Below are 44,820 nucleotides of genomic sequence, written 5' to 3' on the forward strand. Positions count from 1 at the left end.
CGGTCTCGGCCGTGCGGATGACGTCGACGAGGGCCAGCGCGACTTCGACCCGGATGCGTTCGGCCAGCGGCGCCGAGAGGTCGGTGGCGTGCAGGTGCCAGTCGAAGTCGTCGTGGCGCACCAGGCGAGGGAGCGCGTGTGCCTCCGCCAGCATGGCGTTGACCGCCTCGGCGGCGTCGTCGCGGCCGAGCGCCCAGATCGTGCGGATGCGCCCCCGCGTCTCCCGCACATCCGCCAGCTCGGCCTCATCCCGGTCGAAGCGCCCTGAGTACCGGTGTTGCGTGAGAAGGGCGGTCAACTGGGCAGGCGAAGCCAGCTCATCGACCCCGCTGCGGGAGGCTCCGGCGACGGTGTTGGCAAGGGCGACGGCGAACTCCAGGGCGTCCTCCGCGTCAGGGGCAAAATGCAAATTGACTCCTTACTCTTCACGAGACTAGCGTCAGCTTCAGAACATCGCCAGCTTGTCCCAGCAGGGGTCCTCATGAAGCGCTCATCCACATCCGTCGGTCTCGTCATCGCTGTCGTCGCCGCAGCGGCCTTCGGCGCGTCGGGCGCGTTCGTGAAGCCGCTGCTTGAGGCGGGGTGGAGTCCGGCCGGCGCCGTCACGGTGCGCGCGTTCATCGGCGGATTCGTGCTCGCGCCGTTCGCGATCGTCGCCATCCGTGGCCGTTGGTCGGCGCTCTGGCGGGCGCGTTGGCGGGTGCTGGCCATGGCGTTCATTGGCGTCGCCGGCACCCAGCTCGCCTACTTCGCCGCGGTCCAGCGCATTCCGGTGGGCACGGCCATCCTCATGGAATACATGGCGCCGCTGCTGCTGGTCGGTGTCGCCTGGGTGCGCACGCGACGGATGCCGAAGGCCGTCGTTCTCATCGGTTCGGTGATCGCTTTGGCCGGGCTGGTTCTCGTCGTCTCGCCGGGTGGGGGCGCGGGCAGTTTCGATTCCCTCGGGCTCGTCTTCGCCATCGCGTCGATGGTCGGCTGCGCCATCTACTACCTGGTCGCCGCGAGGCCGAGCGACGGACTGCCGCCGGTCGCGCTGGCGGCGTTCGGCCTGCTCATCGGTGGTGTGGTGCTTGGGCTCGTGGGACTGACCGGCCTGGTCCCGTTCACGGCGACGTTCCGTGAGGTGCAGCTGTTCGGTGGACCCGTGCCGTGGTGGATACCGTTGCTGGTCGTGGGCGTCGTCGCGACCGCCATCGCCTACGCCACGAGCATCACGGCGAGCGAGATGCTCGGCTCCCGCCTGGCGTCGTTCGCCGGGCTGCTCGAGGTCGTCGCCGCGACGTTCTATGCGTGGCTGCTCCTCGGCGAGGAGCTCACCATCCCGCAGCTGATCGGGGGCGTGCTGATCCTCGCCGGGATCGCCTTCGTGCGGTCGGAGCGCGCCGAGGCCGCGATCGCGCTCGAGCCGGGATCCGTCACCCGGCAGGCGTCCCTGCCCGACGCCGCGTGAAACGGAGCGGGGCGGGGGAAGCGAGGCGGGCGTGGGGGCGGCTAGTGCAGGCCGGCGGCGCGTCGTGCGGACCGGGCGGCCGCGGCGACCGCGTCCGCACCCTGAGCCAGCACGGCTGCCGAGGTCATCCAGCTGCCGCTGGCCGCGAAGACGGCCGGATGCGCCAGGTGCTCGGCGAGGTTGGCCTCCGTCACGCCGCCGCTCGGCATGAACGTCAGGTCGCGGAAGACCGCGGCGTAGGCATCGAGCAGCGCGAGCCCGCCCGCCTGCTTCGCGGGGAAGAGCTTCAGCCGTCGAAGACCCAAGTCCCTCGCCGCGATGACCTCCGTGGGCGTCATCACTCCCGGCACCAGGTCGATGCCGGCCTCGCGGGCCACCTGGGCGACGCCGGCGGAGAGACCCGGCGAGACGAAGAACTGCGCGCCGGCGTCGAGGGCGGCCTTCGCCTGGTCGGCGTCCAGCACCGTGCCGGCGCCGACCGTGAGCCCGTGCCGCCCCGCGAGCCGCGCGAGCGCCGCCAGCCCGAACTCGTTGCGCAGCGCGATCTCGACGATGCGGATGCCCCCGGCGAGCAGCCCGTCGGCCAGCGCTTCGCACTGGGCTTCGTTCTCGGGGGAGGCCAGCGGAACGATGCGGTGTCCGTCGATGGCGCTCATCGTCCGAGCCAGCCCCCGTCGACCGGGATGATCGCGCCGGTGACGTAGTTCGCCGCCTCGCTCGCCAGGAAGACGGCCGCCCCGCCGAGGTCGGATCCCTCTCCCCACCGACCCATCGGGATGCGATCGAGGATCGCCGCTGACCGCTCGGCGTCGTCGCGGAGCTTCTCGGTGTTGTCCGTGGCGATGTAGCCGGGCGCGATCCCGTTGACGGTGACGCCGCGCGCCGCCCATTCGTTGCTGAGAGCCCGCACGAGGCCCGCGATGCCCGACTTGGCGGCGGCGTAGCCGGGAACGTTGATGCCGCCCTGGAAGCTCAGCAGGCTCGCGGTGAAGATGACCCGGCCGCTGCCGCGCTCCAGCATCCCCTCGCCCACGAGCTGGCTCAGCACGAACTGGCTGGACAGGTTGACCTGCAGCACCTCGTCCCACCACTCCAGCGGATGCTCCGCCGCGGGGCTCCGCCGGATCGTGCCGGCGTTGTTGACGAGGATGTCAGCACCACGCACCTCCCGGCCGAACTCCTGGACCGCCTCGCGGTCGGTGAAGTCGACGGCGTGGCCCGTGAAGCTGCGGCCGAGTGACCGAACGCGTTCGCCGATCGCGCCGCCGCCTTCCTCCTGCCGCGATGAGGCGCCGATGATGTCGGCGCCGGCGGCGGCCAGCGCTTCCGCCATTCCGAAGCCGATGCCTCGGCGTGCACCGGTGACGACGGCGGTCTTGCCGGTCAGGTCGAACGGGGTCATCGGTCGGCCTTCCGTACGTCGACGAGCAGCTTCATGGCGCCGCCCTGCTCCAGCTGGTGGAACGCGTCGAGGGTCTGGTCGAGGGGGATGGTGTCGGTGATGATGTCCTCCGCCGGGATCGCCCCACGCTCAAGCAGCTGGATCGCCCGCTCGAAGTCCGGGCGCTCGTAGACGCGCGTTCCGATGATCTCGAGTTCGCGCCAGAAGACGCGGTGGAGGTTCATCGGCACCGGCTGTGCGTGGATGGCGACAATGACGACGCGGCCGCGTACGCGGGCGTAGTCGACGCTCCCGAGGGCGGTGGCGGCGACACCGGCGACTTCGAAGACGACGTCGGCTCCCGCGCCACCGGTGGCCTGCTCCACGATCGCGGCGGCGTCCTCCGACAGCGGATCGACGACGGATGCCCCGTGCGCGGCAGCGAAGGCACGTCGCTCGGCGTTGGGCTCGATGAGCAGCACCGTGGCGCCCTGCGCCTGGGCGACGAGGGAGATCAGCTGGCCGATGGGTCCGCCACCGATGACGACCGCGACTTCACCGGCGGCGAGGCGCGAGCGGGCGACGTCGTGGCAGGCGACGGCCAGGGGCTCGATGAGGGCGGCGTGGCGGAGCGACAGCGATTCCGGCAGCGGAACGACGGTTGATGCCGGGACGATCCACTGTTCCTGGAGAGATCCGGGAGTGTCGATGCCGACGAAGGTCAGGCGCTGGCACACGTGCTGGTTGCCGGCGAGGCAGGCGGGGCATTCGCCGCACCAGTCGAGCGGCATCACGGTGACGGGTTGCCCGGCAGCGAGACCGTCCACGCCGTCACCCACGGCGTCGATCACGCCGCTCATCTCGTGGCCGATCGACTGCGGCACGCTCACGCGCGAGTCCATGTTGCCGTGTAGTACGTGCAGGTCGGTGCCGCAGATGCCCGTGTAGGCGACGGCAATGCGCACCTCACCGGCTCCGGGCTCGGCGGGGTCGCGCTCCACCACCCCGATGTGGCCGTTTCCCTCGTACTGCGCTGCTCTCATGCGGCTTCGCCTCCTCGCGATTTACGGAACCAAGTTCTATTTCGTGTTCCGAGTGGCGGAACACGGGTTCATTTGCCATATAGTACTCATGTTGCTCGGCACTCCGCACGGGCCGCCCCACTCAACGAGGAGGAAGAATGCGCCGTAGAAATCTCGGCACGCTCGCCGGCATCGCACTTGTCGGCCTTGCCCTGTCAGGATGTTCCGCCAGCGCCGCCGGCGGGAACGGAAACGGGGGCGAGGCGAAGCATGTGCTCCGTGTCGCCTTCAACCAGGACATCAACCACCCACAGGCCCAGGCGCTGACCGAGCTCTCCGACAAGCTCTCTGCCGCGACCGACGGGCAGTATTCGCTGCAGCTGTACACCGACGAGACGCTCGGCGACCAGGCATCGACCATCGAGCAGGTGCAGTCCGGCACCATCGACCTCTCGGTCGTCGCCGGTTCCCTGCTCGAGAACTTCGAGCCGGACTTCGCCGTCGTGAACCTGCCGTACGTCTACGACTCGCCCGAGCAGCAGATGAAGGTGCTGAACGACCCGCAGATCATGGGCGACCTCTACGACGCCGTGCTGGACGACAACATCAAGGTGCTGACGGCCTACCACGGTGGCGTGCGCAACGTCTACTCGAGCAAGGGCCCGGTGAAGGAACCAGCCGACCTCAAGAGCCAGAAGATCCGCGTCATCGGCTCCGACACCAACGTCGAGATGATGAAGCTCATGGGCGGCATCGGCACGCCGATGGCCCAGGGCGAGGTCTACACCGCGATCCAGTCCGGCGTCCTTGACGGTGCCGAGAACAACGAGCTGATCTACTCGACGCTCTCGCACGACGAGATCGCGCCGTACTACTCCTACACCAAGCACCTCATGATGCCCGACTACCTCATCGCCAGCCCGAAGGTGTGGGACGGCATGGACAAGGAGACGCAGGAGACGTTCACAAAGCTTCTGAGCGAGAGCGTCGACACCGAGCTCGACCTGTTCGCGAAGGCCGTCGACAAGGCCAAGGCGGAATCGGAGAAGGCCGGCGCGAAGTTCAACGACGCCGACGTCGACGCCTTCCGTGAGGCGACGAAGCCGCTGATCGACTCGAAGGTCACGACCGACCGCACCAAGGCGATCTACGACGCGATCCAGAAGTCGCGCGGCTGATAAGGCAGATCCATGACCGCAATACTCAATGGACTCTCTCGCGTCCTGCACGCGATATGTGTCGCACTCTTCGCGGCCCTCGTGCTGCTCGTTGTCTGGCAGGTGTTCACGCGCCTGGTCCTCAACGATCCGAGCCCGTGGACTGAGGAAGCGGCGCGGTTCACCTTCGTCTGGGTGAGCCTCATCGGCATCGCGATCGCAACGGGCGAGAAGGCCGACGTGGTCATGGACTTCCTCGTGGAGAAGCTTCCGCGAAGCCTGCAGCGGGTCGCCGACATCATCGCCTACCTGTGCACACTCACGTTTGCACTGGTCGTCATGGTGTTCGGCGGCCTGCACCAGGTCACCCTCGCCTGGACGCAGACCAACCCGGTGCTGCCATTCACCCAGGGCCAGCTCTACCTGGCGCTGCCGATCTCCGGCTTCCTGCTGAGCCTGTTCCTGATCGTGCACATCGTGGGCGCGCTCTCGCGCGCCTACGTCGGCCACATCCCGCAAGAAGATGAGGAGGCGGCATCCCTATGATCGACCCACTTGCCATCACGCTCGTCCTGGTCGGCGGACTCATCGTCCTACTCGCCGTGGGCGCCCCGGTCTCGATCAGCATCGCCCTGCCGTCGGCCGTGGCCATGTTCATGATCCTCGGCGTCGACAACGGCGCCATCACCTCCGCCCAGCAGATGTTCCGCGGGGCGAATTCCTTCGCGCTGCTGGCCATCCCGTTCTTCGTCCTAGCGGGCGTGATCATGAACAACGGAGGCATCGCCGAGCGGCTCATCAACTTCGCTCGCGTCCTGGTCGGGCGCACCCCGGCACCGCTCACCCAGACCAACGTCATCGCGAACGCCATCTTCGGCTCGGTGTCAGGTTCCGCCGTCGCAACGGCCGCCGCCGTCGGCTCCACCATGGCTCCGATGCAGCGCAGAGAGGGCTACGACCGGGCGTTCTCCGCCGCCGCCAACGTGGCCAGTGCCCCGACCGGCATGCTGATCCCGCCGTCGAACACGCTCATCATCTACTCGCTCGCGGCCGGCGGAACCTCCGTCGGCGCCCTCTTCATGGCGGGGTACCTTCCCGGCATCCTCTGGGCGATCGCATGTGCGGCGGTCGTTTGGGTCTACGCACGCAAGCACCCCGAGCTCAAGGGCGACCCGCGCCCATCCTTCGGCGTGATCTTCTCGACATTCGTGAAGGCGCTGCCCTCACTCGGGCTCATCGTCGTCGCCATCGGCGGGATCGTCGCCGGGTTCTTCACGCCCACCGAGGGCGCCGCCATCGCCGTGGTCTACTCACTGCTGCTGTCGTTCGCCTACCGCTCCATCCACGTGAGGGAGCTGCCCCGCATCCTCTACGACGCGTGCCGCACGAGTTCGATCGTCATCTTCCTGATCGCCGTCTCCGGCATCATGGGGTACGTCATGGCGTACGCCAGGCTCCCGCAGCTGATCGCCGACGCTCTCTTCGGCTGGACGGACTCGAAGGTTGTCGTGCTGCTGATCATGATGGCGATCCTCCTCGTCATCGGTATCCCGCTCGACCCGACGCCGGCCATCCTGATCTTCGTCCCGATCTTCCTGCCCATCGCGATCTCGTACGGCGTCGACCCGGTGCACTTCGGCATCATGATGGTCTTCAACCTGTCGATCGCGGTGATCTCGCCGCCATCGGCCCCGGTGCTCTTCGTCGGGGCGCAAGTATCCGAGGCGCGCCTCGAACCCGTGATCCGGCACCTCATGCCGTTCTTCATCGTGCTCATCGGCGTGCTGTTCATCGTGGTCTTCGTTCCGGAGATCTCGCTGTGGCTGCCGCAACTGCTCGGCCTGCTCTAACTCCTGGAAAGGAACACCTATGTCCACGGTCTATCGCCCCGGCACCCCCGATGACGTCCAGCGGTCCAGCCAGCAGCAGCTCCGCGACAACTATCTCGTCACCGACCTCTTCCAGGCGGGGGCGGTGCGCACGGTCAACACGCACTTCGACCGTGTCGTCGCGGTCGGCGCCGTGCCGACGGATGCTCCGCTCACCCTGGACGCGATCCCCGAGATCCGCAGCGAGAATTTCCTTGATCACCGGGAGATCGGCTTCGCCAACATCGGGGGTGCCGGCTCGATCACCGCAGACGGCGTGCGGTACGAGCTGGAGAAGACGGCGATCCTCTACCTGGGTCGCGGCACGAAGGACGTCGTGTTCGAAAGCGTCGACGCGGCAGACCCGGCCTGCTTCTACGGGTTCTCGGCGCCGGCGCACCACGCGCATCCGTCTGCCCTGGTCACTCCCGAGGACGGAACGATTCGTGAGCTCGGCGACCAGCTCAGCTCGAACCGACGGACCCTGCGCCAGTGCATCCACGAGAACGGCGTGCCGAGCTGCCAGATCGTCATGGGCGTGACCCGGCTGCACCCCGGCAGCATGTGGAACACGATGCCGGCGCACACGCACGACCGGCGCACCGAGTTCTACGTGTACTTCGACCTCGACGCCGAGCAGCGTGTCGTGCACCTGATGGGCGAGCCGACGGAGACGCGGCACCTGATGGCGAGTGATCGCGACCTGGTGTTGTCGCCCAGCTGGTCGGTGCACTCCGGCGTCGGCTCGGCGAACTATTCGTTCGTGTGGGCCATGGCAGGCGAAAACCAGTCTTTTGATGATATGGATGCAGTACCCATCGCATCCATGCGGTGACAGTAGAGAATTGATATGACATGACCGCCCTCCCCTCCATCGACCGTTCCCCCGCCCCGTCCTCCGGGGCGAGTGAGAAGGCATTGCGTGTGCTCGACGCTGCGCTTCGCGAATCCCGCTTCACGGACATCGTCCAGGCCTCAGGACTCGCGAAGGCGACGGTGCACCGCCTTCTGCAGGTGCTGGTCGAGCAGGAGTACATCGCGGGTGATGCCGAGAGCGGATACCGGGCCGGGCCGAACCTGCTGTCGCTCGCCGGCCGGGCGCTGGCCAGTGTCGACATCTCGCAGATCGCGCAGCCGGTCGTGGACCGGCTCGTCGCCGAGGTCGACTGCACCATCCACGTCGGTGTCGCCAGCGAGACCGAAATGGTCTACGTGATCCGCAAGGATGCGTCGAAGCCGTACAGCATGCGTTCGCGCGTCGGTCTCGCCATTCCGATGCATTCGACGGGCATGGGTAAGGTCGTGCTCGCGTACTGGCCGCCGGAGAAGGTCGCCGAGCTGATCGATCGGGTCGGCCTGCCGGTGCGCACCGACACGACCATCACCGACCCTGACGCCCTCGCGCGGGAACTCGCTTCGGTGCGCGCCCGGGGCTATGCACTCGACATGGGGGAGAACGAGGTGGGCACGGTGTGTGTCTCCGCGCCGATCCGTGACCACACCGGTGCCGTCACGCACGGGCTCTCAATCTCGTCGATTGCGCTGGAACACCCGGGCACGAGCATCGAGATGTTCGCGCCGCAGGCGCTCGCCGCTGCCGACGAGATCTCACGCCTCCTCGGCGCCCCCGAGCTCTAGCCGCCACCCCCTCACCACATCCCGTGAGGGGTCATCTTTACCTAGTCCTGCCGCACCAGCACTAGGAAAAGTCGTCCCCTCACGGGAGGGGGTTGGAGGGATCGGAGGGATCGGAGGGGTTGGAGTCGGAGACCCCGGCGACGGCGCGGGTGAGCGCGTCGCGCACGGCGAGCACCCCGGGGCGGCCGGCGCTCGAGCGCCGTGCGGCCGTGAACACCGTGCGGTGCGGGTCGCCCGGCAGCTCCTGCAGGCGCACGCTCGGCTCCTCGCCCGCCCAGACCAGGTCGGGCAGGATGCCGACGGCATTTCCCGACTGCACCAAGCGGATATGCGCCACCAGGTCTGCGGTCTCGAACCGCACATCCGGTTCGAAGCCCGCCGAGCGGCAGAGCTGCGTCGCCCATTGCCGCGACGCGGTGCCCTCGGGCTCCATCACCCAGGGCAGGCCCGCCGCGTCCGCGAGCGTCGACGCCGCGAGTGGTTCACCCGAACCAAGACCCGGTGGGCGGGTCGGCAGGGCGAGGCGCAGCGCATCCGTTGCCAGGTTCACCCGGTCGAGGTCGGGCCAGTGCGCGCGCGTGTGCCCCGGGTACTGCTCGGCCATCACGAGGTCGAAGTCGCGAGCCGACACCTCGAACAGCCCGACCTCGGGTTCGCGTTCCGTGACCTCCACGCGGAGCGAGGGGTATTCGGCTGCCAGCAGCGTGAGCGCCTGCGGAATCACCGCGTGGGCCGCCGACTGGAACACCGCGACCCGCACGGTGCCAGACACCGTCGTGAGCGACGCCGCGACCTCGGCCTCCGCCACCTCGAGCCGCTCCAGCAGGTGCATGGTGTGGTCCACCAGGATCTCCGCCTGCGGCGTGAGCTGCACCCGGCGGCCCACCTTCTGCAGCAGCTCGACACCGGCCTCCTTCTCGAGCAGGGCCAGCTGCTGCGACACCGACGACGGGCTGTAGGCGAGGGCCTCGGCGACCCCGGCCAGCGTCCCACGCAGCTTCAGTTCGCGAAGCAGCCGGAGCCTCCGCACATCCAGCATTTCCGCCCCTCCCGAATGGCGCACAACGGCAGCCGCATTCTTCGGAAATTCTAATCGATATCGTTCATAAAGATTCGCTTTTGCCGAACAAACAGCGGCCTCAGACTGAGAGGTGATCGCACGCAGACGTGCGGGTCCAAAGGCGACGAAAGACTACCCTCGTGACCATGACCAACCCCTCCACTCCTGATCTCACCCGCGAGCCGGTGAAGGACCTCGGCCCCGAAGCCGTGGCCCTGGTGCAGAAGTGGCTGGCCCACAGCACCACCATCCCCACGGATGTCGCCGCCGGCCGCCTCGCCGGCGTGTTGAAAGACCCGAACGGGCTCGACTTCACGGTGGGATTCGTCGACGGCGTCATGCGCCCCGACGACCTCATGGTCGCCGGGTACAACCTGCAGCGCGTCGCGAAGAAGGCCCCGGCCTTCCTGCCCTGGTACATGCGCGGCGCCATCCGGCTGGGCGGCGTGATGGGACCGGTGCTGCCGTGGGTCGTGATCCCCGTGGCTCGTCGCGTGCTGCGCGAGATGGTCGGGCACCTCGTCGTCGACGCCACTCCCGAGAAGCTCGGGCCGGCCATCGCCGCGCTGAAGGAATCCGGCCACCGTCTCAACATCAACCTGCTCGGCGAGGCCGTGCTCGGCGAGACCGAGGCCCGCCACCGCCTCGAGGGCACCCGCCGCCTGCTCGAGCGCGACGACGTCGACTACGTGTCGATCAAGGTCTCGTCCATCGCCAGCCAGCTCTCGATGTGGGCCTTCGATGACGCCGTCGACCGCGTCGTCGAACGGCTCACCCCGCTGTACCAGCTGGCCGCCGCGTCTCCCACCCCCAAGTTCATCAACCTCGACATGGAGGAGTACCGCGACCTTGACCTCACCATCGCGGTGTTCGAGCGCATCCTCGAGCAGCCGGGACTTGAAAACCTCGAGGCCGGCATCGTGCTGCAGGCCTACCTGCCCGACGCCCTCGGCGCGCTGCAGGGCCTGACGGCGTGGGCGCAGGAGCGCCGCGCGAAGGGCGGCGCCGCCATCAAGGTGCGCCTGGTCAAGGGCGCCAACCTCGCGATGGAGCACGTCGACGCCGCCATCCACGGCTGGCCGCTCGCCACCTACTCCAGCAAGCAGGCCACCGACACCAACTACAAGCGGGTGCTGAACTGGGCGCTGACGCCCGAGCGAACGGATGCCGTCAAGCTCGGCGTCGCGGGCCACAACCTCTTCGACGTGGCCTACGCGCACCTTCTCTCCGAGCAGCGCGGCGTCGCCGACCGGGTGGAGTTCGAGATGCTCCTCGGTATGGCCACCGGGCAGGCCGAGGCCGTGCGCGAGGACGTCGGCCAGTTGCTGCTCTACACGCCGGTCGTGAAGCCCGAGGAATTCGACGTGGCGATCAGCTACCTGATCCGGCGCCTGGAGGAGAACGCCAGCCAGGAGAACTTCATGTCGGCCGTGTTCGAGCTGACCGAGGACCCGGCGCTCTTCAACCGTGAGAAGCAGCGCTTCTTCGCGTCGCTTTCGGCCCTCGACGCCGAGACGCCCGCGCCCAACCGCACCCAGGACCGCACCGCGCCGGCCGATGCACCGCAGAACCAGCCGAAGGATGCCGCGACGTTCGACGCCGCGGGCGCCGGCGACCCGAACCTCACCGCCGCCGTGCTCGGCCTGACGCGGGGCTCCGGCAAGACCCGCTCCAACGCGCCCAGCGGGTTCCGCAACGAGCCGGACACCGACCCCGCCCTGCCCGCGAACCGGGCCTGGGGCAGCGACATCCTCTCCCGCGTCGAGGGCTCCGAGCTCGGCACGGCCGAGATCGCCGCGGCCGCCGTGCCCGACATCGAGACCCTCGACAGGATCATCGACGGTGTCGCCCGCGCCGGCGAGGCGTGGGGCCGCAAGACCGGTGTCGAGCGCGCGGAGATCCTGCACCGCGCCGGCCGCTCGCTCGCCGCCCACCGCGGCCGCCTGGTCGAGGTCATGGCCGCCGAGACCGGCAAGACCATCGCCGAGGGCGACCCCGAGGTGAGCGAGGCCGTGGACTTCGCCCACTACTACGCCGAGCGCGCCAAGGAGCTCGACACCGTGCAGGGCGCCATCTACGTGCCGTCGAAGCTCACCGTGGTGACGCCGCCGTGGAACTTCCCGCTCGCGATTCCCGCGGGCGGTGTGCTCGCCGCGCTCGCCGCAGGGTCCGGTGTGATCATCAAGCCGGCGGCGCTCGCACAGCGCACCGGCGCACTCATGGTCGAGGCGCTGTGGGAGGCGGGCGTTCCGCGCGAGGTGCTCGCGCTGGTCGACGTTCCCGAGCGCGACATGGGAAGCCGGCTGGTCTCGCATCCGTCGGTCGACCGCGTGATTCTCACCGGCGCCTACGAGACGGCCCAGCTGTTCCGCAGCTTCCGCCCCGACCTGCCGCTCCTGGCCGAGACCAGCGGCAAGAACGCCATCATCGTCACCCCGAGCGCCGACCTCGACCTCGCGGCCGCCGACGTCATCAAGAGCGCGTTCGGCCACGCCGGCCAGAAGTGCTCCGCCGCGAGCCTCGTGATCCTCGTCGGCTCGGTCGCCCGCTCCAAGCGGTTCCTCGGCCAGCTCGTCGACGCCGCGACCTCGCTGCGCGTGGGCTACCCGTCGGATGCGACGAGCCAGATGGGGCCGATCATCGAGCCCGCGAAGGGCAAGCTGCTGCATGCACTCACCACGCTCGGGGCGGATGAGGAGTGGCTGGTCGAGCCGAAACAGCTCGACGACACCGGAAAGCTCTGGTCGCCCGGCATCCGCACGGGTGTGCAGCCCGGCTCCTACTTCCACCTCACCGAGTTCTTCGGCCCGGTGCTCGGCGTCATGCACGCGCGCACCCTGGAGGAGGCGATCCGCTACCAGAACGCCGTGGACTACGGCCTGACGGCGGGCCTGCACTCCCTCGACTCCGACGAACTCACCGAGTGGGTGGACTCGGTCGAGGCCGGCAACCTGTACGTGAACCGCGGCATCACCGGTGCCATCGTGCAGCGCCAGCCGTTCGGCGGCTGGAAGCGCTCCTCGGTGGGCGCCGGCACCAAGGCCGGGGGACCGAACTACCTGTTCGGGCTCGGCAGCTGGGTGAACGACCCGGGCAAGAACAGCACCACGCTGCACCTGCGCGGGCTGGAGAAGCGCGTCACCGACCTCATCGAGGCGTCGCAGGGCTCGCTCGACTACGCCGACTTCGACGTGCTGCGCCGCTCGGCGCTGAGCGACGCGCTGGCCTGGCGCGACGAGTTCCACGCCGTTGTCGACGTGTCCGGCCTGGGGCTGGAGCGGAACGTGTTCCGCTACCTGCCCGTTCCGGTCACCGTGCGCCTCGCCGACGACGGCACCCTCTCCGACCTGCTGCGCGTGATCGCGGCGGCCACGCTGTCGAACTCCCGCTTCCAGGTGTCGAGCTCGGTGCCCGTGCCGCCGGCGGTGCGCAACCTGCTGACCGTGCGGGAGGTGCCGGTCGTGGTGGAGAGCGATGACGAGTGGCTCGAGCGCGCCGGCAACGGGGGCATCACCACGAGCCGCGTGCGCCTCATCGGCGGCGACGCGTTCACGGGAGCCGAGGTCGCGGCATCCGCTCTCGCCGTTGCCCTGGGTGGCACACCGGATGTCGCGGTGTACGCCCACCCGGTGACCCAGGCCGGCCGCGTGGAGCTGCTGCCCTTCCTGCACGAGCAGGCGATCTCGATCACCGCGCACCGCTTCGGCACCCCGAGCACCATCTCCGACGCGGTCATCTAGCCCCCGCCCCGTGGGGCGGCGGCACGGGGGCGGGGGACCGCTTCAGTGAACGTCCAGCCGATTCCGGGGGATAATCGAGGGGGATGACCATCCCGGCATAACTCGACAGGGGGCTCCGGTGAACGGAAACGCCACGACACGGCATCGCAATGTCGCTCTGCTCTCGGTCGCGAGCACCATCGCGCCGCGCATCACCACGTCGGCGGAGATCGACCAGCGGCTGCAGCCCGTGCTGAAGAAACTGCGCCTGCCGCAGGGCCTCTTGCAGCGCGTGGCCGGGGTGCACGAACGCCGCAACTGGGACGAGGGCCAGACCTTCGACGGCGCCGCGGTGTCTGCCGGGCAGCAGGCGCTCCGCGAAGCGGGCATCGACGCGAGCCAGGTCGGCCTCATGATCAACACCTCGGTGACCCGCAAGCACCTCGAGCCGTCGGTTGCCGTGCGCATCCACCATGGCCTGGGACTCTCGTCGTCGGCCACCAACTTCGACATCGCCAACGCCTGCCTCGGCTTCGTCAACGGCATGACCCTCGCCGCGCAGCTCATCGACTCCGGGCAGGTGGAGTACGCGGTCGTCATCGACGGTGAGGACGCCGACGAGATCCAGGTGAACACCATCGAGCGGTTGAGCCAGGGTGCCATCAACCGCAAGGCGTTCATGAGCGAGTTCGCAAGCCTCACCCTGGGCTCCGGGGCCGCCGCGGCCGTGCTGGGCCCGGCCGACAAGCATCCGTCTGGCCACCGGATGCTGGGCGGCGTCACCCGCGCGGCGACCCAGTTCAACGGGCTCTGCGTCGGCAGCGTCGACGGCATGTTCACCGACGCGAAGGCGCTGCTGAAGGGCGGCATGGAGCTCGTCGTCTCCGCCTGGACCGAGGCCAAGCGCGACTGGAACTGGTCGGGCATGGACCGCTACATCCTGCACCAGGTCTCCGACGTGCATACGAACGCCATCCTGAAGGCCACCGGCATGGACCGCTCCCGCGTGCCCCTCACCTACCCGCGATTCGGCAACGTCGGTCCCGCCTCGATTCCGATCACCCTGGCGCAGGAAGCCGAGAGGCTCTCGCCCGGCGACCGGGTGCTCCTCATGGGCGTGGGCTCCGGCCTCAACACGGCCATGATGGAACTGGCCTGGTGACCTCCGGCCTGCGCTCACCGCGCGCGTCCGCGTCCCTCCCACCCGCCGGGCTCCCCGGCCTCGACCCGCGCTTCTCCCGCATCGTCGACGTGCCCGAGAGCGGCGGCGCCCGCGGTATCCGGCAGTGGCACGTTCTCGACAACGGCGCCGAGCTGCACCGGCTCGGGGTGACACCGGTCGGCACCGTGGTCTGCGTGCACGGCAACCCCACCTGGTCGTACCTCTGGCGCCGGTTCCTGACGGCGGCAACGGATGCCGCGGCGGCGGGCGGCGACGCCTGGCGCGTGATCGCCGTGGACCAGCTGGAGATGGGCTTCTCCGAGCGCAGCGGATACTCCCGCTCCCTCGAGCAGCGCGTGCGCGACCTCACCGACCTCACCGACGCGGTCGGACTCGACGGCCCCGTCGTCACCTTCGGGCACGACTGGGGAGGTCTGATCTCGCTCGGCTGGGCCGTCGACCACCCCGGGCAGCTCGCCGGCGTGATGCTGCTGAACACGGCCGTCCACCAGCCCGAGGGAGCGCAGGTCCCGGCGCCGCTCCGGCTCGCGCTCGCGCGCCCGGTGCTGGGGCTCGCCACCGTCACCACGCCGGGCTTCCTCGAGACGACGTTGGCGCTCGCGCATCCGCCGCTCCCGGCCGCCGTGAAGGACGGCTACCGCGCGCCCTACCGCAGCGCCGACCGGCGCGGCGGCATCGGCGCCTTCGTCGCCGACATCCCCGTCGACGACCGCCACGAGAGCACGGCCGAGCGGGTCCGCATCGCCGAGGGCGTGCGCGGGTTCACCGTCCCCGCCCTCCTGCTCTGGGGTCCCCGTGATCCGATCTTCAGCGACCGCTACCTCGACGACCTCATCGAGCGCCTTCCGCACGCCGACGTGCACCGCTTCGAGGGCGCCGGGCACCTGGTGGCCGAAGACGTCGACTACGCCGCCGCCGCGGTGGATTGGCTGGCGCACCGCCTGCCGGGGGCGACGACGCCGAGTGCGGATGCGGCATCCGTTTCGACGCGCGCGCCCCGCACCCCGGCCCGCCCGCCTCTCTGGCGGCGACTCGAGGAGCTCGCGGACAGCGAGGAGACGGCGCTGGTCGAGATGGTGCCCGCGCCCGGCTCGCCGCCTCGCGTGGTGAGCTGGCAGCTGCTCGCCACGCGCGTGCGGCAGCTCACCGCCGGCCTCGCGCGCGCCGGCGTGCGGCCGGGCGACCGGGTCTCACTGCTCGTGCCCCCCGGCGCGGACCTCACGGCCGTGCTCTACGCGTGCCTCCGCCTCGGCGCGGTCGTCGTCGTCGCCGACGCCGGACTGGGCCTTCGCGGCCTCACCCGCGCGGTACGCGGCGCCCGGCCGACGCACCTCATCGGGGCCCTGCCCGGACTGACGGCCGCCCGGGCCCTCGGCTGGCCCGGCCAGCGGATCTCCACCGCACGCCTCCCCGCGCCGCTGGCCCGCGCCCTCGGCGTCTCGCACTCGCTGGCCGACCTGGTGGAGCTCGGCGCCGACGAGGCGCTCCCGCCCGAGCCCGCCCCGGGCGACACGGCCGCCATCCTCTTCACCTCGGGCTCCACCGGCCCGGCCAAGGGGGTCGTCTACACCCACGACCAGCTGGCCGCCGTGCGTGACGCCCTCGCCGCCCAGTACGGCATCGGCGTGGGCACGGGCCTGGTCGCCGGATTCGCCCCGTTCGCCCTGCTCGGCCCGGCGCTCGGCGCCCGGTCGGTGACACCGGACATGGACGTCACCAGCCCGAAGACGCTCACGGCCACCGCCGTCGCCGATGCGGTCGCCGCCGCAGACGCGCGCGTGGTCTTCCTGTCGCCCGCGGCCGTCGCGAACGTGGTCGCCACCGCCGGCGCGCTCACGCCCGAGGGCCGCACCGCCCTGCGCCGCGTGCAGACGTTCCTCTCCGCCGGCGCCCCCGTCTCCGAACGGCTCCTCGACGCCGTCGCCGCGCTCATGCCCGACGCCCGCCTGCACACCCCATACGGCATGACCGAGGGCCTGCTCATGACCGACGTCACCCTCGACGGCATCCGCGAGGCGGCCGGCGAAGGCGGGCCGGGCGGTGTCTGCGTCGGAGTGCCGGCAGCGCCCACCGAGGTGCGCATCAGCGCCCTCGACGCCGACGGCAACGCCACCGGCGAGCCGACGGATGCCGCGGGCGTCACCGGCGAGATCATCGTCTCCGCGCCGCACCTGAAGGACCACTACGACCGGCTGTGGCTCACCAACCGGGCCGCCACCCAGCACGTTCCGGCCGCCGGCCGCTGGCACCGCACCGGCGATGTCGGGCACCTCGACGCGGCCGGCCGGCTCTGGGTCGAAGGCCGCCTCCCGCACGTCATCACCACCGCCGACGGCCCCCTCACCCCGGTGGGCGCCGAACAGCGCATCGAGGGCGTCCCCGCCGTCTGGCGCGCCGCCATCGTCGGCGTCGGACCCCGCGGTGTGCAGCAGCCGGTCGCGATCGTCGAGACCAGGCTCGGCACGGCGCGCGTGGCGTTGGCCTCCGCCGAACTCGCCGACGCCGTGCGCGCCGCGAGCGAGCAGGAGCTCGCCGCCGTCCTCGTGGTGCCGCACCTTCCCACCGACATCCGGCACAACTCCAAGATCGACCGCAGCCGGCTCGCCGCCTGGGCGACCCGCATCCTCGCCGGTGGGCGGATGGCACGCCCGTGAGGGTGCTGGTGACCGGCGCGAGCGGATTCCTCGGCCGCGCGGTGGCCACCGCGGTCGTGGCCGCCGGCCACGAGGTCGTCACGTTCCAGCGCCGGCCGTCGGGTGTTCCCGGCACCGAGGACCGACTCGGCTCGCTCACCGACCCGGCCGCCGTCGCCCGCGCCGCGGACCGCATGGACGCCGTCATCCACCTGGCCGCCAAGGTCTCGCTGGCCGGCGACCCGGCCGACTTCGACACCGTGAACGTGGGCGGCACCCGCCGGCTGCTCGACACGGCGACGGATGCCGGAGCCTCGCGTTTCGTCTACGTCTCCTCGCCGTCGGTGGCGCACGCCGGCGCATCCATCGTGGGCGCCGGCGCCGAGCCCGCCGACCCGGCGCGCGCCCGGGGGCACTACGCCCGCACCAAAGCGGAGGCGGAACTCCTCGTGCTCGCCGCAGACTCACCGGCCATGCGCGTCGTCGCCGTGCGGCCGCACCTGGTGTGGGGGCCCGGCGACCCGCAGCTGGTGGCCCGCATCGTCGACCGCGCCCGGGCCGGGCGATTGCCGCTCGTCGGCCGCGGCGCCGCCCTCATCGACTCCACCTACGTCGACAACGCCGCCTCCGCCGTCGTGGCGGCGCTCGAGCGGGTCGACGAGGTGCACGGCCGCCCCTACGTGGTCACCAACGGCGAGCCGCGGCCGGTCGCTGAGCTGATCGCGGGGATGTGCCGCGCGGCCGGTGTGCGACCCCCGGCCTGGCACGTGCCCGCCGGGATGGCCCGCACCGCCGGGTCCCTCGTCGAAGCAGCCTGGCGCATCCGCCCGGGGGCGGACGAGCCGCCGATGACCCGGTTCCTCGCCGAACAGCTCTCGACCGCGCACTGGTTCGACCAGCGGCAGACGCGCGGCGACCTGCGCTGGCAACCGGCTGTCACGCTCGACGAGGGCTTCCGGCGACTCGCCGACCACTACCGGGCCGCGCGCAGCGGATAGGGGGCCCTCAGGGTGGCCGCTCGCACGGCCCCCTCCCGTTGCAGCGCTGACCAGCTTAAACACCCCATTGTGCGCGGGGCGGCAATGGGCGTACCGTCTTGTGCCATCAGGTCAGTGTTGATAAGGAGGGTCCTCATGAGCGACATCACTCCACTTCGAAACACGTTGCGGAACGGCAGCGGGCTGAAGCGGCTGGGCGGCACATGGGGGGAGGTGCTCGCGGAGTTCCTGGGGACGTTCGTCCTGATCGCGTTCGGCGACGGTGTCGTCGCGATGGCCGTCGCCGGCCTGCCCGGATCGGGCCGAACGGCCGCGGCGACGACCATTTTCGCCGCCGCAGGGGACTGGCTGCTCATCACGTGGGGGTGGGCGCTCGCGGTGACATTGGCCGTCTACGTCGCCGGCGGCGTCAGCGGTGCACACCTGAACCCCGCCGTCACGCTCGCCTTCGCGTTCCGGCGCAAGTTCGCCTGGAACAAGGTGCTGCCGTACATCGCCGCCCAGGTGGTGGGCGCCTTCGTGGGCGCCGCCCTCGTCTACCTCGTGTACCACGACGCCATCGACGCCTTCAACCAGGCGTCGAAGACCGGCCGCGCCGAGCCCGGCGGGCTGGCCACGTTCTCGATCTTCGCCACCTTCCCCGCCCCGTACTTCAACGGCGGCATGATCGGCCCACTGATCGACCAGATCGTGGGCACCGCCTTCCTGCTCATGTTCATCGTGGCGATCATCGACCTCCGCAACACCGCGGTGAAGGCCAACCTCGGCCCGCTCATGGTCGGCTTCGGGGTGGCCGCGATCGGCATGTCCTACGGGGCGAACGCCGGGTACGCCATCAACCCGGCGCGTGACTTCGGGCCCCGCCTGTTCGCCTGGATGGCCGGCTGGGGCGATGTCGCGCTACCCGGCACCGTGGACGGCGCGTTCAGCTGGTACTTCTGGGTTCCCATCATCGGTCCACTCATCGGCGGCGTCATCGGCGTGCTGCTCTACGACCTGTTCGTCGGCGACGTGCTGCACGCCCGCGGCCTGAAGCCGGAACCGGTGGGCCGCACCCGCGAAGACCCCGAGTTCGGCAGCACCGCCGACGAGGAGTGACCGCCGCCTGGCTCAGTCCGACGCGCGGTGCACCAGCCGGGTGAGCACGATGGCGCTGCGGGTGTGGTCCACGTTCGGGGCAACGCGCACCTTCTCCAGGGCGTCTTCGAGCGAGGGGATGTCGCGGGCGCGGATGTGCACGATCGCATCGGCGCTGCCGGTCACCGTGCCCGCGCCCACCACCTCGGGGACGGCCGAGAGCATACGCCGCAACTCTGCGGGAGCGACGGTGCCGCGGCAGAACAACTCCACGTAGGCCTCGGTGCTCATGCCGTCTGCGGCGGGGTCGACCTGGATGGTGAAACCACGGATGACGCCGTCTGACACCATCTTGTCCACCCGGCGCTTCACGGCCGAGGCGGACAGGCCGACCACGGAACCGATGTCGCCGTACCCGGCGCGCGCGTTCTGCCGGAGGAGGTCGAGAATGCCGCGGTCCACGTTGTCCATGGCGGGAGTCTACGCGGAATCCTTGCGCGCACCCCGCTCATTCCGCTGTTTTCCTGCGCCCCGAGCAGCAAACCGTCCGATGGTCCCGTGTGAGACTGGAATCGGCGTCCCGTGCGAGCAGCTGTCGGCTGTGAGCGTGGGCTCTCGTGAGCGACCTGGTCCGCCGCCCCCATGCTGCGGCGTGCCGCGGCCAGACGAAGGAGATGCCCATGACCCTGAGTGTCAACACCACGAGTCCCGACACCGAACCCCGCACCGAGACGCCTGAGCGCACCCCGCTGAAGCGCAGCGTGCTGATGTGCTCGCCTCGCCACTTCACGGTGGTGTACCGCATCAACCCGTGGATGAACCCGGCGCTGCCCACCGACACCTCGCGTGCCGTCCGGCAGTGGCAGGTGCTTTACGACACCTACATCGGGCTCGGCTATGACGTGCAGCTGATCGACCCCATCGCCGGCCTCCCCGACATGGTCTATGCGGCCAACGGCGGATTCGTCATCGACAACATCGCCTACGGGGCCAAGTTCACGCATCCGGAACGCCAGCCGGAAGGCCCGGCCTACATGGAATGGTTCGGCGACAACGGATTCGACGTGCGCGAGCCCGAGCAGGTCAACGAGGGCGAGGGCGACTTCCTCCTCGTCGGCGACGTGATCCTGGCCGGCACTGGCTTCCGCAGCGACTCGAACAGCCACCAGGAGCTGGCCGCCGTCACCGGCCGCGAGGTCATCACCCTCCGCCTGGTCGATCCGCGGTTCTACCACCTCGACACGGCCATCGCCGTGCTCGACCCGGCCGTGGGCGCCGGGCAGGCCGGCAACGGCGAGATCGCCTACCTGCCGAGCGCGTTCGACGAGGCCAGCCGCGCCATCCTCGAGGAGCGCTACCCCGACGCGATCATCGCGACCGACGAAGACGCCACCGTTCTCGGCCTGAACTCCTACTCCGACGGCTACAACGTCATCATCGCCTCGCGGGCCCGTGATTTCGAGAGGCAATTGCGGGAACGCGGGTTCAACCCGATCGGCGTCGACCTGTCCGAGCTGCTGCTCGGCGGCGGCGGAGTCAAGTGCTGCACACTGGAGCTGCGCCGATGACCACCTCGACCTTCCTCTCCGGCCGCGGCGCGGCATCCGCTGACGCAGCGTCGTTCATCGACCTCGAGAACCAACACGCCGCCCACAACTACCACCCGCTGCCTGTCGTCATCGCCTCGGGGGAGGGAGCCTGGCTGACCGCGGAGGACGGCCGGCGCTACCTCGACTGCCTCGCCGCGTACTCGGCCGTGAACTTCGGCCACTCCAACCCCGTGCTGCTGGAAGCCGCGCGCGCGCAGCTCGGGAGGCTCACGCTCACCAGCCGTGCCTTCCACAACGACCAGCTCGGGCCGTTCGTCACCGCGCTCGCCGCCCTGTGCGGCAAGGACATGGTGCTGCCCATGAACACCGGCGCGGAGGCGGTCGAGTCGGGCATCAAGGTGGCCAGGGCGTGGGGCTACCGGGTGAAGCGGGTCGCTGCCGGCGAGGCCAACATCATCGTCGCGGCCGGCAACTTCCACGGCCGCACGACCACGATCGTGAGCTTCAGCGACGACGAGACGGCGCGCGAGGACTTCGGGCCGTTCACCCCGGGGTTCCGTTCGGTGCCATACGGTGACGCCGCGGCGCTCGAGGAGGCGATCGACGAGAACACCGTCGCCGTGCTCCTCGAGCCGATCCAGGGCGAGGCCGGCGTCGTCGTGCCGCCCGAGGGGTACCTGCCCGCCGTGCGCGAGATCACCACGCGGCGGAACGTGCTGTTCATCGCCGACGAGATCCAGTCCGGCCTCGGCCGCGTGGGGGCCACGTTCGCCTGCGACCTGGCCGGCGTCGTTCCCGACCTCTACCTGCTCGGAAAGGCCCTCGGTGGCGGCATCGTCCCGGTCTCGGCCGTCGTCGGCAACGCCGACGTCCTCGGGGTGCTCCAGCCCGGCCAGCACGGCTCGACGTTCGGCGGCAACCCGCTGGCCGCGGCGGTCGGCCACGCCGTGGTCGAGATGCTCGCCACCGGCGAGTACCAGGAGCGCGCCCGCGTGCTCGGTGCCCGGCTGCACGAGTCGCTGCGCGCGCTCATCGGCCAGGGCGTCGTCAGCGTGCGCGGTGCGGGCCTGTGGGCCGGGATCGACATCGACCCGCAGCTGGCCTCGGGCCGCCAGGTGTGCCTGGCCCTCATGGAACGCGGGGTGCTGGCGAAGGACACGCACGGGTCCACCATCCGCCTGGCGCCCCCGCTCGTCATCTCGGCCGACGACCTGGATTGGGCGGTGGAGCAGCTGGCCGACGTGCTGCGCGAGCTGGCGTAAGGCCGGCTCCGCGCGTGCCGCCGCTGCCCCTCGTGCGGCGGCACAGATCCGGCAACGGATAGGCGTTGCTACTGTCGCGAATAAGGCGCACGATAAAGGGAACAGGTTCAATACTCTGAGGGGAGGCCCTCATGCGTGGGTCGCCAGTTCAACCGGACATCCTTCCTGTGCTTTCCGTGGGCAAGCACAGGAATCCACGCAGGGGCGCCTGCTTCATGGAGTTCGCCTCGTTCCTCGCGGGCGAAGCCTGGAGCGACCATCCCGCGTGCACCCACCCGGGCCTCGCCCACCTGGCCCGCATGGTCAACGACTGCACCACCGACGAGGGGCGGCAGCGCCTGGCGCCGTTGATCCCGTCGGTGATCGGGCTGACCACGGATGACCCACGGCTCGACATCGTGCTGGCGTTGCGCGCGGCCTGTGCGGCGTTGCCGATCGCGTCGGAGGACCGGCAGCGGCCCCTGGCGGTCGGTGCGCTCGTCTGCGTGCACCGGCTGGAGACGATGGGCGATCCCGGCATCGACGGCCTCGCCGCGGCCGTGCGCACCGCGTTCGAGGGGGCCCCGGCGGCCCTGCGCTGGGGGCGCAACTTCATCGACGTGTCGGTGCGCCGGGAGCCGGCCACGATGTCGCCGCGGCACTGCCAGGCGATCAGCGCCGTCGCGATCGACGGCATCGGTCGCGCCTGCGTCGAAGACCCCGACGACCGTCTCTACCGGCTGCTGTGCACGGCGATCGACGACGCCACCGCGTTCGTCGCGCGCAACGCCGCGCAGCCGGAGCCGGTGCCGGTGCCGGAGGTGAAGGAGGAACGCGAGCTGCGGCCCTCTCCGGTCCTGGCCGGGTTCTTCCACCGCGGCTGAGCGCTCCGATCCCGCCGAGCCGACCCATCTGACACTGGTCGGCTCGGCGCTTCGCGCGTGCCGCCTGCCTCGGCGCGGCACGTGCGTTCGTGGGGCGGCTACTTCGTGGCGGATGCCGCGGCGGGCGTCTTCGGCGTCGCCGCGGCCTTGCGGGCGGGCGGTTTCCGCGCCGGCGCGGCAACGGATGCGACGCTCGGCACGTTCGCCGCGGCATCCGTTGCGGGCCGGGCGATCGGCGTCAACCGGGCGAGCTGCGTCACGTGCCGCGGCTCCAGCTCCTCCAGGGCGTTGACGCCGAGCAGGCGCATGGTGCGCGTGATCTGCTCGGAGAGGATCTGGATCGTGCGGTCGACGCCCGCCTCCCCGCCGGCCATGAGGCCGTAGAGGTAGGCGCGGCCGATGAGCGTGAACCGGGCGCCCAGCGCGACCGCGGCAACGATGTCGGCGCCGGACATGATGCCGGTGTCGAGGTGCACCTCGGTGTGGGCGCCCACCTCGCGGGCGACGTCGGGCAGCAGGTGGAACGGGATCGGCGCACGGTCGAGCTGACGGCCGCCGTGGTTGGAGAGGATGATGCCGTCGACGCCCAGGTCGACGAGCTTCTTGGCGTCGTCGAGGTTCTGCACGCCCTTGACGACCACCTTGCCGGGCCACTGCTTGGTGATCCAGGCGAGGTCCTCGAAGGTGACCGTGGGGTCGAACATCGAGTCGAGGAGTTCGCCGACGGTGCCGCTCCAGCGATCGAGCGACGCGAACGCGAGCGGCTCGGTGGTGAGGAAGTTGATCCACCACTCCGGGCGCGGGATGGCGTTGATCACGGTCTTCGGCGTGAGCGCGGGCGGGATGGACATGCCGTTGCGCTTGTCGCGCAGGCGCGCGCCGGCGACCGGCACGTCGACCGTGACGAGCAGCGTGTCGAAGCCGGCCTTCGCGGCCCGGTCGACGAGCGCCATCGAGCGGTCGCGGTCCTTCCACATGTAGAGCTGGAACCAGTTGCGCCCGTTCGGGTTGGCGGCCTTGACGTCTTCGATCGCCGAGGTGCCCATCGTGGAGAGCGAGAACGGGATGCCGGCGCGCGCGGCCGCGTGGGCGCCGGCGATCTCGCCCTCGGTCTGCATCATGCGCGTGAACCCGGTGGGGGCGATGCCGAACGGCAGGCTCACCGGGGCGCCGAGCACGTCCCATCCGGTGGACACGGCCGACACGTCCCGCAGGATCGACGGGTGGAACTCGATGTCCTCGAACGCCTGGCGGGCGCGGGCGAGCGAGATCTCCGCCTCGGCGGCGCCCTCGGTGTAGTCGAAGGCGGCCTTGGGGGTGCGGCGCTTCGCGATGTCGCGGAGGTCGTAGATCGTGAGCGCACCCTCGAGGCGCCGCCGTCGGGCGTTGAGGTCGGGCGTCTTGAACTTCATGAGCGGCGCGAGGTCGCGCACCTTCGGAATTCGTCGTTGAACCATGATTCTCCGGGGTCGGTCGTGATGGGGCAGGCGGTCAGGCGACGGATGCCGCGTCTCGGGTGAGGTGCGACTCCGCGTAGTAGTGGCTGATGTGGTCGTGCACGAGCTCGCGCGCCTCGGCGACCTGGCCGCTCTCGATGGCGGCGAGGATCGCGGCGTGCTCGGTGCGCAGCCTCGCGCTGGTGCGCTCCCATGATTCGAGGTTCGGCACGGCCCGGAGCACGTAGCTCTCGATCGAGCTGCGCAGCCCGGCCATCATGGCCGCGACGACGACGTTGCCGGATGCCTCGGCCAGCGAGACGTGGAACTGCGCGTCGAGCGCGAGGAACTCGGCCTCGCTGAGGCCGGGGGAGTCCATCGCGGACAGCAGCTGGCGCGGTGCGGTGGTGTCGGCATCCGTTGCGGCGAGCTCGGCGGCGACGCTCGTCTCGAGCAGCAGCCGCGTGCTGACGATGTCGGCCACGGCGAACCCGGTGGCGGCCACCTGCAGTCGCATGAGCGCGCTCATGCCGCCGGAGGGCGTGGCCACGATTATCGCCCCTGCCTGCGGCCCGGAGCCGGACGCGGTGCGGATCAGCCCGAGCACCTCGAGCACGCGGAACGCCTCCCGCACCGAGGAGCGGCCGACGGACAGGTGCGCGGCGAGAGTACGCTCGGGGGGAAGCCGGTCACCCGGCTTCAGCGCTCCCGAGAGCAGGTCGGTCTCGATCGTGCGCAGCACGTATTCCCAGGCGCGTTCGGTCTCGGCAGACATCCGCACCCCTCCCCATCTGTGTGGTCTGACCACATGCTACACGAGGAGTGGCGTGCCTGGCCATGCAGGGTCATGCGGCGGGCGCCGATGTGATCGTTCGTGCGCGGTGCACCGTGCCCAGGTGCCGATCAGGTGGAATATTTTGGAAATCGACCTAGTAAAACTAGGAGATGCGTTCTATAATAAGGGTGTGGGCGAAGTCGTCGAAATCCCCGTGGATCCCGACCCCAACGCGCTCGATCGGCTGACACCGGAGCTGCTCGAGCAGTGGGCCGCAGAGTGGGCGGACGACCGGTGCGCTGAGGCGCTGGCCGCCGATGTCGGGGTCGTCGACGAGTGTCTTGTGGTGCCGGCACCCACGCTTCTCTCTCACGCCATCGAAGACGCCGCGACGGCGCTGGTCGCAGCGAACCAAGCAATGGCCATGCATGTGGGAGCGCTGGCTAAGGTGCTCGACGTGGCCCGGCGCAACCCCCACCTGTACCTGACCGAGGACGGGCTCGCCGAACGCGATGCACTCGAACTGGCCCAGCGTGCGGCCGCGTTGGACGTGGCCTTGCACCTCAAGCTCACTCCCGACGTCGTTCGGAACCGGGCACACGAGGGCCGGGTCCTCGCGGAGTCGCTTCCGCTCCTGTGGGGCAGGTTCCAGGCCGGGGTGATCGGCTATGCCGAGGCCCGTGCCGCGGTCGAGCTGCTTCCTGCGGACATCGACCCGGACGGGGTCGCCCACTACGACAGGGAACTGGCCGAGAAGGCGGGGCAGGTCACGCCTGGCGCGTTCCGGCAGAAGGCACGCGCCCTGCGTCGGCGGTTGCTGGCCGAGCCGGCGCTGCGGCACGCGCAGGCGTTCCTCGACCGGCGGGTCGTGATCGAACCGGCTGATGACGGTATGGCGTGGATCCACGCGCTCGTTTCGGCCCCGGACGCGGTGCGCATCAAAGCCCGCCTCGGTGCCACCGCGAAGCGCGAAGCGAAGAAGCAGGCAAAGGCGGCGGCCACGGCGGGCGGCGGACGACACTCCCGGGACCAGATCCGCGCGGACCTGCTTGTCGGGTGGCTTGCGGGGGACGGCACGCCGACGGCCGCGAAGGTACGCCCGCTGCTGTTCGTGCCGCTTCTGGGCCTGATCGGCGAAGGCGACGGACAGCCCTCGGTACTTCAGGGGTACGGGCCCATCGACCCGGCCAGCGCCGCGCAACTGTTCATCGACGCGCCGGCGTTCCGGCGGGTCGGCACAGACCCGTTCACGGGGGAGATCCTCGATTTCGACCGCCGTCGCTACCGCCCCACCAAGGCGCAACGCGAGATGCTCGCCGTGAAATTCGGGACCTGCGGACGGGAGAACTGCGACCGTCTGGCGGTGACGGCTGACGTCGACCACCTCAAGGAATGGGCCCGCGACCACGGACTCACCAACATCGACAACCTGGTACCGCTCTGCCCGCCCGACCACCGGCTGAAGACACTCACCAAGTTCCGGTACGAACGGGACCTCGACGGAACCATCACTGTCACGACACCCACCGGGTACATCGGTCGCAACGTGCCGCCCAATCCGCTGCCCGTCGAACCACCACCGTTCTGAGTGGAGTCTCCCTGGCTAGGTGCGGAGCACGACGTTCAGCGGCGGCTCGCCCGCGAGCATCCGCTCGATCTGCGCTCGAAGCAGGCGCGCCATGCGCGGCAGCATGGCCGTCGACGCGCCGCCCACGTGCGGCGTGATCAGCACGTTCGGCAGCCCGTACAGCGGATGCCCCGGCGGCAGCGGCTCGGGATCGGTCACGTCGAGCGCCAGCCGCAGCCGCCCCGGCGCGGCATGTCGCACCAGGGCATCAGTGTCGGCAACGGCGCCGCGGGCGACGTTCACGAGCAGCGCCCCGTCGGGCATGGCCGCGAGGAACTCCTCGTCGACCAGGCCGGTGGTGCCCGGGCCGAGCGGCACGGCGACGATGACGATGTCGGCATCGGGCAGGAGCGCCGGCACCTCGTCGATGGCGTGGATCGGACCGCGCTCGTCGGTGCGGGCGTGGTGCGCGACCCGCACGACGTTCGCCTCGAACGGCAGCAGCCGGGCCTCGATGGCCTTGCCGACGCCGCCGTAGCCGAGGAGCAGCACCGTGCGGTCGGCGAGGCTCTGGTGGCGGGCAGGAGCCCATCGCCCGGCGTCGCCGGCGCGCACGAGATCGGGGATGCCGCGCTGCGAGGCGAGGGTGAGCGCGAGCGCGAGTTCGGCCGTGGACGTCTCGTGCACCGACGCGGCGTTGGCGTAGACCACGCCGGGCGGCAGCACCTGCTCTACCCCGTCGTATCCGATCGACTGGCTCTGCACCAGGCGCGTCTCGACGCTTTCGAGGTGGTTCAGGGTCTTCTTCGCGCCCATGTACGGCGGCACGACGATGTCGATGTGCGCCCGAGGCGCCGGTCCCTGCATGTCCCACTGCACGGGTTCGACGCCCTCGGGCAGCTCGCCGACCGCCTCCCGCAAGGCATTTCCGGGAAAGCTGACGGTGAGGCGCGCTTCGGTCATGCTCGGAGCCTCCTTACGGCGCGGCGACCAGCTGGGCGCGCTGCGCGCCGAGGCCATCGATGCCGATCTCCATCACGTCGCCGGCCGCGAGGTACGGGAAGCGGCCCGACATGGCCACGCCCTGCGGGGTGCCGGTGTTGACCAGGTCGCCGGGCTCCAGCACGACGTACTGCGACAGGTTGTGGATGAGCTCGGCCACGGTGAACACCATGTCGGAGGTGTTCGAGTCCTGGCGGGGCTCGCCGTTGATCCGCGACCAGAGGTGCAGGTTCTGCGGGTCGACCTCGGAGGCGGGCACCAGCGCGGGGCCGAGCGGGTTGAACGTCTCGGCGCTCTTGCCCTTCGACCACTGCCCGCCGGAGTGCTCCCGTTGGTAGTCGCGCTCCGACACGTCGTTGCTCACGACGTAGCCGGCGATGTAGTCGAGCGCCTCCTCCGGGGAGGACAGGTACCGGGCGCGCTTGCCGATCACGACGCCGAGTTCCACCTCCCAGTCGACCTTCTGGGCGCCGCGCGGCACGAACACGTCGTCGTGCGGGCCGACCACGGTGTTGGGGTGCTTGTAGAACAGGATCGGGACCTCGGGCGCGCCGTTGCCCGACTCCGCAGCGTGCGCGGCGTAGTTCTGGCCGATGCAGAGCACGGCCATGGGCCGGGCGATGGGCGCACCGATGCGGATGCCGTCCTCCGCCTCGTACACCGGCAGCTCGCCGGCGCCGAGTGCGGCGCGGGCGCGCTCGATTCCGTCGGCCGCGAGGAAGGCGCCGTCGATGTCGTCGGTGATGCCGTCGAGGCGGTAGTACGTGTCGTTGTGGCGGACGACGGGCAGTTCACTGCCGAACTCGCCCAAGCGCATGAATTCCATGGGGTCCTTTTCTGCTGGTGGTATTGGCAGGGTACCGCGTCGCCCGTCGCGGTCGCCTCGCGCCCCTCAGGCGCCGAGAGACAGCCGCACCATCGTCCACGACTCGGGTGGCAGGGTCACGCTGGTTTCGGCATCCGTCACGCGCACCTTGTCGACCGGCTGGGGCGTCGCGAGGGCAGCGGATGCGGCGTCGCGCCGGGGGCCGCCGGCGTCGGCGATGATCGTCACGGCTTCGGCGAGCCGGGCCGTGCCGAATCCGGCGTGCGAAAGCGTCGTCTCCAGCGGTTCCTTGCTGCGATTGGTGAGGAGGAACACGAGCGACCCGGACTCCTCGTCCCAGGCGACGGCGGATGCCAGCGCCGGCACCTCGCCGTACTTCGCGGTCGCGAGGCCCGGCGTCTCCGTGCGCGCCTCGAGCGCGACGCCGCGGGCGTGCTTCGCGGTGAGGGCGAACGGGTGGAACGTCGTCTGCCGCCACGCCTCGCCGCCGGGCTCCGTCATGATCGGGGCGATCACGTTGACGAGCTGGGCGAGGCAGGCGATGGCCACCCGGTCGGCGTTCCGCAGCAGGGTGGTGAGCAGGTCGCCCACCACGACGGCGTCGAGCAGCGAATAGGCGTCTTCGGCGAGCCGCGGCCGCTCGGCGAGCTCGAGGTTGTCCTCGCCGGCGAAATCGTCGATGTACCAGACGTTCCACTCGTCGACCGAGAGCCGGATGCGCTTGTCGGAGTGCCGCTTGGCGGCGACGGCGTCGGCGGTGGCGACGACCTCGGTGATGAACGCCTCGAGCGAGGCGCCCGACGCGAGGAAGCTCGCCCGGTCGCCGTTCCGCTCCTGGTAGTAGGCGTGCAGCGAGATGTAGTCGACCTGGTCGAAGGTGTGCTCGAGCACCACCCGCTCCCACTCGCCGAACGTCGCCATCTCCCGCGACGAACTGCCGCAGGCGACGAGCTCGAGGGTGGGGTCGGCGCGCAGCATGGCCTGCGCCGTCTGGCTGGCCAGGCGTCCGTACCCCTCGGCCGTCTTGTGGCCGATCTGCCAGGGTCCGTCCATCTCATTGCCGAGGCACCATACTTTGACGCCGTACGGCTCCTCGGCGCCGTTCGCGCGCCGCCGGTCGCTCCAGGCCGTGCCGCCGGGAACGTTGCAGTATTCGACGAGCGCCGCCGCGGCATCCGCCCCGCGCGTGCCGAGGTTCACCGCCATGATCGTCTCGGTGCCGGTCTTCGCCGCCCAGCGCTGGTACTCGTCGACGCCGACCTCGTTGCTCTCGATGCTGCGCCAGGCCAGGTCGAGCCGGCGGGGCCGGTCGGCGACGGGGCCGATGCCGTCCTCCCAGACATAGTTGGAGACGAAGTTGCCGCCCGGGTAGCGCACGGCGGTCACGCCGAGCTCGGCCGTCAGGTCGGCGACGTCCTGACGGAAGCCGTCAGCGTCGGCCGTCGGGTGGCCGGGCTCGTAGATGCCGGTGTAGACCGCCCGGCCCAGGTGCTCCACGAACGAGCCGAAGATGCGGCGGTCGATCTCACCGACCGTGAACGACGGATGCACCGTCAGACGTGCGCGCTGGGCCATGGGTTCCTGCTCATTCCTGGGTCGCTGGTGGGTGTTTCGAGTCTCTCGCTGGTGCGGGGCGCGCGTCGAGGGTGGTGGATGACGGGCGGGTATGCGGCGGCGATGAGGGCGCGGAGTGTCTCGAGGTCGCCGGTCACGAGTCGCTGCGCGCGCGCCTGCACGAGGACGTTGCCGATCGCGGTCGCCTCGACGGGGCCGGCGAGAACGGGCAGGCCCGTCGCATCCGCTGTTAGCTGGCAGAGCAGGGCGTTCTGTGAGCCGCCGCCGACGATGTGAACGCGACGGATGGTGGTGCCGCTCAGCCGGGCGGCGTCGTCGAGGGTGCGGGCGTATGCCGCCGCGAGGCTCTCCAGGATGCTGCGGACCAGCTCCGGCCGGGTGGCGGGCGCCGCGAGGCCGCGTTCGGTGAACCAGCCGGCGATCCGGGCGGGCATGTCCCCGGGCGCCAGGAATCGGGGATCCTCGACGTCGAAGACCGCGGCGGAGGGGGCGAGTGCCGCCTGCTCCAGCAGGGTGCCGAGGGCGATGGCGTCGCCGCCTTGTTCCCAGGTGCGCACCGATTCGCTCAGCAGCCAGAGGCCCATGACGTTGTGCAGGTAGCGGATGCGCCCGTCGACGCCGCCCTCGTTGGTGAAGCCGGCGAGGCGGCCGGCCTCACCGAGCACCGGGCGGCCGAGCTCGACGCCGACGAGCGACCAGGTGCCCGACGAGATGTAGGCGGCGTCATCGGTGGTCATCGGCACGCCGACCACAGCGGATGCCGTGTCGTGCGACCCGACGGCGGTCACCTGCACGACGGCCGGCGCGCCGATCTCGGCGGCGACGGCGGGAAGCAGCGGGCCGACCCGGGTGCCGGCGTCGACGAGGCGCGGGAAGATCGCCCGCGGGAGGCCGAGGCGGGAGATGAGGGCGTCGTCCCAGGTGCCGGTGTCGACGCGCAGGAGCCCGGTCGTCGACGCGTTGGTGCGCTCGGCGACCTGCACGCCGGTGAGCCAGAAGGTGAACAGGTCGGGAATGAGCAGCATGGTGTCCACGGCGCCGAGAGCACCCGCGTGGCGGTCGTCGGCGAGTTGGTAGAGCGTGTTGAACGGCAGGAACTGCAGCCCGTTCGTGGCGTAGAGTTCGGCCGGCGACACCACTGCGTGCGTGTCGGCGACGCCAGCCGCGGTGCGCTCGTCGCGGTAGTGGAACGGCTGCCCGAGCATCCGCTGCCCGCTCATGAGCGCGTAGTCGACGGCCCAGGAATCGACGCCGATGCTGGTGATGCCCGGTTCCTCACGGAACGCGGCGGCGAGGCCGGCGGTGGCGCTACGGTACAGCTCGAGGATGTTCCAGTGCAGCCCGTCGACGGTGCGCACCGGGGTGTTCGGAAACCGGGCGACGGCGCGGAGCGAGAGGGTGTTCGGCCCGACCGTGCCTATCATTACCCGTCCGCTCGACGCGCCGAGGTCGATCGCGGCGACGGTGCCCATGCCGGTGCCGGTGCCGGTGCCCGTCCCCGTGCCCGTCCCCGCCCCGCTCACCACGCGCCCACCCCGCCGAGATGGCCACTTCCGGTCGAGATGGACAGGCGCACCAGGCCATCTCGACCGGAAGTGTCCGTGTGGGCGAGACCGGGCGTGACGGACGGCACGCGCGGCGCGAAGTACGGCGCCGCAATGGACCGCGGCGCGACGGGCGCGAGGCGCGGCGCGTTCATCGCAGGAACGCGGCGGCCACGCCGGCGTCGACGGGGATGTGCAGGCCCGTGGTGTGGCTCAGGTCGTCGGTGCAGAGCGCGAACACCGCGTTCGCCACGTTCTCGGGCAGCACCTCGCGTTTCAGCAGGGTGCGCTGCGCGTAGTACGCGCCGAGCTCCTCCTCGGGCACGCCGTATACGGCCGCGCGCTTGGCGCCCCAGCCCCCGGCGAAGATGCCCGAACCCCGCACGACCCCGTCGGGGTTGATGCCGTTCACCTTCACGCCGTGCTCGCCGAGCTCGGCGGCCAGAAGCCGCACCTGGTGCGCCTGGTCGGCCTTCGTCGCCGAGTAGGCGATGTTGTTCGGGCCGGCGAACACCGAGTTCTTCGAGGAGATGTAGATGATGTCGCCGCCGAGCTTCTGCTCGATGAGCACTTTCGCGGCGGCGCGCGACACCAGGAACGACCCCTTCGCCATCACGTTGTGCTGCAGGTCCCAGTCGGCGACCGAGGTGTCGAGCAGCGACTTCGACAGCGACAGGCCGGCGTTGTTCACGACGAGGTCGAGTCCGCCGAACGCCAGCACGGCGGCGTCGACGGATGCCTGCACCTGCGTCTCATCGGTGACGTCCGCCTGCACGCCGATCGCGACATCCGTCGTGCCCAACTCGGCCGCGGCGGCCTGCGCCTTGGCGAGGTCGAGATCCGCGATGACGACGCAGGCGCCCTCGGCGGCCAGGCGGGTGGCGATGGCGTTTCCGATGCCGGAGGCGGCACCGGTGACGAGCGCGATGCGCGATGCGAGCGGCTTGGGTTTCGGCATCCGTTGCAGCTTGGCCTCTTCGAGGGCCCAGTACTCGATGCGGAACTTCTCGGCCTCGTCGATGGGCGCGTAGCTCGAGATGCCCTCCGCGCCGCGCATGACATTGATGGCGTTGAGGTAGAACTCGCCGGCGACTCGGGCGGTCTGGCTGTTGGCGCCGTAGCTGAACATGCCCACGCCCGGTACGAGCACGATCAGTGGGTCGGCGCCGCGGATGGCGGGGGAGTCGGCCATGGCGTGCCGGTCGTAATAGGCCTGGTAGTCGGCGCGGTACTGCGTGTGCAGCTCCTGCAGGCGGGCGATCGACTCGTCGACGGATGCCGTGGCCGGCAGGTCGAGCACCAGCGGCGTGACCTTGGTGCGCAGGAAGTGATCCGGGCAGCTGGTGCCGAGGGCGGCCAGGCGCGCCAGCTCGGCGCGGGAGAGGAAGTCGAGTACGGCGGCGTCGTCACTGAAGTGGCCGACCTGCACGCGGTCGGTGGAGACGAGGCCGCGGATGGTCGGGGCGAGGGCGACGGCCTTCGCGCGGCGCTCGTCCTCGGGAAGCGGTTCGAAGTCTGCCACGACGGGGCCGAACGGCTCCGGCTTGGAGTGCGTCGCGATGTAGTCCGCGGCGGTCTCGATGATCCACAGCGAGTTCGCCTCGGCCTCGGCGCTCGTGTCGCCCCACGCGGTGATGCCGTGCCCGCCGAGGATCGCGCCCACGGCATCCGGGTTCTGCACTTTGATGCGCGCGATGTCGAGCCCGAGCTGGAAGCCGGGCCGGCGCCACGGCACCCAGACGACCTTGTCGCCGAAGATCGTGGGCGTGAGTGCTTCGCCGTCGGCGGCGGTCGCGATGGCGATGCCCGAGTCGGGGTGCAGGTGGTCGACGTGCACGGCGTCGACGAGGCCGTGCATGGCGGTGTCGATCGAGGGCGCCGCCCCGCCCGTGCCGTGGAGCGTGTAGTCGAACGCGGCGACCATCTCGTCCTCGTGTTCCAGTCCGGGGTAGACGTTCGCGAGGGCGCGCAGCCGGTCGAGGCGCAGCACGGCGAGGCCCTGCTCGGTGAGGGTGCCGAGGTCGCCGCCGGAGCCCTTCACCCAGAGCAGTTCCACCGGCTCCCCGGTGACCGGGTCGGTGTCGGTGCCCTTGGCCGAGGTGTTGCCGCCGGCGTAGTTGGTGTTCTTCGGGTCGGCGCCGAGCCGGTTCGACCGGGCGATGAGTTCTGCGGCGGTGGGATTCGTCATGGGGAGCTTTCTGTCTGGCGGGAGGGGATGAGGTGCCCGGGGCAGAGCCAGGCGGCCATGCGCTCGATGCTCGTGGTGGCCGCGGGTTCGTTGGGTTGGTTGAGGTGGCCGTGCTTCGTGCCGGGCTCGCGTACCAGGAGGAGGTCGACGCCGGCCGCCGCGAGCTCACTCGCGTAGGCTTCTCCCGAGGAGCGCAGGCTGTCGCGGTCGGAGTTCAGGATGAACGTGGGCGGCAGCCCGGCCAGGTCGTGACCGCCGGGGAACGCGTACGGGTCGGCGAGTAAGGCCTCGTCGCGCACGTAGTTCAGGTTCATGGCGCGAACGGATGCCGGTGGGAACGCCGATCCCGCATCCAGGCGGGCGATCTTGGCGGCCAGCTCCGGCGTGGGTTCGGGCAGCGCGGCGTGCAGGGTCGGGTAGGCCAGCAGCACCGACGCGGGCAGTACGCCGCCGGCGTCGCGGAGGCGCAGCGAGGCGCCGGCGGCGAGGTTGCCGCCGGCACTGGCACCGCCGAGCGAGAGCCTGTCAGGGTCGATGCCGAGCTCGGCTGCGTGCGCGTGGACCCATTCGAACGCTGCGGCCACTTCCTCGGAGGCGACCGGGAAGTGCGCACCGGTGCCACGGCCGACGGCCGGGGAGCCGCGCAGCTCGAACTGCGGCGCCAGCTGGTAGCCCACCGACACCACCGTGATGCCGCGGGCGGCGAGCTGCTGCCCCACCCAGTGCGCCTCGGGCATGTCGAGGTCGCCGAACGCGAACCCGCCGCCGTGCAGCCAGACCAGCCCCGGGCCATCCGTTGCCTCGGAGTCGTACACGCGCAGCGCCAGCGGGCCGTGCGGCCCGGCGATCTGCCTGTCACCCATGGGAGTCCGTTTCGTGAAGGTGCGAGAAAGGGAGCGCTCAGGCGCCCCAGCCGGCCTGCGTGCCGCCGACGCGCTCGGCCGCGATCCGCTGCAGGTGACCGGATGCCGCGTAGGCGGCCATCGGGTCAGCCGGAAGGCCGCGGGACTCGCGCCACTCGGCCAGGCCCGGGCGCACATCCGTGTAGAAGGCGTCCATGAGGATGCCGTTGGCGCCGAGCACGTCGCCGGCGTCCTGGGCCGCCTTCAAGGCGACCGCGTCGACGAGCAGCGCGCGCGCCGTCATCTCCTGCACGTTCAGCACCGAGCGGATCTGGCCGGGGATCTTGTCCTCGACGTTGTGGCACTGGTCGAGCATGAAGGCGACCGGGCTGTCCGGCCCGTAGCCGCCGCCGCGGATGACCTCGTAGAGGATGCGGAACAGCTGGAACGGGTCGGCGGCGCCGACGATGAGGTCGTCGTCGGCGTAGAAGCGGGAGTTGAAGTCGAAGGAGCCGAGCTTTCCGAGGCGCAGCAGCTGGGCGACGATGAACTCGATATTGGTGCCGGGTGCGTGGTGCCCGGTGTCGAGGCAGACCATGGCCTTGTCGCCGAGCGCCGCCACCTGCGCGTAGGAGGTTCCCCAATCGGGAACGTCGGTGTGGTAGAACGCCGGCTCGAAGAACTTGTACTCGAGCACCAGGCGCTGGTCGTCGCCGAGGCGGGCGTAGATCTGCTGCAGCGAGTCGGCGAGGCGGTCCTGCCGGCCGCGGATGTCGCCCTGCCCGGGGTAGTTGGTGCCATCGGCGAGCCAGATCTTCAGGTCGCGGGAACCGGTCTGGTCCATGATGTCGATGCAGGCGAGGTGGTGGTCGATGGCCTTCCGGCGGATGCCGGCATCGGTGTGGGTGAGGCTGCCGAACTTGTAGTCGTTGTCCTGGAAGGTGTTCGAGTTGATGGTGCCGAGGCCGACGCCCAGGTCCTGGGCGAAGCGGCCGAGCGCCGCGTAGTCGTCGACGGTGTCCCACGGGATGTGCAGGGCCACGGTGGGAGCGAGCGCCGTGAATTCGTTGACGGTGGCCGCGTCGGCGATCTTCTCCTCGGGGGTGCGCGGTGTTCCCGGCGTCGCGAAGACCTTGAACCGGGTGCCCGAGTTGCCGAAGGCCCAGGAGGGCAGCTCGATGGTCTGCGTCTCCAGCTGGGAGAGGACGGCGGCGGGAAGCGTCATGACGAGGGTCCTTCATTCGTTGCCTCGAGCGAGGCGAGTTGGTCGTGGAGGTTGAAGATTTCGGGGAGCTGCAGGAACGACTGGTCGGGGCGGCCGTCGAGCGCGGCGAAGAACGGTGCCATGTCGGCCTCCCAGCGGGCGGCGGCGGGAGAGGCGGCGAGGTAGGCGTCGCTGGCCTCGAGCGAGTCGGTCTCGAAGTAGCCGATGAGCAGTCCGTCGTCGCGCAGGAACAGTGAGTAGTTGCGGCGACCGGATGCTTCGATCTCGCGCAGCATGTCCGGCCAGACGGTCTCGTGGCGCTCGCGGTATTCCTCGAGGCGGTCGGCGCGCACCTGGAGCTGAAAGCACACGCGGTGCGGGACTGCGCTGGTCACGGTGATGTCCTCCGCTGTCGTTCGTCGATGAATCGTTTCAAGGAATGCTAATGGGTTTTCCAATGGGCGGTCAAGCAGGCTCCGCTCCGGCGTGCCGTCGTCGGCGGCGCGCGGCCGGGAACGCCCGGGGCAAGATGGTGGGGTGTTTGCCGGAGCCGGCACCGCGTGGTTAGGATGAGCTCGGATAGCGCTTTCCCAACTCAGTACAACCGAGGTGGCGGAGGAGGTCTGCCGGCCTCGGCGGGCCCCAGGCGGCACCACTGTCAGCACGACAGACCACGCGCCCTCGGGCGCCGATACGCAATGGAGCGACCGATGACCAGGAACGTGCAGCACGGGCCGAGTGACGAGGTGCGCATCACGAACGACGAGCCCGGCCGGCTCTCCCTGGAGTGGGCGGGCGGCGTGCTCGCGGAGTATGTGTTCGAGCCACGCGACGTGCAGCTCGAGTCCCCCCGTCCCTACTTCAGTCCGATTCGCACCCTCCGCGGCGACCTCGTCTCGCTCTTCCGCCCGCACGACCACGTCTGGCACAAGGGCATCACCTGGTCGCTGCCCGTGGTCGACGACGAGAACTTCTGGGGTGGTCCCACCTTCGTGCGTGGCGAAGGCTACGTGCAGTTGTCGAACAACGGCACGCAACGCCATCGCTCATTCCCGGGTTCCGGCTCCGACACCCGGGTCGTAGAGGAGCTGGACTGGGTGACCGAGGCGCAGCTGACCCTGTTCGAGGAGGTCAGGACCATCGGTGCCACCATCCTCGACGAGTCAGCCTGGGTGCTCACGTTCGAGACGGCCCTTCACAACGTGACGGATGCCGCGATCTCGATCGGTTCCCCCACCACCCGGGGTCGCGACAACGCAGGCTATGGCGGCCTGTTCTGGCGTGGTCCCCGCTCGTTCACGGGTGGCGCCATCCTCGCCCCCGGGCGCAGTGGGGGCGACGAGCTGCGCGGCAGTCGGGAGCCGTGGATGGGGTTCACCGGGCAGCATGACGGCAGCGGCCGCTGGTCGACGCTCGTCATGGTCGACGACGAGCGCAACCCGGGACATCCGGTGGAGTGGTTCGCCCGCTCGGAGCAGTTCGCGTGCCTCTGCCCGGCGCCGTTCTTCAGCGAGGAAGTCGAGGTCGCGGCGGGGGAGACCCTGCGGCTGCGGTACGCCGTCGTCATCGCCGATGGTGCCGCCGACCCCGAGCGGGGCGCCCACCTCGCCGCCGCCGGCCAGCGGGTGCTCGACGCGGAGCTCGCGGCCGCCGCGGTGGCACCACGGTGAGCCGGATGCCCGCTTTCTCCGCGGCGGCAGCGTTCCCGGGCGGGACCTCGGTCACCGATCTCGAGGTGTACGGCGACGCCGCTCCCGACGGGCTGGCCGGCGGCGCCCCGCACATGCACCTGGTCTCCACGGAGGCCTACCTGGTCACGGCTGGCGCGGGCACGCTGCAGACCCTCGACGCGACGGGATTCCACGAGACGCCGCTGGTTCCCGGAAGCGTCGTCTGGTTCAGCCCCGGCGTCATCCACCGTGCGGTGAACAACGGCGGCCTGCGCGCAAAGGTCATCATGCAGAACGCCGGACTGCCCGAGCTCGGTGACGCGATCATGACCTTCCCCGACGACGTGCTGGCCGACGCCGAGCGTTACCGCGCGAGCGCAGCCCTGCCGCCGGCGGACCGGGCGCCGGAGGAACGGCGCGCCGCGGCATCCGCTCGTCGCGATCTCGCCGTCGACGGCTTCACGCGGCTGCGAGAGGCCATCGAATCCGGCGACACCGGGGCGCTCGACCGCTTCTATGCGCGCGCGGCCGCCCTGGTGCGGCCGCGCGTGGAGGACTGGCGGCAGCTCTGGACCGCGACGCTCGAGCCCGTCACCCGCGCCACCGCCGGTCAGCTCGCCGCCCTGGCCGCGGGCGCCGTGCCCCACCTCGCCGAGGGCCGCGTCTGGACCGCCGCAGTCACCCCCGCGCTCGGGATGTGCGGGATCCTGCAGCGCGCCGAGACCACCCACCACCTCGCTCCCCATGACTCCCGTGGAAAGGCACCCCATGACTGACCGAAACCTGCGCGCCGCCATCGTCGGCACCGGTGCGATCGCCGCCGCGCACGCCCAGGCGCTCACCGATTACCCGCACGCCGACATCGTCGCCGCCGTGGACGTCAGCGCAGAGCGGGCCGGCGAGTTCGCCTCGCGCTGGGGCATCCCTGCCAGCTATGCCTCGGCCGAGGAGTTGCTCGCGGCCGGTGAGGTCGACGTGGTGCACGTCTGCACGCCGCCCGGCGTGCACGCCGAGCAGACCATTGCGGCGCTGGACGCCGGCGCGCATGTTGTGGTCGAGAAGCCGCCGGCGCTGTCGCTCGACCAGCTCGATGCGATGACGGATGCCGCCACCCGCAACGACAGGGCCCTGGCCGTCGTGTTCCAGCAGCGCACCGGCACCGCCGCCGCGCACGTGCGTGGCCTGCTCGAGACCGGCGCGCTCGGCCGACCGCTCATCGCCACCTGCCAGACGCTCTGGTACCGCGACCCGGCCTACTTCGAGGTGCCGTGGCGCGGAAAGTGGGCGACCGAAGGCGGCGGCCCGACCCTCGGCCACGGCATCCACCAGATCGACCTGCTCGCGTGGCTCCTCGGCGACTGGGCGAGCGTGCAGGGCCAGCTGTGGCACCTGGCTCGCGAGGTGGAGACGGAGGACGCCTCGACCGCCGTGGTGACCTTCGCCAGCGGCGCCGTCGCATCCGTCATCACGAGCCTGCTCTCGCCGCGTGAGACGAGCTCGATCCGCATCGACACCGAGAAGGCCACGATCACGGTCGACCACCTCTACGGGCACGGCCATGACAACTGGCGCATCACGCCGGCGCCCGGCGTCGGCGACGACGAGGCCGCCTCCTGGGTGCTGCCCGCCGTCGAGGAACCGAGCGGGCACGGCCCGCTCCTGCGCGACATCTACGACGCGCTCCGGTCGGGCGGGCCGCTGCCGGCGACCGCCGCGGACCCGAGCCGGTCGTTCGAGATCGTCACCGCTGTGTACTCGTCGGCGGCCACCGGCCGCCCCGTGACGCCCGCGACGTTGCGCGACGACGCCGAGCGCCGGGTGAGCCTGAGGAGTCCTGTCACCGAGCAGCAGCCCGGGCATGCCTGACGGATTGCCGTTTCACGACCCGGTCTACGACGGCGCGACCGATCCCACCGTCATCCGTCATCGCGAGAGCGGCGAATGGTGGATGTTCTACACCCAGCGTCGCGCGTCGATCGAAGGCCCCGGCGTCGCCTGGGTGCACGGCAGCCGCATCGGCATCGCGCGGTCGCCCGACGCGCTGACCTGGACGTACGCCGGCACCCTGCCAGGACTCGACGCGCCGCCGACACCGGAGGGTCGCAACACGCACTGGGCGCCCGAAGTGATCTGGGATGGCACGCGGTACCGCATGTTCCTCACCGTGATCAGCGGGATCCCCGACCGGTGGGAGGGTCACGACCGGCACATCGTCGAGTACACGAGCGACGACCTGTTCAGCTGGAGCCGGGTGGGCGTCGTGCCGCTCGGCAGCGACCGCGTGATCGACGCGTGCGCGGCGCGGTGCCCGGACGGTCTGTGGCGGCTCTGGTTCAAGAACGAAGCGGATGCCTCGACCACCTGGTGCGCGTCCACGCCCGACTTCGAGACCTGGATGGTCGAGGGCCAGGTGATCGGCGGCCGGCCGCATGAGGGGCCGAACGTCTTCGCCCTCGGCGGCTGGTGGTGGCTGCTCGTGGACGAGTGGCGGGGGATGGGCGTGTACCGATCGGCGGATGCCCGCACGTGGGAGCGCCAAGGTGGGCCCGACGCCGTGATCCTCGCTGCGCCCGGTGCCGGCCCGGAAGACGCGACCATCGGGCGACACGGTGACGTTGTGGTGCACGGCGAGCGCGCCGTGCTCTACTACTTCACCCACCCGTGGTGGAATGGTTCCGAGCTCGGACAGGGGGAGGGCGCGCACGTGCGAATCAGTGCCATTCACGCGGCTGCTCTCACCGTCAGCGCTGGCGAGTTGCTGTGCGACCGCGATGGAGAGTGTCGTCACGGGGTATCGGCGGAGGCCGGGGTTCAGTCGTAGAGCGCCCTTCTGCAGTGGCAAACACTCCCTGAAGAAAAAGAATATGAAACGTTTTAGAAATTGAGTTGACCAAGCCGGAATCGTGGGTTAGCTTGTGGGAAGCGCTTTCCCAATTGCGCGCACCGTAAGACGACTGCAACACCTGACAACGACGTTCCGGGAGGACAACGATGTTCGATATTCGTAAGCGACGCTGGATCGCCGCCGCGGCGATCACGGCGGTAGGAGCTCTCGCGCTCAGCGGCTGCTCCGGGGGATCCGGTGCCGGTGCTGAGAAGACCTTCGACCCCAACGAGAAGATCACGCTGAACCTCACCTGGTGGGGCAACGACGACCGCGCGGCGAAGTACGGCGAGATGGTCGACGCGTTCGAGGACAAGTACCCGAACATCACTGTGGATACGTCGTTCATGGACTACCCGGCCTACTGGGAGAAGCGAAAGACGGAGGCCGCCGGCGGCGGGCTTCCCGATGTCATGCAGTTCGACTGGACGTACGTCTCCGAGTTCGGCCAGAACGGCCTGCTCGCACCGCTCGACGACTTCTACGGTGACGAGATCGACGTGTCGTCGATCGACGAGAATGTGCTGAGCGCCGGCGAGGTCGACGGCAAGCACGTCGCCATCCCTGTGGGCACCAACAGCTGGGCCCTGTTCCAGAACGACCGTCTGCTCGGCGAGCTCGGTGTCGATGCGTACCCCGGCGGTGGCACCTGGGACGACTACAACGCCTACCTCGCCGAGGTCAAGAAGGCCGGGGACGGCAAGGTCTGGGGCGGCACCGATTACACCGGCCGCATCCAGTTCTTCGAACTCTGGCTGCGCCAGCAGGGCAAGAGCCTGTTCGACGAAGACAACAAGCCGGCGTTCACCAAGGACGACCTCGCCGAGTTCCTCAACATGGGCGAAAAGATCCGCTCTGAGGGCCTCGTCGTTCCGCAGAAAAAGGTCGAGGAAGTCAAGCCCAAGTCGGGCTTCGGCTCCCTGCTGGCGACCAGCGAAGCCAGCTGGGACAACTTCGGCGCCGGCTACATGGCAGACTCGGGCGAGAAGTCGCTGAGCCTGGTCGCGCCCCCCGCGCTGCCCGGTGCCGAGAAGGACCTCTACCTGAAGCCAGCCATGCTGATCGCGATCGGCGCGAAGACCAAGCACCCCGAGGCCGCTGCCATGCTGACGGACTTCCTCACCACGACCGAGAAGAGCGGTGAAGTCTTCGGAGCCAGCCGCGGTATCCCGGTGACGAAGGCGGCCAGTGCAACGCTCCAGGGTGCTGACGCCGACGTCGTCAAGTACGAAGAATCCATCGCCGGCCGCATCGGCCCGGCACCGGTCCCGCCCGTGGGCTACGGCTCGCTGGAACAGAAGTTCCTCGATCTCGGGAACAGCATCGGTCTCGGTGCCATCTCTGTCGACGATTTTGTCGACCAGTTCTTCAACGAGATGGACGTGATCCTCAACTAGCGAGGACTCGAACAGGCACATCGGCACCAAACGATAGGGATTTCACCATGGTCATCGGCTCAATAACGTCACGTGACGTGGCGAAGTCCCCGGCCTCGGCCCCTCGCCCGGTGAGCGACGCTCGCCGGGCGGGGGAACCCGCCCCTGACCGCAACACGCAGAGAAAGCGGCTGAGCCGCCGTGAGGCGTTCGCCGGGTACGGCTTCCTCCTCCCCTGGATGCTCGGCTTCTTCGGTCTCACGGCCATCCCGATGGTCTACTCGCTCTACCTGGCGTTCACGGACTACAACCTGTTCACGGCGCCCGAGTGGATCGGCATTGACAACTTCACCCGGATGCTTCGCGATCAGACGCTGCACCAGTCGATCCAGATCACTCTCACCTACGTGCTGGTCGGAACGCCGATCAAGCTGGCCGCCGCGCTCGGTGTGGCGCTGCTTCTCAACTTCCGCGACAAGGGTTCAGGTTTCTTCCGCTCCGCGTTCTACGCTCCGAGCCTGATCGGCGCGAGTGTGGCGATCGCCATCGTCTGGCGGGCCCTCTTCCGCGAGAGCGGTGCCGTCGATGACGGCCTCAGCTTCCTCGGAATCCACCTGGGCAGCTGGATCGCCAACCCCAGCCTCGTTCTGCCCATGATGATCATCCTCGGCGTCTGGCAGTTCGGCGCCCCGATGGTCATCTTCCTGGCCGGCCTCAAGCAGGTTCCGACCGAACTCTACGAGGCGGCATCGATGGACGGAGCGGGCACCTGGCGCCGGTTCGTCAACGTGACGATCCCCATGCTCTCGCCGGTGATCTTCTTCAACCTGCTGCTCGAGATCGTGCACGCCTTCCAGATCTTCGGGTCGGCCTACATCATCTCGAACGGCACCGGCGGCCCCGCCGGAATGACCAATTTCTACACCGTGTACCTCTACAAGCGCGGCTTCTCCGATTTGCAGATGGGCTACGCTGCGGCGATGGCGTGGCTTCTCGTCGTGGTCGTCGGAGTGATCGCGTTCATCTTGTTCAAGTCCCAGAAGTCTTGGGTGCACTACGGAGGGGACAACCGATGACCACCACAACGACCGGCACCGGTATGGCCGTCCCGCCTCCGATGACGGGACCCGTCACGTCGCAGCGCAGGCACCCGGAAGGACGCCGTCGGGTCAAGCGCGGTACCGTCGTCACGGCGATCTGGTTCGTCGCCCTGACGGCTATGACCCTCCTCGTGCTGTACCCGCTCGTGTGGGTGCTGTTGGCCTCCTTCAAGCCGAGCTCCGAGTTCGGCCTGAGCTACGGGATGCTCGCCGAGAACCCCACGATCGACAACTATGTCAAGGTGCTTGAGGGCATCGGGGGCGTGCCGCTGTGGCGGTTCCTGGTGAACTCCTTGTTCGTGGCCGTCATGTCGGTGATCGGCATCACCCTCTCCTCCTCAATGGCCGCCTACGCCTTCGCGCGGATCAAGTTCAAGGCGAGCGGGTTGTTCTTCTCGCTCATGATCGGCACGCTGCTGCTGCCGGTGCACGTGGTGCTCATTCCGCAGTACATCATCTACAACAAGCTCGGGCTGATCGACACCTACGTTCCGCTGCTCCTCGGCAAGTTCCTCGCTGCGGAAGCGTTCTTCGTGTTCCTGATGGTGCAGTTCATCAAGGGACTGCCACGTGACATGGATGAGGCGGCGAAGATCGACGGTGCCGGGCATCCGCGGGTGTTCTTCTCGATCACCCTGCCGCTGATCAAGCCGGCGCTTGTGACCTCGTCGATCTTCGCGTTCATCTGGAGCTGGAACGACTTCCTGGCCCCGCTGCTGTACCTGAGCTCGCCGACGAACTACACGCTGCCCATGGCGCTTCGTCTCTACAACGACCAGAGCTCCGTGTCAGACTACGGGGCGACTGTGGCGGTCTCGATGGTCGCGCTGCTTCCCGTGCTGATCTTCTTCCTCATCTTCCAGCGCTTCCTGATCCAGGGTGTCGCCACGCAGGGGTTGAAGGGCTGAGCATGGCATTGAGGCGCGGGCGGGGGCCCCGGGAGGCCGCGGAGCTGCTCACCGACGAGCCGGCACCGCGCTGGCCCGGTGCCCGGCGGCCCTTCGCGCTCTTCGGCGAGGTGTTGCTCGTCGGGATCCTGGTCACCGTGCTGGCATTGCCGTTGGTGACGCTTCCGGTGGCGCTCGCCGCGGGCATCCGTCATCTGGCCCGTTTCATCGCCGGCGATGCCTCGCCGATGGCGGCGTTCTGGGCGGATGTCAGGAGCGGCATCGTCGGAAGCCTGGGCGTGGGAATCGGCTTCTGGCTGCTCGTGGGCATGCTCGCGGTCGACGGTGTGCTCGCCCAATCCGGTCTGCTGCCGGGGGGCTCCGTGGTCGGTGTCATCGTGATCGTGCTGCTTGTCGTGTTGCCCGTCATCCTCACTCGTGCCGCGGCGGAGTGGGAACCCGGCTCCGGCTGGGCTCTGGCTCTCCGTGCCGGTCTGCGTGCGGCGACGGATGATCTCCGCGGCACGCTGTACCTCGTGGCCGCTGTCGGCTTGCTGGTTGTCCTCACCTGGCAGCTCATTCCGCTGGTCATCCCCGGCTTCGGCTGCCTCGTCTTCGCCGCCACCGCTGTGCGCCTGCGCCGTCTCGCACAGCTTGAGGCCTGACCGCTTTTCGCGAGGCCCTTCTCGTTCAGCGCGTCTCACGCGAAACCTCTCGCGCCCCTGCCCGAAACCTCTCGCGCCCCTGCCCGAAACCTCTCGCGCCCTTGCCTCCGCGCCCCCGGGCCTCCGCCCCGCGCCTCCGCGCCTTGCTCCAGCCTTCTCGCACTGGTGAAGCCGCTGTTTACGCGGTTTGTTCTCCGGCCCGGCGACCACCGGACAGTGTGATGGGGTTGCCGGGCTTCAGGGTGGTGTTGCTTTTCATGCGGATGGGTGTCTGTTGCGGGTCGATCGCTTTGGGGGGGATGAGCCAGTACTGGTTGTTGCCTCTCCGTTCGATGCGCCAGCCCTGGTTGTGGAGTCGGAGGTGGTCGCGTTTGCAGAGGAGGATGCCGTCTTTGATGTCGGTGCGTCCGCCGTG

39 protein-coding genes and 1 pseudogene (1 of these 40 only partly in view) are annotated in these 44,820 nt (G+C 69.9%); 23 read left to right on the forward strand and 17 right to left on the reverse strand.

The window, feature by feature from the left end:
• On the reverse strand, positions 1-409 hold the 5' portion of the coding sequence (locus EEJ31_RS02195) for a CGNR zinc finger domain-containing protein (RefSeq protein WP_123044649.1). 149 nt of this gene lie to the left of the window's left edge; 409 of the gene's 558 nt are visible here — the first part of the coding sequence; the start codon lies at positions 407-409; its stop codon lies off the left edge, out of view.
• A gap of 72 nt (positions 410-481) precedes the next feature.
• On the opposite strand from EEJ31_RS02195, the gene EEJ31_RS02200 reads away from it, so the two are divergent.
• Complete coding sequence (locus tag EEJ31_RS02200; protein ID WP_123044650.1) at positions 482-1,453, forward strand: EamA family transporter; 972 nt, start codon at positions 482-484, stop codon at positions 1,451-1,453.
• Positions 1,454-1,494: 41 nt separating this feature from the next.
• Here EEJ31_RS02200 and EEJ31_RS02205 read toward each other — a convergent pair whose 3' ends face one another.
• From EEJ31_RS02205 to EEJ31_RS02215, 3 genes are read right to left on the reverse strand one after another with little or no spacing between them, the layout of a single operon-like run.
• On the reverse strand, positions 1,495-2,109 hold the full coding sequence (locus EEJ31_RS02205) for a bifunctional 4-hydroxy-2-oxoglutarate aldolase/2-dehydro-3-deoxy-phosphogluconate aldolase (protein WP_123044651.1): 615 nt from the start codon (positions 2,107-2,109) through the stop codon (positions 1,495-1,497).
• Positions 2,106-2,855 (reverse strand): SDR family oxidoreductase, encoded by a 750-nt coding sequence (locus tag EEJ31_RS02210; protein WP_123044652.1) that lies wholly within the window; start codon positions 2,853-2,855, stop codon positions 2,106-2,108. Before EEJ31_RS02210 ends, EEJ31_RS02205 begins: the two co-directional genes overlap by 4 nt.
• Entirely contained in the window at positions 2,852-3,877 is a 1,026-nt protein-coding gene (locus EEJ31_RS02215; RefSeq protein ID WP_123044653.1) for a zinc-dependent alcohol dehydrogenase, read from the reverse strand. The genes EEJ31_RS02210 and EEJ31_RS02215 overlap by 4 nt, the downstream gene beginning before the upstream one ends.
• A 137-nt stretch (positions 3,878-4,014) precedes the next feature.
• Between EEJ31_RS02215 and EEJ31_RS02220 the strand changes: the two genes are divergently transcribed.
• Genes EEJ31_RS02220 through EEJ31_RS02240 form a run of 5 tightly spaced genes read left to right on the forward strand, consistent with a single transcriptional unit; the run spans position 4,015 to position 8,519 of the window.
• Positions 4,015-5,034 (forward strand): TRAP transporter substrate-binding protein, encoded by a 1,020-nt coding sequence (locus EEJ31_RS02220; RefSeq protein WP_123044654.1) that lies wholly within the window; start codon positions 4,015-4,017, stop codon positions 5,032-5,034.
• Between the two features lie 12 nt (positions 5,035-5,046).
• Positions 5,047-5,559, forward strand: a complete 513-nt coding sequence (locus tag EEJ31_RS02225) for a TRAP transporter small permease (protein ID WP_123044655.1) — start codon at positions 5,047-5,049, stop codon at positions 5,557-5,559.
• Complete coding sequence (locus EEJ31_RS02230) at positions 5,556-6,863, forward strand: TRAP transporter large permease (RefSeq protein ID WP_123044656.1); 1,308 nt, start codon at positions 5,556-5,558, stop codon at positions 6,861-6,863. Before EEJ31_RS02225 ends, EEJ31_RS02230 begins: the two co-directional genes overlap by 4 nt.
• Before the next feature lie 19 nt (positions 6,864-6,882).
• On the forward strand, positions 6,883-7,716 hold the full coding sequence (kduI, locus tag EEJ31_RS02235) for a 5-dehydro-4-deoxy-D-glucuronate isomerase (RefSeq protein WP_123044657.1): 834 nt from the start codon (positions 6,883-6,885) through the stop codon (positions 7,714-7,716).
• A 20-nt stretch (positions 7,717-7,736) separates the two neighbouring features.
• Positions 7,737-8,519: an IclR family transcriptional regulator gene (locus tag EEJ31_RS02240; protein WP_123044658.1), complete on the forward strand. Its 783-nt coding sequence runs from the start codon at positions 7,737-7,739 to the stop codon at positions 8,517-8,519.
• A gap of 79 nt (positions 8,520-8,598) precedes the next feature.
• Here the strand turns inward: EEJ31_RS02240 and EEJ31_RS02245 are convergent, their stop codons facing one another.
• On the reverse strand, positions 8,599-9,558 hold the full coding sequence (locus EEJ31_RS02245; protein ID WP_123044659.1) for a LysR family transcriptional regulator: 960 nt from the start codon (positions 9,556-9,558) through the stop codon (positions 8,599-8,601).
• A gap of 167 nt (positions 9,559-9,725) precedes the next feature.
• Between EEJ31_RS02245 and EEJ31_RS02250 the strand changes: the two genes are divergently transcribed.
• The 5 genes from EEJ31_RS02250 (at position 9,726) to EEJ31_RS02270 (ending at position 19,210) form a co-directional block, all read left to right on the forward strand.
• Positions 9,726-13,319, forward strand: coding sequence for a bifunctional proline dehydrogenase/L-glutamate gamma-semialdehyde dehydrogenase (locus EEJ31_RS02250; protein ID WP_123044698.1), 3,594 nt, complete (start codon positions 9,726-9,728; stop codon positions 13,317-13,319).
• Positions 13,320-13,437: 118 nt separating this feature from the next.
• Positions 13,438-14,460 (forward strand): 3-oxoacyl-ACP synthase III, encoded by a 1,023-nt coding sequence (locus EEJ31_RS02255; protein ID WP_123044660.1) that lies wholly within the window; start codon positions 13,438-13,440, stop codon positions 14,458-14,460.
• Entirely contained in the window at positions 14,457-17,135 is a 2,679-nt protein-coding gene (locus EEJ31_RS02260) for an alpha/beta fold hydrolase (protein WP_233563683.1), read from the forward strand. The genes EEJ31_RS02255 and EEJ31_RS02260 overlap by 4 nt, the downstream gene beginning before the upstream one ends.
• Positions 17,132-18,112: an NAD-dependent epimerase/dehydratase family protein gene (locus EEJ31_RS02265; protein ID WP_123044661.1), complete on the forward strand. Its 981-nt coding sequence runs from the start codon at positions 17,132-17,134 to the stop codon at positions 18,110-18,112. The genes EEJ31_RS02260 and EEJ31_RS02265 overlap by 4 nt, the downstream gene beginning before the upstream one ends.
• 135 nt (positions 18,113-18,247) lie before the next feature.
• On the forward strand, positions 18,248-19,210 hold the full coding sequence (locus EEJ31_RS02270; protein WP_123044662.1) for an MIP/aquaporin family protein: 963 nt from the start codon (positions 18,248-18,250) through the stop codon (positions 19,208-19,210).
• 12 nt (positions 19,211-19,222) lie between these two features.
• On the opposite strand, the gene EEJ31_RS02275 is transcribed toward EEJ31_RS02270, so the two are convergent.
• Positions 19,223-19,660, reverse strand: a complete 438-nt coding sequence (locus EEJ31_RS02275; RefSeq protein ID WP_123044663.1) for an Lrp/AsnC family transcriptional regulator — start codon at positions 19,658-19,660, stop codon at positions 19,223-19,225.
• Between the two features lie 203 nt (positions 19,661-19,863).
• Between EEJ31_RS02275 and ddaH the strand changes: the two genes are divergently transcribed.
• From ddaH to EEJ31_RS02290, 3 genes are all read left to right on the forward strand, one after another.
• The gene (gene ddaH, locus EEJ31_RS02280; protein ID WP_123044664.1) at positions 19,864-20,757 is read left to right on the forward strand and encodes a dimethylargininase; all 894 of its coding nucleotides are present in this window, start codon (positions 19,864-19,866) and stop codon (positions 20,755-20,757) included.
• On the forward strand, positions 20,754-22,001 hold the full coding sequence (gene rocD, locus EEJ31_RS02285) for an ornithine--oxo-acid transaminase (protein WP_123044665.1): 1,248 nt from the start codon (positions 20,754-20,756) through the stop codon (positions 21,999-22,001). Before ddaH ends, rocD begins: the two co-directional genes overlap by 4 nt.
• 215 nt (positions 22,002-22,216) lie before the next feature.
• Positions 22,217-22,864, forward strand: coding sequence for a hypothetical protein (locus EEJ31_RS02290; protein ID WP_199727244.1), 648 nt, complete (start codon positions 22,217-22,219; stop codon positions 22,862-22,864).
• A gap of 98 nt (positions 22,865-22,962) precedes the next feature.
• Here the strand turns inward: EEJ31_RS02290 and EEJ31_RS02295 are convergent, their stop codons facing one another.
• Positions 22,963-24,321, reverse strand: coding sequence for an alpha-hydroxy acid oxidase (locus EEJ31_RS02295; RefSeq protein ID WP_123044666.1), 1,359 nt, complete (start codon positions 24,319-24,321; stop codon positions 22,963-22,965).
• 34 nt (positions 24,322-24,355) lie between these two features.
• The gene (locus EEJ31_RS02300) at positions 24,356-25,075 is read right to left on the reverse strand and encodes a FadR/GntR family transcriptional regulator (protein ID WP_123044667.1); all 720 of its coding nucleotides are present in this window, start codon (positions 25,073-25,075) and stop codon (positions 24,356-24,358) included.
• Between the two features lie 190 nt (positions 25,076-25,265).
• Here EEJ31_RS02300 and EEJ31_RS02305 point away from each other — a divergent pair, with 190 nt between their 5' ends.
• Positions 25,266-26,663, forward strand: coding sequence for an HNH endonuclease signature motif containing protein (locus EEJ31_RS02305; protein ID WP_123044668.1), 1,398 nt, complete (start codon positions 25,266-25,268; stop codon positions 26,661-26,663).
• 15 nt (positions 26,664-26,678) lie between these two features.
• Here the strand turns inward: EEJ31_RS02305 and EEJ31_RS02310 are convergent, their stop codons facing one another.
• The 8 genes from EEJ31_RS02310 to EEJ31_RS02350 form a co-directional block, all read right to left on the reverse strand.
• Positions 26,679-27,605 carry a 2-hydroxyacid dehydrogenase gene (locus EEJ31_RS02310; RefSeq protein ID WP_123044700.1) on the reverse strand — a complete coding sequence of 309 codons (927 nt, stop codon included), beginning with the start codon at positions 27,603-27,605 and terminating at the stop codon, positions 26,679-26,681.
• A 13-nt stretch (positions 27,606-27,618) separates the two neighbouring features.
• Complete coding sequence (locus tag EEJ31_RS02315) at positions 27,619-28,470, reverse strand: fumarylacetoacetate hydrolase family protein (protein ID WP_123044669.1); 852 nt, start codon at positions 28,468-28,470, stop codon at positions 27,619-27,621.
• 66 nt (positions 28,471-28,536) lie between these two features.
• The gene (gene arfA / locus EEJ31_RS02320; protein ID WP_123044670.1) at positions 28,537-30,045 is read right to left on the reverse strand and encodes an arabinosylfuranosidase ArfA; all 1,509 of its coding nucleotides are present in this window, start codon (positions 30,043-30,045) and stop codon (positions 28,537-28,539) included.
• Positions 30,024-31,517 (reverse strand): rhamnulokinase, encoded by a 1,494-nt coding sequence (locus EEJ31_RS02325; RefSeq protein WP_123044701.1) that lies wholly within the window; start codon positions 31,515-31,517, stop codon positions 30,024-30,026. The genes arfA and EEJ31_RS02325 overlap by 22 nt, the downstream gene beginning before the upstream one ends.
• Before the next feature lie 223 nt (positions 31,518-31,740).
• The gene (locus tag EEJ31_RS02335) at positions 31,741-33,777 is read right to left on the reverse strand and encodes a bifunctional aldolase/short-chain dehydrogenase (protein ID WP_123044671.1); all 2,037 of its coding nucleotides are present in this window, start codon (positions 33,775-33,777) and stop codon (positions 31,741-31,743) included.
• Positions 33,774-34,640, reverse strand: coding sequence for an alpha/beta hydrolase (locus EEJ31_RS02340; protein ID WP_123044672.1), 867 nt, complete (start codon positions 34,638-34,640; stop codon positions 33,774-33,776). Before EEJ31_RS02340 ends, EEJ31_RS02335 begins: the two co-directional genes overlap by 4 nt.
• Before the next feature lie 37 nt (positions 34,641-34,677).
• The gene (gene rhaI, locus EEJ31_RS02345) at positions 34,678-35,844 is read right to left on the reverse strand and encodes an L-rhamnose isomerase (protein WP_123044673.1); all 1,167 of its coding nucleotides are present in this window, start codon (positions 35,842-35,844) and stop codon (positions 34,678-34,680) included.
• Positions 35,841-36,224, reverse strand: coding sequence for an L-rhamnose mutarotase (locus tag EEJ31_RS02350; protein WP_199727248.1), 384 nt, complete (start codon positions 36,222-36,224; stop codon positions 35,841-35,843). The genes rhaI and EEJ31_RS02350 overlap by 4 nt, the downstream gene beginning before the upstream one ends.
• A 309-nt stretch (positions 36,225-36,533) precedes the next feature.
• Between EEJ31_RS02350 and EEJ31_RS02355 the strand changes: the two genes are divergently transcribed.
• From EEJ31_RS02355 to EEJ31_RS02390, 8 genes are all read left to right on the forward strand, one after another.
• Positions 36,534-37,493 (forward strand): DUF6807 domain-containing protein, encoded by a 960-nt coding sequence (locus tag EEJ31_RS02355; RefSeq protein WP_123044675.1) that lies wholly within the window; start codon positions 36,534-36,536, stop codon positions 37,491-37,493.
• Between the two features lie 5 nt (positions 37,494-37,498).
• The gene (locus EEJ31_RS02360) at positions 37,499-38,269 is read left to right on the forward strand and encodes a cupin domain-containing protein (protein WP_123044676.1); all 771 of its coding nucleotides are present in this window, start codon (positions 37,499-37,501) and stop codon (positions 38,267-38,269) included.
• Positions 38,262-39,359 carry a Gfo/Idh/MocA family protein gene (locus EEJ31_RS02365; RefSeq protein WP_123044677.1) on the forward strand — a complete coding sequence of 366 codons (1,098 nt, stop codon included), beginning with the start codon at positions 38,262-38,264 and terminating at the stop codon, positions 39,357-39,359. Before EEJ31_RS02360 ends, EEJ31_RS02365 begins: the two co-directional genes overlap by 8 nt.
• Positions 39,352-40,314 (forward strand): glycoside hydrolase family protein, encoded by a 963-nt coding sequence (locus EEJ31_RS02370; RefSeq protein WP_123044678.1) that lies wholly within the window; start codon positions 39,352-39,354, stop codon positions 40,312-40,314. Before EEJ31_RS02365 ends, EEJ31_RS02370 begins: the two co-directional genes overlap by 8 nt.
• Positions 40,315-40,484: 170 nt before the next feature.
• The gene (locus EEJ31_RS02375; RefSeq protein ID WP_199727245.1) at positions 40,485-41,774 is read left to right on the forward strand and encodes an ABC transporter substrate-binding protein; all 1,290 of its coding nucleotides are present in this window, start codon (positions 40,485-40,487) and stop codon (positions 41,772-41,774) included.
• 77 nt (positions 41,775-41,851) lie between these two features.
• A complete protein-coding gene (locus EEJ31_RS02380; protein ID WP_407643187.1) occupies positions 41,852-42,829 on the forward strand; it encodes a carbohydrate ABC transporter permease in 978 nt (325 codons plus the stop codon).
• The gene (locus EEJ31_RS02385) at positions 42,826-43,761 is read left to right on the forward strand and encodes a carbohydrate ABC transporter permease (RefSeq protein ID WP_407643188.1); all 936 of its coding nucleotides are present in this window, start codon (positions 42,826-42,828) and stop codon (positions 43,759-43,761) included. Before EEJ31_RS02380 ends, EEJ31_RS02385 begins: the two co-directional genes overlap by 4 nt.
• 2 nt (positions 43,762-43,763) lie before the next feature.
• The gene (locus EEJ31_RS02390; protein ID WP_123044680.1) at positions 43,764-44,405 is read left to right on the forward strand and encodes a hypothetical protein; all 642 of its coding nucleotides are present in this window, start codon (positions 43,764-43,766) and stop codon (positions 44,403-44,405) included.
• A 178-nt stretch (positions 44,406-44,583) separates the two neighbouring features.
• Here the strand turns inward: EEJ31_RS02390 and EEJ31_RS13810 are convergent.
• Positions 44,584-44,820 (reverse strand): annotated as a pseudogene (locus EEJ31_RS13810) (hypothetical protein); the annotation flags it as partial.

Source organism: Cryobacterium tepidiphilum (genome assembly GCF_003716325.1).
Taxonomy (GTDB): Bacteria; Actinomycetota; Actinomycetes; order Actinomycetales; family Microbacteriaceae; genus Cryobacterium; species Cryobacterium tepidiphilum.

Coding starts and splice junctions, on each gene's coding strand:
- EEJ31_RS02200 (WP_123044650.1), top strand. CDS start 482: ATGAAGCGCTCATCCACATCCGTCGGTCTCGTCATCGCTGTCGTCGCC.
- EEJ31_RS02205 (WP_123044651.1), bottom strand. CDS start 2,109: ATGAGCGCCATCGACGGACACCGCATCGTTCCGCTGGCCTCCCCCGAG.
- EEJ31_RS02210 (WP_123044652.1), bottom strand. CDS start 2,855: ATGACCCCGTTCGACCTGACCGGCAAGACCGCCGTCGTCACCGGTGCA.
- EEJ31_RS02215 (WP_123044653.1), bottom strand. CDS start 3,877: ATGAGAGCAGCGCAGTACGAGGGAAACGGCCACATCGGGGTGGTGGAG.
- EEJ31_RS02220 (WP_123044654.1), top strand. CDS start 4,015: ATGCGCCGTAGAAATCTCGGCACGCTCGCCGGCATCGCACTTGTCGGC.
- EEJ31_RS02225 (WP_123044655.1), top strand. CDS start 5,047: ATGACCGCAATACTCAATGGACTCTCTCGCGTCCTGCACGCGATATGT.
- EEJ31_RS02230 (WP_123044656.1), top strand. CDS start 5,556: ATGATCGACCCACTTGCCATCACGCTCGTCCTGGTCGGCGGACTCATC.
- kduI (WP_123044657.1), top strand. CDS start 6,883: ATGTCCACGGTCTATCGCCCCGGCACCCCCGATGACGTCCAGCGGTCC.
- EEJ31_RS02240 (WP_123044658.1), top strand. CDS start 7,737: ATGACCGCCCTCCCCTCCATCGACCGTTCCCCCGCCCCGTCCTCCGGG.
- EEJ31_RS02245 (WP_123044659.1), bottom strand. CDS start 9,558: ATGCTGGATGTGCGGAGGCTCCGGCTGCTTCGCGAACTGAAGCTGCGT.
- EEJ31_RS02250 (WP_123044698.1), top strand. CDS start 9,726: ATGACCAACCCCTCCACTCCTGATCTCACCCGCGAGCCGGTGAAGGAC.
- EEJ31_RS02270 (WP_123044662.1), top strand. CDS start 18,248: ATGAGCGACATCACTCCACTTCGAAACACGTTGCGGAACGGCAGCGGG.
- EEJ31_RS02275 (WP_123044663.1), bottom strand. CDS start 19,660: ATGGACAACGTGGACCGCGGCATTCTCGACCTCCTCCGGCAGAACGCG.
- ddaH (WP_123044664.1), top strand. CDS start 19,864: ATGCCCATGACCCTGAGTGTCAACACCACGAGTCCCGACACCGAACCC.
- rocD (WP_123044665.1), top strand. CDS start 20,754: ATGACCACCTCGACCTTCCTCTCCGGCCGCGGCGCGGCATCCGCTGAC.
- EEJ31_RS02290 (WP_199727244.1), top strand. CDS start 22,217: ATGGAGTTCGCCTCGTTCCTCGCGGGCGAAGCCTGGAGCGACCATCCC.
- EEJ31_RS02295 (WP_123044666.1), bottom strand. CDS start 24,321: ATGGTTCAACGACGAATTCCGAAGGTGCGCGACCTCGCGCCGCTCATG.
- EEJ31_RS02300 (WP_123044667.1), bottom strand. CDS start 25,075: ATGTCTGCCGAGACCGAACGCGCCTGGGAATACGTGCTGCGCACGATC.
- EEJ31_RS02310 (WP_123044700.1), bottom strand. CDS start 27,605: ATGACCGAAGCGCGCCTCACCGTCAGCTTTCCCGGAAATGCCTTGCGG.
- EEJ31_RS02315 (WP_123044669.1), bottom strand. CDS start 28,470: ATGGAATTCATGCGCTTGGGCGAGTTCGGCAGTGAACTGCCCGTCGTC.
- arfA (WP_123044670.1), bottom strand. CDS start 30,045: ATGGCCCAGCGCGCACGTCTGACGGTGCATCCGTCGTTCACGGTCGGT.
- EEJ31_RS02325 (WP_123044701.1), bottom strand. CDS start 31,517: ATGGGCACCGTCGCCGCGATCGACCTCGGCGCGTCGAGCGGACGGGTA.
- EEJ31_RS02335 (WP_123044671.1), bottom strand. CDS start 33,777: ATGACGAATCCCACCGCCGCAGAACTCATCGCCCGGTCGAACCGGCTC.
- EEJ31_RS02340 (WP_123044672.1), bottom strand. CDS start 34,640: ATGGGTGACAGGCAGATCGCCGGGCCGCACGGCCCGCTGGCGCTGCGC.
- rhaI (WP_123044673.1), bottom strand. CDS start 35,844: ATGACGCTTCCCGCCGCCGTCCTCTCCCAGCTGGAGACGCAGACCATC.
- EEJ31_RS02355 (WP_123044675.1), top strand. CDS start 36,534: ATGACCAGGAACGTGCAGCACGGGCCGAGTGACGAGGTGCGCATCACG.
- EEJ31_RS02360 (WP_123044676.1), top strand. CDS start 37,499: ATGCCCGCTTTCTCCGCGGCGGCAGCGTTCCCGGGCGGGACCTCGGTC.
- EEJ31_RS02365 (WP_123044677.1), top strand. CDS start 38,262: ATGACTGACCGAAACCTGCGCGCCGCCATCGTCGGCACCGGTGCGATC.
- EEJ31_RS02370 (WP_123044678.1), top strand. CDS start 39,352: ATGCCTGACGGATTGCCGTTTCACGACCCGGTCTACGACGGCGCGACC.
- EEJ31_RS02375 (WP_199727245.1), top strand. CDS start 40,485: ATGTTCGATATTCGTAAGCGACGCTGGATCGCCGCCGCGGCGATCACG.
- EEJ31_RS02385 (WP_407643188.1), top strand. CDS start 42,826: ATGACCACCACAACGACCGGCACCGGTATGGCCGTCCCGCCTCCGATG.
- EEJ31_RS02390 (WP_123044680.1), top strand. CDS start 43,764: ATGGCATTGAGGCGCGGGCGGGGGCCCCGGGAGGCCGCGGAGCTGCTC.